Raw genomic sequence first — 57671 nt, 5'->3', positions numbered from 1 at the left:
CCGGTGATTTCAGAGCACCGCGCCTTTGTGCTTCGGACACGAGTTGGTCTTGAAGCGCCCTCCGGACTTCCGGCGCATCGCCAGCTTCGGACATCAGGCGCGCGAAGTCTGTGTCGCCTCCATTGGGGCGCACAAAACGACCCGGAACTGCTTCGTCAGGGATTTGGTATCCACGCAAATCAGTGGCGCTTGTTCCGCGCCCGGTCTCGGCCAACGTCCGACCGATCGCGTCTGGTTCCTCGAAACGGCGGCCAACGTTTGAACGTAAGCGGCGGGCCTCGTCGAGGGCTGCGAGACTATCGCCACTCAATTCGTCCCTCAGGAAACCCTCTGCTTCTGCCTCGTAGGCCGAGAGCACGCGCTTTTGCTGTTGGGTAGCGGAGGGGCTGCGTCGCGCCTCGGCCAATCCTGACCTGACACTACCAACCTGCGATGCAGGCCCCATGACAGGAGCGCCATCTACGGAATCGATTATCGCTAGCAGTTCGTCGTCTCCGTCGGCTGAGGAAGGCGCTAATTCCCGCACCGTTTGAATTTCCTCGGGAAGGAAGCGGCGAACCGAGTTCAACTCTTCGGCTTCCAGCCGATTAGTCAAATCATCAAAGCGCTGCCGAAGCTTGGAGAGATCGACCAATTTTCCAGAACTCTCAGCTTTCTGCATAAGGTCAGAGACTTCTTGCAACGCTGTGTCGCGCACGTTTTGAAGCTCAGCCCTGATAGCTGCACCACGCCCTGCAGCGGACATCTCCGGGGTGACGGACTGCAATGCCTCATCGAAACGGCGTTGAGCATTTTCCGCAGCAAGCATCGCGTCTGAAAGGGCCGCTTCGACACCTTGGTCCAACTTGGCTCTGAAACGCCCCGGGTCACCGTCGGGCGCAAGTTCACTCACGCGAGCATTCACAGCAGCGTTGTTGTCCCTCAAGCGCCGATTCTGCGCACCGGCATAGTTGGCAGAGGTATCTTCTGCAAAGGTCTGAAGCCCGATGTCGCCACTGCGTTCGCCTATACCGGCACGATAGCCCGGAACGGCCTTTTCGAGCTCGGTCTCTGTGCGGAGCGCTTCAACTATGTCGGTGGTATCGACTGATCCGTCGGACGGGCTGATCGAAGTTGAGGAATTGATAGCATCTTCAACGATCATCTGGCGAGCAGCATCGTCCGCCACCCGGGGGTTCGTCGCGCTTGCAACAATTCTTCGGAGAGGCTTGGTAATGGTGTTTGCGAGTGGGGCACCCGCTGATCCCACCAGAGATCCGGTCAGGTCAGAAGCAAATGTACCCTTGCCATCCTCGGTCGCTATCTCATTGGCAACCTGTGCGCCTGCCCCGGTCGTCGCCGCCATCGCGATCTCTTTGCCAGCGACTTTTGACGCTACCTTTGAGGCAACACCGTTTCCGCGTTTCAAGGCTCGGACACTGCCAGCAAGTGGAACAGCGGAAGCGCCAATTTCTTCACTAACTCGCCTTGTCAACCGCTCCGGAAAGCTACGCGGTTTGAGCGGGCCGTCACGTTCAATACCAAGTGTCTTTTTGAGCGCCATATCGAACGCGTTGCCAGAGACTTGACTGATGTTCTGACCACCACCACGGGGAACCAAGTTGCCTTCTTCAGTTGGAACAGCGTCCGTCAGATAGTCAATTGCATGTCCGAAACCAGGCAAAAAGGTCAGGCTGTGCTCAAAGCCCTTCTCAAAAGCACTGGCGGCAGGGTCTTCTTTGATCTGCGACAATGGCCTGACACCCTGCGTGCCACGCGGCAGATTTCCGACCATGGATGAAGCATTAAGTGCATCACCAAAAAGCCCAGCCATGTTTCCTATACCAGTGGCAATCCCCTCGGCGGCGATTGTTGGGTATCTTGTGATCGGCTCGACATAGTCGGCCATAATCGCCTCCAAGGTCGTCCTATCTATCCCTGCGGGTTGGCCGTTCAGCATTTGTTTTATGCGCGCCTGATCAATCGTAGAATAGGCAGGAGACGCGTATCCAAGCTTTCCACTTGGCGTCTCATACACTACCCCGTCTTGATCATCTTCCATAAGGATCTTGCTGCCTTCGGGAAGGCGACTGAGCGGGCGCTCAGGTTCTGGTGAGGCTGCTCGTGTTTCGCTTTGCCGTTCCATCGATCCGGCGATTTCCAGCAAACGTTTGGCGCCAGAATCATCACCGGCCTCATCTGCTTGACGGGCCGCTTCCATGACTTGCTCATAGGTCGCCATATCTCACTCCAAACCGTATTTCCGGAAAAGCTCAGCATCGCTAAGCGACGGAGGTGCAACGGCGCCATCCCGGCGCGACACCGTTTCGCCACGAAGTTGCTGACCGTATGTGATCCGGTCATGCAATTGAGGCTCCAAGGAATCCAAAACCGCGAGCACTTTGGAATTCCCAGCGATGCCGCCATCAAAATGACCTAGAAGCCGCTCCAGTTCGCGGACATTGACTTCTCCGCCCGGATCCTGCGCCTTCGCCTGCAGGTATGCCATTTCCAGCGCATAGGCGGCCGCTTGCGCAAACGCTGGATCGTAGTCGCCTGATGCTCCGACACGGGCTGCGAGCTCCCGGGCTTCTTCGACAGAGTCGATAGAACCAAAGGCCGCTCCAGCCTCGTCAGCGGCCGCAACTACGTCCTGCGCAAGACCGCGGATCATACCCGGGATACCCATGATGCCCGGGTTTTGTTCCAACAGATCGCGGAACGCGTTCACCCGTTCGAGGCCGTAGTGTGCTTCTGCGACGATTGCGTTGCCGCGCGTGACGTTCGAAGTTGTCGCCCCGAAGCCCTCAGACGTATCGTTGATTTTACCCGTGACAGTTCCTTCCGGCAGGACTTCCCTTGTCTGGGTATCGACCCAGAGACGTCGCTCCACGTCATACTCTGCCGTCCCGGTCAGACCCTCGGGGGTTCGGTAAGTCTCAAGTTCTGGAGCGGCTTGTGCGCCGCGATTGATAAAGGGCTCCCGCCCGACTGCATCGCCGCGAGAAACGAAACGCGGGCCGTCAGGCGTGGTAATCTTTTCCACCGGGATGTCAGAGCGGCGGGCTTCGACGACGTCTTGGGGCCCATACGAGCCGTCGTTTATTGCATCCAACAACAATTGTGTTTCGATCTCGTCTTCGGACGGCAAGGGGGCCGGAGCGCCAAGGTCGGCACCGGATTGTGACGGGAACGACGGGATGCCCAGTGCTTCTGCAACATCTGCTGGAATGCCAGGCAAAACTTCACCGTGCTCTAAAACCGTGCCGCCCAAACCAGCCACAGCGTCCAAGGTCGCTCGTTCGTACGCAGCGGCGTTGTCGGCTGCGTTGTTAAGACGCGATGTTTCGGCAGCGACGTCCTGCCCCCGCTGTGTCGTCGCGTTGGCTGTGTCCACGGCGTAGAATGACTGGTTCGGATTATACAGATCCGCGACGATACTTTGCTTGTCGAAATCGTCGCCTGCAGCCGCCCACAATTGGGCTTTTCGCTGCCCGTCTGCGCGCTCGTTATTCGCTCGGACATACGAATACTGCTCACTCGCCGATGGCGGTGCGAACGCCTCGACCAGCGACGACACCGCGGATGCAAGACTCGGATCGTTAAAGTAGCGACCCTTCAATGGATTGATACGAGTGGTCATTTTCGCCCCCCTTCAATCCAATCCAGAACATCAGACACGCGATAACGCGGCCTGTTTTCCAGATACGTGATACGCGGACCTTTCCCTTCGCTTGCCCATCTATTCAAAGTCGGGAGAGAAAAGCCTAAAAACGGGGCTAGCTGCGCCCTTGTGACGAACGCCGAACTTGGCAGCGACTGGAGATCAAGAATTTCAGGTGACGAATTGCAATCGAGCATGCGGTCTTTCCTCTTCGGACGCACTTCGTGCGTTCGTTTCTGGTAAGACCTTGCTGCCGCATCCCATCCGTTACACCGTTTCGCCCGTTCCATTGCGGCGGGGGCAAGGTTATCAACTATTTGATAGCTTCTGAGCGTTTCTGCGTCAATGCCGAAACCATTTTTTTATTGTTTGTTATCAATTATGTATGTCACTTGTATGGAGATTAAAGATGCTAACTGACTGAAATCACTTATCTAGCGCCACGACGCGGTTCACATGCTTTCCCCACACTTGAAACGCGTTTCGCACACCCTCCTCGCAGTCATCCCGGTTGTATCGAGATTCTAAATCAGATCGAGCGTGCCCAAGTGCCAATTCTGCGATTTCTGTATCGATGTTTAGCCGGGACAATCCTGTCCGAAAAGTGCGGCGCAAGTCGTGAAGTGTGAACTGAACTCCGCTACGAACGACGAAGCCAGGCGTGCCAGATTTCGACCCGCCGGCTGTTCGCTTGTCGCTCGGATCCATGAATTTACTCCAACCTGACATCGGCCCCCCTGTTCGCGGAGATGGAAATACAAACTCGGACGCGAGTCTGTTTGCTTTGAGAGGTACAAGTATCTTTGCCAACTCGTCGGATATGTAGACAGTGTGTCCCCTCGCTTGCTTCGTAAAAGTCGCAGGCAGCTCAAGCCGGCCGTCATCTAGATCAACCATTTTCCATGCAAGTCTAGCTCCTTCGTTTCGGCGACATCCGGTCAAAATCAAGAATCTTACTAGCCGCCCAAACGAGGTTTTCGGGTCGGCTGATCTCCAGATCGCGCTTATCTCATCGTCAGTAAGAGCCCTACCCATCTCTGATTTCTTGACACGTTCCGATCGGGTGTCGCGCTGCCTCCGATATCCCGCTAGGGGGTTTGCTTCCAGAACGCGCGCTTCGAACGAGCACCAGTTGAGGAAAGTTGAACATTTCGCCCGAAATGATCCCCCAGCCGTGCCCCCGCTTTGGCGGTCAAGTCGTTCAATGATCTCTGCGTATTCCCAAGCTTTAACTGCGTCGATCTCGCGTCCCAATTTCGACCTCAAACGGCGTCTGAGTAGGCTCATAACCTCCCTCCGTTTGACGTAATCTCTGCCTTCTAAGTTCTGTTCGTAACGGTTCAGCATTTCTCCGACTGTTGATTGTGCTCGCCGTTTCTCTTCCGCACGTTCTGCATTCGGGTCCGCTCCCGAAGCGACCCTGCCCAGAACAGCGAGGGCCATTCGTCGCGCGTCCTTAACGTTGGCTATCGAGCTCGGTGACCCAAGCTTGAAACGCTTAGCGTTGGCCGTGCGTCCTAGGCCCGCAGGGCGATAGACTACAACATACGACAAACTTTTGCCTCTGACCCTTAGGCCGAAACCGGTGATGTCTGTATCCCAGATGACGTATTCCGAGCCCGCCACCCCTGGCGCAATCGAGCGAACAAAGGCGTCCGTCAGTTTTCGCTTCTCAGTCTTCATAAGATCCCCTCGGGCAGCACCGGGGCAGCACGGGACGCGCTACACCTTGATAACCCCTGAGAACCAATGACATCATTTTTGTCAAGTATTACTGTGCACTAGAGATCGTCCTGATATTTTCTGATACGTAGCGATTAGTAAGAGCACTCCCTTGGTAAGGGAGAGGTCGAGAGTTCAATTCTCTCCAGCAGCACCATCCCGCTTTTAGTGTTGTGCATTCCTAGCGAAGCCATGATTTCGCTGGCGGCAATGGTCGCTTCGGGCAATCTTTAGGCAAACCTACAGAATATGACCCTAGAACCGGGCGGTAAACTTGTCCTCAGGGTCCAGTTTTTGCACGAATAGCGATCATGTGGCCCTATCAGAAGATCCGCCATCTGTTCAGCCGTTTGTCTCAAAACGGTATCATTTCTACCCCAATATGATAGCGTTTTTGTATTCATTTCATTGAGGACCACGCCATGCGTTTTGCGACTTTCAACATTGAGAACCTCGACGACGGCACATCAGAAAACAGCACCGCCGCCTTTAATGATCGCGTCAAAATCCTGCAGCCGATGCTGGAAAGACTGCGGGCAGATGTCATCTGTTTTCAGGAAGTTCACGGGCAGGATATGGACAGCGGCCCGCGGCAGCTTCGGGCGCTTGGCACGTTGCTGACGGGCACCAGGTACGAGCAATTTACGCTCTCTTCTACCACGCTGAAAAACAAACCCGATGTCGAAAGATACCGCAACCTGGTTGTTGCGTCCTCGCCCGACATGGCCGTTGAAGAGGTTCGGGAGGTTCAGAACACGCTGGTAAATCCGCCGTCCTATTCGCGGGTCACGGCAACCGGCAATCCGGGTCCTGTGGACGTCAAATGGGAACGTCCGTCCCTTTATGTGCGGTTGAGGAAAGGTCAGGAGGATCCGATCCACATTCTGAACGTCCACTTCAAGTCGAAGATCCCCACTCCGATTCCGGGACAGGGGCCAACAAATTACAAATGGGCCAGCGCGGCGGGTTGGGCCGAAGGGTACTTCATTTCATCCATGAAACGGGTCGGTGCAGCACTGGAGGCGCGTTTGTTTGTCGACGGTATCTTCGAGAACGAGCCGAACGCCAAAATCCTGATCTGCGGCGATTTCAATGCCGAGCCCAACGACGTGCCGATCATGGCCATTCGCGGTACGACCGAGGACACTGGAAACCCCGCGTTGAATGACCGGGTCATGCACCCTGTCGCACTATCCGTTGCGCAAAGCCGCCGCTTTACCCTGTATCACCACGGAAAGCCCAACCTGCTGGACCATATGCTTGTGTCGCGCCGAATGATGGCAAGTTTTGTGAATGCCGAGATTCATAACGAACTTATCCACGACGAAAGCATCGCCTTCGCAACCGACAGCAAATTCCCAGAATCCGACCACGCACCCATGGTCGCCGAGTTTGACGAAAGCTCTTTCGGGATGTGGGCGGGTGATTGATGAAGGGCCGTTTTTGGCGAACTTAGCCGCGATCATCAGCGCCCGATTTCGCGTTTCATATCCAGCATCTGACCTCATCAAGGTTCAAATGTTAATCATTGTGGCAGAAACTAACGCACAAGTGACATGATCTCGCAATAGTTATGCCAATATCGATATATATCGACACCTAAGCCCACCGAACGGTTGACTAGTCAGATTTTTTAACGAGGGGGTATCTCGGCGGGTTCAGGGGGTGAGCACGCGATTGTCCGATTTTCGGATGATTGCTGTGCTCCCCCCGCCTTGCCGTTCTTAGTCTATCTTGTTTCTTTGCGAATGCGGCGTCACACCAAAGCTCGACCGGTACACGCGTGAGAAATGGCCGGGATTTTCAAAGCCACAGGCAATGGCGACCTCGGTGATTGAGGCTTCGGTTTGCAACAACAGCTTCTGTGCCCGCTCCAAACGCATCTCCATCAGGTATTTCTTGGGCGAGGTGTTGAGGTATTTGCCGAACAAACGCTCTAACTGGCGCGTCGAAATACCCAAGGTCTCGGCAATGTCGGATGGCGAGACCGGCGTTTCGATACTGCCCTGCATGATCTGGATTGCCTTGGCCAGATGTGCATTGCGCATCCCGTTGCGCGACTGAAGCGAGACGCGCTGTTTTGCGGTGGCGTTTCGGACGGCGTTATAGACCATCTGATCGGCCACCTCGATGGCCAGTTCCTCTCCGTGGTCGCGTTCGATCAGGTGCAGCATCAGGTCCGCCGTCGCCGTGCCGCCCGAGGCGGTGATGTGCTTTTCGTCAGCCACAAATACGCTGCGCACCAGGTTCACTTCGGGAAACGCCTCCATGAACGCGTCGTGATATTCCCAGTGAATTGCGGCCTGCATCCCGTCCAGAAAACCGGCCTCGGCCAGCAGCCACGCCCCGGAACACAACGCCCCAATTGGCGTCCCCCGCGCCCGTTCGCGCCTAAGAGTGGACAGCAACGGTCGCGTGACGTGATTGCGCATGTGAATGCCCGACAACACGAATAATTGGTCCGTTTTGGTCAGGTCATCCAAACCGCCATGCACCAAAGTCACCAGCTCGTTCGAGCACACCGCACGTTCGCCATCTTCGGACAGCAGGGTCCACTCATATAGCTTTTCATCGCTGACCAGATTGGCAATCCGCAACGGCTCGACCGCGCAGGAAAAGGCGAGGTGCGAAAACTCCTCGACCAGGATGAAGGTGATGTGCCGCGTTTGGCGCATGGTGTTTCCAGTTCAATTGGGCAGTTCGCGCCCGAGTCTTTCAGGAAGTGTCATGCTGCACGATTTTTTTCTGTATACAAGTTGTATTTTTTTCGAATACAGTTGGTGCACAGCGGCCGGATTTGTGATTCGTCCGCGCCAAGCCAGAGGGCCCTGATGAAAGACGATGCCAAGTCCCGCAAAACCGAACTGACCGAGCATCTGAAGGTCGCGATTCTGACGCTGCGCCTGCAACCCGGCACCGATCTGGATGAGGCGCATCTGTCCGATGCATTTGGCCTGTCCCGGACGCCGCTGCGCGAAGTGTTCAGGCAGTTGGCAGGCGAGGGCTATCTGGATCTGCGCGCCAATCGCAGTGCGCGGGTGTCCGAGATGTCTTACACCACATTGCGCGACTTCTTTCTGGCAGCCCCAATGATCTACGGCGCAATCCTGCGGCTAGCGGCGCAAAACGCCACGCACGCGCAGATGGACGCTTTGAAAGACGCCCAACACGCCTTTAAGGCAGCATTGCGGTCGGGGTCTGCCGAGGATCGCGCGCTGGCCAACAACCGCTTTCATGACGTGACCGGAGAGATGTCAGGCAATGTCTACTTGCTGCCGTCGTTTAACCGGTTGCTGATCGATCACGCCCGGATCGGGATGACCTTTTACCGGCCTCAGACGGCCAAAATGTCCGAAAACCTGTCAGAAGCCAGCCGTCAGCACGACGCCATCATCGCCGCCATCGAGGCGGGCGATGAGGCGGCTGCTGCGCAGCTGGCTGAGGATCACTGGAACCTGTCACGCGATCAGATCGAGCTGTTCGTTATGCCCGACGCGCTGGATGTCCCGATGGGCGTCCCACTTTCGAAACCTGCATGAGGACGGAATGAACCCGATTTTCAGATTTGAGGGAATCTATACCCCGGTGGTCACGCCCTATCACGACGATGGACGCGTGAATTGGGACGCTCTGGCGCAGGTGATCGAATACCTGATTGAGAATGGCGTGCACGGCCTGATCTCGGGCGGGTCGACCGGTGAGAACTATGCGCAGACTGTCGAGGAACGGCTGGAACTGGCGCGGTTCACGCATGAGCAGTTGAAGGGCCGTCTGCCGTTGGTCGTAGGAACCGGGGCAATGCTGACACCGGATTCGATTGCCCTGGCCTCGGGCGCGCGTGAGATCGGTGCCGATGCCATCCTGCTGGCCAGCCCGCCCTATTCAGTGCCAACCGATCGCGAAAACGCACTGAACGCGCTGGCCATCGACAAAGCCGCTGACTTGCCTGTCATGCTGTATAACTACCCACACCGCACCGGCACGATGATGGGTGAGGAATTCCTCGACCGCGTGGGTCGCAGTCGCAACTTCTGCGGCATCAAGGAAAGCTCGGGGGATATCAACCGGGTGCATCTGCTGGCGCGCGACTATCCGCATATCCAGCTGGGCTGCGGCATGGACGATCAGGCGCTGGAGTTCTTTGCCTGGGGCGCACCGTTCTGGGTCTGCGGCGGGTCGAACTTCCTGCCTGCAGAGCATGTGGCCCTGTATCAGGCCTGCGTGATCGAGGGCAATTTCGCCAAGGGTCGCCGGATCATGTCCGCCATGATGCCGCTGATGCGGGTGCTGGAACAGGGCGGCAAATTCATCCAGACCATCAAACACGGTGTGACCATGAACGGGATCGACGCGGGCGCGATGCGGCCTCCGTTGAAAGGTCTGAACAAGGACGACAAGCGCGCGCTAGAACAGGTGACGCGCGTATTGAAAAAGACAATCGCAGATATCGTGGCGGAGGGCTAAGGCATGGGATTGCTTACTAAGGACGAATACAAATCCATCGCTGCCAATCTGGAACTGCCGACCGGAGCCTTCATTGATGGCGCATTCCGCCCGGCGATCTCGGGTGAGACATTCGGGACGGTGAACCCCGCCACCGGCGAAAAACTGGCCGAAATCGCCGCCTGCGGTGCGGCGGATGTGGATTTTGCTGTCGAAAAGGCGCGTGAGGCATTTGACGATGGCCGCTGGTCGAAACTGCATCCATCCGAGCGCAAGGACGTGCTGATCCGGCTGTGCAAGCTGATGACACGCAACGCGCGCGAACTGGCGGTGATGGAGAGCATCGACAGCGGCAAGACCATCTATGACTGCGAAACCGTGGACGTGCCCGAGACGATTCACTGCCTGAAATGGCACGCCGAGGCGATTGACAAGATTTACGATCAGGTCTCACCCGCCAGCGACGATCACATCGCCATGGTGGTGCGCGAACCCATCGGCGTTGTCGGGCTGGTGCTACCGTGGAACTTCCCCCTGCTGATGCTGGCGTGGAAGATCGGGCCTGCTCTGGCAGCAGGCTGTTCGGTCGTTGTCAAACCGGCAGCGGAAACCACGCTGACTGCTTTGCGTCTGGCCGAACTGGCGATGGAGGCCGGTCTGCCGCGCGGCGTGCTGAATATCGTGCCCGGTGGCGGGGCCGACGTCGGAGAACCGATTGGGCGGCATCCGGATATCGACATGGTGTCCTTCACCGGATCGACCGTCACCGGAAAGCGGTTCCTGACCTACTCTGCTGAAAGCAACGCCAAAGAGGTGGTGCTTGAGATGGGCGGAAAGAACCCCGCCATCGTGATGGAGGACGCCGAAAACCTGGATCGTGTGGCCGCGCATGTGGTGAACGGCGCGTTCTGGAATATGGGAGAGAACTGCTCGGCCTCGTCCCGCCTGATCGTGCATAAGGACGTGAAAGAGGAACTGCTGGAGCGCATCGCGCATCACGCCAAACAGTGGAATATCGGCGACCCGCTTGACCCGGAAACCCGTATGGGCGCGCTGGTCAGCGAAGGGCACTACAACAAAGTGTGCGGCTATCTGGATCAGGCCGAAAACGTGGTCATTGGAGGAAAAGCTGAGAGGGGCTTTGTCGAAGCCACTGTGGTCGAAGTGCCCGGCAATGACGCCACTCTGGCGCGCGAGGAAATCTTCGGCCCCGTTCTGTCGGTGATCGAAGTGTCGGGCTTTGATGAGGCCATCAAGCTTGCCAACGACACCGACTATGGCCTCTGCGCCTCGATCTTCACCGCCAACGCAAAGCGCGCCATTCGCGGCGCGCGGGCGATCCGGGCGGGTACCGTCACAGTCAACAGTTTTGGTGAGGGCGACATCACCACCCCGTTTGGCGGCTACAAGCAATCGGGTTTTGGTGGTCGCGACAACTCGCTCCATGCCCATGACCAGTACACTCAGTTGAAAACCATCTGGATCGATCTGGCCGATGACGCGGACGAGGCCGTGGATTGACACGGTTCAAGGCCAAAAGACTGCCCCGGCAGACCGGCCCGGCGGGATGGAATGCCATCCTGCCATCCCAGACGCCCCTGCCGGTGCTGGAACAGGACCAAAACGCCGACATCACCATTGTCGGTGGCGGGTTTGCCGGGCTCAGCACGGCGCGACGGCTGCACCAACTGGATCCGTCCCTGAAAATCGTTCTGCTGGAGGCGGCCCAATTCGCTGACAGCTCGGCAGGGCGGAACTCGGGGTTCATGATCGACCTGCCGCATGATCTGGCCTCGGACAATTACGCGGGCGAAGGGTTAGAGGCGGATCGCGCCGCCATCGCGCTGAACCGCAAGGCCATCGGTTTTGCGACCGAAGTGGCCGATGAGTGCGACCTGCCGCAGGAGATGTTCGACCCGTGCGGCAAGTACAACGCCGCCGCCACCAAGGCGGGTGACGCGCATAATCACGAATTTGCCGAGCATCTGACCAAACTGGGCGAGCCGCATACGCTTTATGATCAACAGCAGATGCAAGAGATTACGGGCAGCCCGCATTATACCTCGGGTCTTTATGCACCGGGAACGGTGATGATCCAGCCAGCAGCCTATATCCGGGCGCTGTCGGCCCGACTGGCGGAACAGATCGACGTGTTCGAGAACTCTCCGGTCACCGGTTTTGAAAAGCAAGGTGCAGGTTGGGTGGTCAACACCCCCAAGGCCAGGGTCAGCACCGGGCGGATCATTCTGGCCAATAACGGCCATCTTGAAAGCTTTGGGTTCTACCAGCGGCAGTTGATGCATATCTGCCTCTACGCCTCGATCACGGCCCCGCTGACCGAGGCGCAGATCAATACGCTAGGCGGGCAGTCGCGCTGGTCGGCAACGCCGGCCGATCCGATGGGCACCTCGGTCCGGCGCGTGTCGGGCAGCTATGGGGATCGCATCCTGATCCGCACCTGTTCCAGCTTTCACCCGAGCATCGAAACCAGCCCGATGCGGTTGCGCAACGCGGGCTGGGTGCATGACCGGAAGTTCACGGAACGCTTCCCGCATTTGCCTGATGTGAGGATGGAGCATCGCTGGGCCGGAATGCTCTGCCTCAGCCGCAATGGATCAGCCGCCTTTGGACAACTGGAGGACGGCATCTTTTCTGCCTGCTGCCAGAACGGCCTCGGCATCGCCCGCGGGACATTGCAAGGAATGGGCATTGCCGAGCTTGTGCTGCAGGGCGGTTCAGAAATCGCGGATCACTTTCTGGCGCAGCCGGACCTGCCGCGCCTGCCGCCCGAGCCCTTCGCCTCGCTCGGGGCAAACAGCTATCTGATCTGGAAGGAATGGCGCTCGGGCAAGGAATAGCGCCGAAGGTCTCAGGGCAGGCTGAGCTTTGCCATTCGCCCACCATCAACGGTGTATATCTGCCCGGTGATGAATGCCGCATCCTCCGAGGCCAGAAACGCGACTAGCGCCGCAACTTCCTCGGGCCGTCCGGTCCGGGCGACAGGGTGGATATTTGCAATATCTCGGCGAAACGCATCGGGATCGGGCATCGCGTTGACGAAATCCTCGTTCAGGTCGGTGTCGATCCACCCCGGCGCGACCGCGTTGCAGCGGACGCCTTCGGCCCCGTGATCCACAGCAACAGCGCGGGTCAGGCTATGCAAACCGGCCTTGGACGCGCAATAGGCCGCGTGACCGGGATTGCTGCCCAAACCTTCGATCGATCCGGTATTTACGATGCAACCCCGCGTTTTGCGCAGATGCGGCAGCGCGGCTTTTATCATCAGGAAGGGCGCTGTCAGATTGACGGTCAGAGTGCGCTGCCAGTCCTCAAGGCTCATATCCTCGACCGAGGATTCCTGCATCATACCTGCGTTGTTGACCAGAACATCCAGACGCCCGGCCTTGGCGATAACGGCATCCACCACCCGCCGGGGACTATCCGGATCGGTAAAGTCCGCCGTGATCCATTCAAGCTCCGGGTCTGCCCCACGCTGCGCCGTAAACACGCGCGCGCCTTCGTGCCGCAGCCGTTCGGCAATGGCCCGACCAATCCCGCTGCGCCCGCCGGTGACAAGCGCGGTTTTGCCTTCAAATCGAGTCATGAGACCGGCTTGCCTCCGTTCACTTCAACCAATGTGCCGCAAACATAACGCGACGCGTCCGAGACAAGGAACATAATGACATCTGCGACATCCTCAGGCTCGGCTATGCGGCCCAGCGGTACGGTCTGGCCCAGCTCGGCCACGGCGGTGTCGGGGTCAAATCCCCGCTTTTCAAAGCCCGAGCGCAACATCGGCGTGTTCACCTCATTCGGGCAAACGGCATTGATGCGGATGCCCTGATGCGCATGATCCATCCCCATGCACTGCGTTAGCGACGCGATGGCCGCCTTGGTCATGCAATAGACCGCGTGGTTCGGCCCCGGACGCAGCCCCCAGCAAGAGGCTGTGTTGACGATGGCTCCACCGCCGCAATCGGCCATGATCGGAATCGCGGCCCGACAAATGCGAAACGGGGCTTCGACATTCACGCCCAATGACAAGGACCAATCGTCATCCGAGGTCTCGGTGACAGACCCGCGCGTAATAACGCCCGCATTGTTGAGAACGATATCCAGACCACCCAAAGCCGAAGCTGCCGCCTTGGGCAAAGCGTCCGCGTAATCGGGGTTCAGAAGATCACCTGGCAAATGCGCCTCGGCCTCGATCCCGTCCACATTGCGATCTGCCACGGCGACACGCGCACCGGCATCGCGCAAACGCTGCACCAGTGCGGTACCGATCCCACCTGCCGCGCCTGTCACAAGGGCTGCTTTTCCGTTCAAATCCATTCTGTCACCCAATCTAAAATGACGCGGCAGGCGCGCCGAACAGGCTTTCGTCAGGCATAACACCCAAGCCCGGCCCGGTTGGCAGGTCGATATGCCCGCCGTTGATCTGAATGCCGTTTTTTGGATCGTAATGCCCATCAATATAAGGCGCTGCGAGCCAGACGCCCTCCAACAAGTCCGGGCGCACAGTTGCCGCGATATGCGTGCAGGCGGCAGCGATGATATCCCCGCCCCAACTGTCATCGCAGGTATGCGGCAGGTTGCGCGCCGCGCAAATGTCACGGAAGGCGCGCATGGGGTGCAAACCGCCGACCCGAGTGAGTTTCATTCCGAACCCGTCCACCAGACCGGTTCCCGCAGCAGTGATAACGGTGTTCAGGCTGGTGCTGTTTTCGTCCATGTAGATCGGATGCTGAACCTGTGGCCGGATTTTCTGTAGATCCTCAATGGTGTTGCAGGGTTGTTCCATGATGAACGGGATCTCGGGGCATTCGCGACTGACCCGCAGCGCATCGCGGGTGGTCCAGCCCCGATTGCCATCGACCGCCAGCCTCATGCCCGAGCCCCGGATCACCTCCCACACTTTGCGGATCGTCTCGATATCCAGCTCGACCGGGCGCCCACCAACCTTGATCTGCAGGCGAGGATAGCCTTCGGCCAGCTTCTCACCCGCCAGCCGCGCGATGTCGTCCGGTGCCCCGACCCCGGTCGCGTAGTAGGAGGGCAATCTGCGGCTCACTGCGCCACCCAACAAATCAGCAACCGAAACGCCCAGCGCTTTGCCCAACAGATCATGCGCCGCAATATCCACCGCCGCCTTGGCGTAGTTATGCCCGTTCAACACCACATCCATCCGGCGATGCAGCGGCACCGGCAGCACCGCGGCCCCGATCAGGCCCGGTGCCATTGTGGCCAATGCGGCGCGGGCACCGGCGGCATGGGCTTCGGCATAGGTCGGACCGACCGGGCAGGTTTCCCCCCACCCCACCAGACCATTCTCGGCCACAAGTTTCACAAGGGTCGTGTCCAGCGCCCAAACTTCGGCATTTGCCATCGTGTAGGGGCCGTTTTTGACCGGCAGTTCGTGGCTGTAGATGTGAATTTCGGCGATCTTCATTTTGGCCTTCGGATCATGAACAAAAAAGGGCCCGCCTGTGCAGGGGCGGGCCAGTACGGGGAGTGTTCTTTAGTAGGTCTGGTTCAACTCATCGGCGGCCGGGATCTCTCGTTCCCGGCGGGCGATGTAGTCCAGCAGCTCTTCGTTCTTGGCGATGTCGAGCGTGGGTTCCTGATACTCGGCCAGCAGTTTGCGGGCGTGGGTCAACGCGCGTTCGGTTATTTCGACCTCACCTTCGGCCACCCATTGTTCGATCGAGTTGTTATCGAACATCTCTGGCATGAAGAACGCGGTTTGGAAATTGTCCTGCGTGTGGGGGTGGCCCAGATAATGCCCGCCAGGCCCGACCTCGGGGACGGCAGAGAGTGCTTCGTCGAAATCGCCCCATTTGGGCCCCTCGGCCATGCGGTAGGCCATCGCGCATTGCTCGGCATCGACAATGAACTTGGCAACCGAACAGTGCATTCCGGCCTCGTTCCACCCGGCGCTGTGCCAGATGTAGTTCGCCCCAGCATGCATCACCGCACTCAGCGTCGTCGCCGATTCATACCCTGCCTGCGCGTCAAAGGTTTTGGCCCCGCCCAACGTGTTCGAGGTGCGCCAAGGCACATCGTAATACCGCGCCATTTGACCGATCATGAAATTCATCAGGCTGATCTCGGGCGTACCCGCCATCGGTGCGCCGGATTTCATCGATACTGTCGACAGGTAATGACCATAGATCGCCGGAGCCCCTTTGCGGATGACCTGCGTATAGGCCAGCGCGCTCAGCGCCTCGGCGTTTAGCTGTGCGACCGTGGCGGGAACAGAGGCAGGCGTATTGGCCCCGCCCAAAACGAACGGAGAACACAAGACGGGCTGATTGCGGCGGCAAAAGGCCCGCATCGCGCCCAGCATCGTCTCATCCCAGACCAGCGGTGAGTTTCCATTGCAATTGCCGGTGGTAACGGGGTGATCCTCAAGGAAATCCTCGCCAAACAGGATCGCGCACATCTCCATCACGTCTTCGGCGTTCTTGGGCGAGGTGGTCATGCCCATGAACGTCTTGTCCGAGTGTTTCATCGACGAATAGGTAATGCGCAGATGCCGCTGGCTGATCGGATGGTCATACGGTTCCACGATATGATGCGCCGAGGAATGCAGCGCGGGCATCATGTGGCTGAGTTTGTGAAACATCGCCAGATCGTCCAGCGTGGGGTTCCTGCGCACATCGTCCAGATCGCGCAGGAAGGGCGCGCCGGTCATCGGCACAAAGATCGAGTGTTTACCACCCAAACGTACATTCTTGTTAGGGTCGCGGGCGTGGTATGTGAAGTCAGACGGGATCGTCGCGATCAACTCGCGCACAAGGCCCCGATCCAGATAGACCAACTCACCTTCAACCTTGGCCCCTGCCCTCTTCCAGTCCTCCAGGGCAATCGGGTCACGGAACTGAACGCCGACGTTTTCAAGGATGTCCTTCGAGGCATTGTCGATGCGTTCAACTTGGTTGCCGTCCATAACCTCGCATAGCGGAATGCCCCGGGTCAGACCGGGCAACATGTCAAAGTTCGGTGCGGTGCGCAGCGCGCGGCGGGCCGAGCGCCCACCGGCGCGCGTTGTCGTACGGATGTTCACTTGGCAATCCTCCATCTTGCGTTTCACTTTGGGGGATTCGCCGGGCTGTCACCTCTCTGATTGCGATATGTGCTTGCAGGAAGCGACACGAAAAACGCCGCCCGGTTTGGGCGGCGTTTGTTGTTTTCAAGGGATCGCAACAGCAATTATTCAGCCGCCTGCGTAGACGAGGCCGCGTGTTTGTCACGCTGCCCGTCGCGGAACAGGGCCTTGCCCAGTGCGACGCACATCAAGCCCATGACCATCGTGAACGGCAACGCCCCGATGATCATCGCGTTGCGCAGCGCGTCCATTGGGTTGTTGTCCCCGGCTGCAAGGATCAGCGCACCGATCACAGCGGTCAGGATCACACCCCAGATGATACGGTGCTTGACGCCGGTTTCCTGACTGCCGCCCGACATGATGGTGTTCATCACCAGAATGCCCGAGTCCGCCGAGGTCACGAGGAAGGTCATGATCAGGATCACGCACATGACGTTCAGCATGGACAGCAGCCCGCCATCGATCATGTAAGACAGGGTCACGAACAGTTTGTTGGTGTTCGATGCCCCAATGATCGCACCTTCTGCAGCACCTGCCAGTTCCAGATCAATCGCCGTACCACCCAGAACCGTCATCCAGGCAAAGCAGACCAGTGCAGGTGCAAAGACACAGCCCAGAATGAACTCGCGCACCGAACGGCCCTTGGAGATACGTGCAAGGAACAGGCCCACGAAGGGCGAGAACGCGATCCACCAGGCCCAGTAGAACGTGGTCCAACCGGCTTGCCATCCGAACTGACGGCCCTGCTCACCAGCAGCATATGCTGCGGTCAGAGTGGCCTCGTCCAACTCGGCTGCGGCGCCTTCAAGGCCGCTTTTGAAGCCGTCAAAGCTGCCCCAGGCGTTGGTTGCGCCGCCGAATAGGTCGTTGGCGTGCGCCTGCGCCTCGGCAGGCAAGGCCGCCGCGAAGGATTCCGCAGACAACGGCCCATACGCGCTGAAGCTGAGCGACAGGAAGTTCAGGATGTAATCGACCATCGCCGAACCATAGGTCGTCATGGCAAAGACGAACGATCCGAACACGACGAACGTTCCCAGCAGGATGATCGAAAGCACCAGATTGAGGTTCGACAGGTACTTTACCCCGCGCCCGACACCCGAAACAGCCGAGATGATCGACAGGCACATGATGACCAGCAGACCTGCAATCAGACCCACTTTGCTTGGGGTTGGCACGTCACCACCCAGATCCATGACCCACTGCATGCCAGTGATGGCGTAGACCCCATCGATGAACTGGCTGACACCGTAGCCGATGGTCACCGAGACGCCGAGGATCGTTGCCACAACACCCAGCACGTCAACCACATGACCCAGGAACCCGTTCATCAGCCGACCGAACAAAGGCGTCAGCGCCGAGCGAATGGTAAGGGGCATGTTGCGCGTATAGGCGTAGTAGGCCAGCGACAGGCCGGTCACCACGTAGATCGCCCAAGCGTGGAAGCCGTAGTGCAGATAGGTGAACCGGTAGGCCGATTGCAGCGCCTCGGGGCTGTTGCCTTCGACCGAGCCGGACACGACAACAGGGTTCGACCCCCACAGGCCCAGCGGTTCGGCGGTGGCAAACACCATCAGGCCAACGCCCAGACCAGCGCCAAACATCATCGAAAACCACGAGAAATTCGAGAATTCGGGCTTTTCGCCAGGCGTGCCCATGATCCGCTTTCCGGTCGAGGGGATGATCGCGACAATCGCCAGAAAGAAAAAGAACAGGCCAACAATAATCACGTAAAAGCCGTTGAAGCTTTCAAGCAGCCGACCGTTCCAACTGCCCAATGTGCTGTTTGCGTTTGCCGGAAACACCAGCGCCCACAGCACCAAGGCCACCATGATGCCCTTGCTGATCAGCGCGATTGGCACGCTGTAATTTTCATAGAATCCGGCATCTGCCGTTTCTATCTCTAGATCCGTGAATGGTTCAGGTACCGACATAATTCTCCTCCGTGCTGTCGATCCGATTATCCGGAGAGCTTTTGCAAGCGCAGTGCCCTCTCATCTTGTTTTCTTCGTTAGTGCGCGTTTCGCGTCCGCATTCCTGTGATTGCGCGGGTGTCCTCGGTGGGCGCCGGTTTTGCGTCTTTTGCCGGGCTTTTCGCTTTTGGTCCTTTGCCTTGGTCAGCCAGCCTGACGGGCGCGGACATCTCGGGCCGGGCCCAAAACGCGTTGCTGACAACGTGTGGGACATGACATTTCTTAGGTCGGCTGTTTAAAGCGCCCTTCGCCACAGCGGCTCACTAAAACCGACCCGTTCGGGGGGGATTGACGACTCCAAATTCGCAAACATCAGAATTTGGCGCATTCTCAATGCATCAAATGCTGGCGTTCAACGATAAAAATTTTCATAGTCGCACGAGCAAGACTAACCCGAAGCCAGCCAGGTCCCTATGTCCCGTCGCCACTACAAACTGCCGCCCCTGACAACCCTGTCGGCTTTTGAGGCGGCCGCCCGCCATCTCAGCTTCAAAAACGCCGCCGAAGAGCTTTCGGTGACACCCGGCGCGGTCAGCCATCAGATCAAGGCGTTGGAGGCCTATCTGGAGGCACCGCTGTTTCAGCGCAAACACCGCAGCGTCGCCCTGACGGATGACGGCAAGGCGCTGCACGAGGCGCTGTCATCATCCTTCGGGCGCATCTCGAAATCGCTTTCGACCATCCGGGATCGGTCATATGGCGGTAAGGTCACGGTCGGATCGACCACCTCAGTCGCGGCCTTGTGGCTGTCGCCATCTGTGATCCGGTTCTGGCGTGACATGCCCGAAGTAAGCATCGACCAGATCTCGCAGGATCGCCCGTTCAAGGATCGATCCGATCTGGACTTTTTTATCCGCTACGGGCGCGATGGTGATCCCAACTTGGATCACACGCCGCTGTTTCGGGATCACCTGATGCCGGTCGGCAGCCCCGAACTTGCCGAACAGTTGGCGGGCACCGGGCTAAGAACCCTTGCGCAACAGCGGCTGATACATCTTGATTCCGAAGACAACACTTGGACAACCTGGCCCGACTGGTTTCGTCAACTCGGCCATACAGACCGGATCACAATGGAAACGCGGGTCAACAGCTATTCGGTCGCATTGCAGATGGCCCGCAAGGGGGCGGGTCTGGCCCTGGGGTGGAAACGCTTGATTCAACCGATGCTGCAATCCGGCAAACTGGTGCCGATCGGATCACATTTTCTGGAAGCGCCGAACCAGTTTTACCTTGTCGGACGCCCGGATGAGGAATTGTCCGACAACGCCCGAGCCCTGAAAAATTGGATCATCGATGAGGTGCGCGATGGTTCGGTTTAGTTCAACTCATCCATTGATGAGCTTTTCTGATATTGATGTCCCCCCAACCTGTCCGCCAATAGGAAACTGAAAGGCAATTCCCAACCGCAGGAGAGTTCGATGAACAAGCACAGCCCGCTCTCGTCGGTTCTGACCGATGTGAACACAGCCAATGGTCTGCCGAATGAACATTACGTCGATCCGGCCATGTTCGCGGAAGAACGGAAATCTGTCCTGTACGCGAATTGGTCAGGCATCGGGTTCGGCAAGGACGTGCCTGAAATCGGTGATGCCAAGCCGGTCGATTTTCTGGGAATGCCGCTGCTTATCGTCCGGGATCGCGATGGCGAGGTTGGCGTGTTTCAAAACACCTGCCGCCACCGGGGCATGATCCTTGTGGACGCGCCAAAGAAAATCGGCGGGGCCATCCGCTGCCCCTATCACAGCTGGTGCTACAGCCTGAAGGGTGAGCTGCGTGCGACCCCTCATGTCGGCGGCCCCGGCCAGAACAAGCACGAAGACGTCAAGAACGAAGACCTCGGGCTGGTCCGTATCCGCTCGCATGTCTGGCGCGATGTGATCTTTGTGAATGTCGACGGCAATGCGCCCTCTTTCGAAGACGCCCACGGCGAGCTGCTGGAACGTTGGAAAGAGTTCGAAACCCCGCTGTTTCACGGCGGCGACGAATCCTCCTTCAAGCTGGAGGTGAAAACCAACTGGAAGCTGGCGGTCGAGAATTACTGCGAAAGCTATCACCTGCCCTGGGTGCATCCCGGCCTGAACAGCTATTCCCGGCTGGAGGACCACTACAATATCGAAAAGCGCGGGCATTACTCGGGTCAGGGCACGCTGGTCTACCGGCAACTGACAGATCAAGACGGTGCGACCCTGCCGGATTTCGAAGGCCTTAGCGACAAATGGGATGAGGGCGCGGAATATGTGGCGCTGTATCCCAACGTGCTGTTGGGCGTTCAGCGCGATCACAGCTTTGCCATCGTGCTGGAACCGGTGGATCAGGAAAACACCGTCGAGCATATCGAGCTCTACTATGCCAAAAGCGAGGCTGAGACACCCCAGCATGACGGTCTGCGGGCATCAAACGCGCAGCTTTGGAAAACCGTGTTCGAAGAGGATGTCTTTGTCGTCGAAGGGATGCAAAAGGGGCGTCACGGTATGCTGTTCGACGGTGGCCGCTTTTCACCCGCGATGGACGGCCCCACGCATAATTTCCACCATTGGGTCGCGACACAGATTGAAAATGGACGGTCAGAATAGGCCGTTGGGCATGGACAGGGCCGCGCTTGACGATTTGCTTCTTGCCGCGCACGCCGGCAACGATCACGCGGGCCTTGTCCGATACTACACCATGGCCGCAGATGAACGCGAGGAGGCAGGCGACATTGACGCCGCCTGTTTCTACCTGACCCACGCCTTTGTCTTTGCGCTGGAACACGGCGCACCCGAGGCGGATGAGCTGAACCTGCGACTGGTGCAACACGGGCGGGCCGATCGGCTGAACCTGTGACACGCACACGTGCCAATTGTTCACAGCGCAAGCACCCACTGATTTACTTTTATTCCCGATAACTTGCTTCTCAAAACCACACCCCTTCCTATCTTTGGGTTATCTCCATATGGTTGTGCCGGGAGGCAAGGTTTTGACGCAAAAGACACAGATGCTGATCGTCGGCGCGGGGTTCGCCGGGTTGACCATGGCGCTGGAGGCCCGAAAACGCGGCATTCGCGACATCATCATTCTTGAAAAGGCCGATGACATCGGCGGCACCTGGCGCGAGAACACCTATCCCGGTGTTGCCTGCGATGTGCCCTCGCACCTGTATTCCATGGCAACGCATCCGAATCCGGACTGGAGCCAGTCTTATGCGGGCGGTGCGGAAATACAGGCTTACCTGCAGAACGTCGCGCGGGATGAAGGACTGTACGATCTGTGCCAGTTCAACCAACGCCTGAAATTCGCCAGATGGGACGGGGATCACTGGCATGTCGAAAGCGAAAGCGGCCAGACCTGGACGGCACGGTTTCTGGTGTCCGCAATCGGCGCGCTGCATATTCCAAGCATTCCGGCCATTCCCGGCGCCGACAGCTTCCCCGGTCCCAGCTTCCATTCGGCGGAATGGGACCACGACATTGACATGACCGGCGCGAGCGTAGCTGTTGTCGGAACCGGGGCATCGGCCATTCAGTTTGTGCCCGAAATCGCAAAGACCGCGAAACAGGTGACGGTCTTCCAACGCAGCGCGCCTTATGTCCTGCCGCGCCCGGACGGTCCAATTGCGCCCTGGGTCCGGCGGCTGTACCGGCGCGTCCCCTTGCTGGCCCGGATCAGACGCGGGTTGATTTTCGCCTTTTTCGAGTTTCGCCACCGCGTGTTCCGGGGCGAAAAGCTCATGGTGGCGTATGCGATGAACATGTGGCGCAAATCGCTGCACGGTGCCATATCCGATCCGGCCGAGCGCGAGAAACTGACCCCGGACTATCAGATCGGTTGCAAGCGCATCCTCAGTTCCAACGACTGGTACCCCACCCTGACACGTGACAATGTTCACGTTATCCCGTCGGGCGTGGCATCCATCGACGGCGACAAGATACTTGCGACCGATGGGTCCGAGACGCAGGCCGACATTCTGGTCTGGGGCACCGGCTTTCACGTCACCGACATTGCCGAACGTCTGGACATTACCGGCCTGGACGGGTTGACGCTGAGGCAGGCGTGGTCGGACGGGATGCAGGCCAATCTGGGCACCGCCGTCGCGGGTTTCCCGAATTTCTTCATTCTGCTCGGGCCACATACCGGGCTTGGCCACAACTCGGTCGTGCTGATGATCGAAGCGCAGGTCAGCCATATTGGCGAAGTGCTGAGCGCGATGGCGGATCAAGGGCTGGACGCCATCACGCCGCATGCCGAGAAACAAGAGGCGTTCACCAAAGAAATGCAGGACCGCCACGCAGACGGTGTCTGGAAATCCGGCGGTTGCACGTCCTGGTATCTGGATGCCAAGGGGCGCAACACGACGCTGTGGCCCGGAACCGTCGCAGAATTCCAAAAGCGTATGGCCCGGTCAGGAATGGAACACTACTGGCCCGCGCCTGACGCGGCAGGAGATTGATGAGATGACAATTGTGCTGATCCTAATCGCCCTTTTAGCGGCCGTCCTGCTGGTCATGCACCTCTGGACCCGGCATCTGACCAACGAGGGGTTCAAAACTGTTCCGCAGTTGGGGCAGATCGTTCCTGTCACCGGGGGCAGCATTCACTATGTTGAAAAAGGCAACCCCGAGGCGCAGACCATTGTCATGATCCATGGACTGGCGGGGCAGTTGCAGCATTTCACCTATGCTTTGGTCGACGCGCTGGCCGATGAATATCACGTCATCGCCCTGGATCGCCCCGGATGTGGCTACTCGACCCGCGAAGCGCCCGAGGTCGGGCGGCTGCCGGAACAGGCCCGGATGATCAACGAATTTCTTGAAGTCAAAGGCATATCCGACGCGGTGCTGGTGGGGCATTCCCTGGGCGGCGCGCTGTCACTGGCCATCGCGCTGGATTACCCGAACCGGGTGGCAGCCCTTGCCCTGCTGGCACCGCTGACCCACAAGATGCCCGCCCCGCCAGTGATCTTCAAATCGCTGGAAATCCGTTCGGAATGGATACGCAATCTGGTGGGCAACACGCTGGCGGTTCCGATTGCCGCCAAAACGGCCCCCCATTCCCTGCATTTCGCCTTTGACCCGGAACCGGTGCCGGACGATTTTCTAAGCCGCGCGGGCGGGGCATTGGGGTTAAGACCGTCAGCCTTCGTCACCGCCTCGCAGGATCTTGTCGGCGTGGATGACAGCATCGCAGCCCAAAGCGCCCGCTACCCCGAACTGCGAACCCCGGGCGGCGTATTCTACGGCGCGCAGGACACGATCCTGTCTCCGGCGCTGCACGGACCTCCGATGACGGAGTTTGGGTTGTTCTACGAAGAGGTTGACGGTTTGGGCCACATGACGCCAATCACGGTTCCGGACCAGTGCGCAGATTTCATCCGCAGGGTCATTCAATCCGCTGCGGACACATCGAATTCCGGCGAGGACGAAAACACGCAAACGATCTGAAAGAATCCGCTGTGATCCGGTCTTTTCCCCCTTGACCCTCCCCAGCGGCTCCCTTAAATCGCCTCTCACTCATGGCGGAGTAGCTCAGTTGGTTAGAGCAGCGGAATCATAATCCGCGTGTCGGGGGTTCAAGTCCCTCCTCCGCTACCACATCACACAAACTAAAATACTGATTTCCATATGAAATCTCTTTCAGTTTGACCTTTGTCCCGCCATCTTTCCCGCCACTTGGTTTCTCAAACACCAATTTGGAAAGGAAACGAGATGACGACCGATTCACCAAAAGAACTCTGCGACGAAATGTTAGGGTTAGCCATGGAAACCGCTGGCCTGGCAGCAGCTTTGGATAACGCGATTTACTATGACAACGGAAGCTTACTGGGCATGCACCCGCAAACACGAAAGGCCCTAGACGGCATCGTGAAGTCACTGTGCAGATCCACGGATACGCTTGTCGATCAGATCGAAGCGCTCGATCTTGCCGTCGACTGGCCGGCGTCAACAAAGCCAAAGCTGGTGCAAAGCTGATCAGCACTTTGGTCGGCCGGACATGTTGCGCCGGTCGGCCTTACTCGTCGCCCAATTCGCGACACCCCCACCCCCTTTACATACGGTCACTTGAGACCCCCGCCCCCAAAAATCGGCGCGCGTGTGTAGTCATCCATGCAACCGCTCACGACGAAGTACAAAACTGTTTTTTGATTCTTTTGGGAGGCATCCCTTAATTCGCTAATCCCATCTGCCACCACGATATCGCCAACGCCTTGAAGCGCGCGCCCTCCCGGTCTGAATGATAGGATTTCATTGGCGTCGAGATTCTAAATGGACACGGTTTGAAACATTAACCGGAGATTACAGATCGTTTCATTGCCTGCCTTCTCAGCTTAACACCTCTCCTCATTTGCCAGCCAGTTTGTAGAATTACGGTTAGTTTTCCAGCTTCGGCCGGACGATCCGTTTCATCAAAGTTACCACCCGTCGCAGCCCTATGCAGAGCTTTCCACTCATCTTTCGTGTTCTTTAGAGCCCTAGGGTAGTCAGCGAAAAGTTGGTTTTGCATACCATTTAAGTTGTGCAACTTGGCAAGAATTTGTGCCATCAGCTTTGGATGGTCGGCTCCCAGATCTTTGGCCGACTCACCCCAAAAACTCGTGCAATCTTCTAAAAGGCTGTCGATAACGCTGCAGATATACTCAGCGTCCGCATCCCTGGTCGCCTCTTTCCGGAAAGCGGTGCCAAACCAGTAATCGAGAATTCTCTTGATGATTGGGCCGACTATCGTCCCGACCAGCGCAGAGAAGAAAATTGACCAAGTCAGGCGACGTGCTCCCGATCTGCTTCGTCGGCAACATACTGCCAAGCTTCATCTTTATACACTTCGCTGTCAGCATCTTCAGCCACGATCGTGAGTAATTCTTTGACCTTCCGAAGGGTCAAACCCGCGCGTATTAGGCCACCGAACGCTTCCTCTAGAAACGATGCAGGGAAACCAGCGGCGTCGTCAAAAACAACCTCCACCTTCTCACCTTTTTCAAGGTGTGGAAGTAAGAACTTCTCGCGAAAATCTTGGCCATTGCCTTCTCCGTGCCGAGGATACCGACCACCGGGAAATTTATTGAAGTCTTTGGCGACAGCTATTCTAACCATTGCTAGCTCCATTCCCTTTTAATGCGCCCAGAGGGATGCTCCATTCTACCAACGTACCACCTATATGTAGATCGTGGTCTAATTTTTTAAGGGTTTTGTCACGGCTGAGCGACAGATCTCCCTTTCCACTGATGATGCGCAAGTAACCTTCACCGGACAGTCGGATGGCATCACGCATCTTATCGAGGCCCTTTCCCCGCTCTGCTTTGTGCGTTCGCGTTCGCCCCACTTCGAAGGCGCTTTCAATAACGTTGGCTTCGGGGCTTCCACCAGCTATCTCGGCCAGCTTCGCTCTCACTGAAGGCCAAAAATCGCTATTGGTAGGAACGCACGCTGGTATGCCGACTCCCTGATCATAAACAAAGAACCTTAAGGAATCACTACTCGGATCATAACAACTAGTTGCCCACCAGCGATGACCGGCGTACGGAAACTTCGGCCTTTGGCCTAGATCAATGTATCCATGGTCTAAGCAGTTCAGGACCGCTTCATCCAAAGCCCCGAACACAAACTTTTTGCTACTGAAGACCACGCCCAACTCTTGAAGCCAAGTTTGCAGTTTCGCTATGCTTGATCCGTCACGTCGTGTGTCTGATTGTAGTCTCAGCAGTACAAGTTCTTCGGGGTCACAATCCTGCAATCGCTTTGATCGTATTCCAAGCAGATCGAACACACCTAGGTCGTGCAGCAAAGTCTGAACTCTTGGTGACCAGTCGCGTTTACCTTTAGCTTTCAGTCCGCCTTTTCTGTTTAGAGACCAACGATGAAGCTCGGCAGCAAGAACGACGGCTGCTGGCACCGAAATTCGGTTAACCTTGGAAAGATCAATTGCAAACGGCTGAGGTTCAGTAAGCCCCTTCCGCTTGGCAATTTTGTTAGTGAAAATCGCAGATTTCAAATCAAGGAAGAACTTAATTGTCTCTCCACCATTGTGCGAGAAGCTTAGCACCGTAGGTGCAGTCAAAGTTACTGGTTTATATTTCTCTTCGCCCTTCCAAAGCCGACGCTTCAGACGTTTGTCCCATCGTTTCTTCGCTATGGCAGCGAGTCCAATTTGCTTGCTTCTTGGTATATATTTCATTTTGCCTTCGCCGCGATTTGCCAAGCAAACTCATCAACGACCATCTCCAAAAACGCAAGATGCAATAGTTCAACCAAGCGACCAATGGTTGCCCACTGTGCCTCAGTCGGTGCGGAGATAGAGTGAATATGGGAGTTGTTTTAGTGGTCGAAAGCTATGTTTTTGGCAAGCATTGTCGATATCTTAACGGTTCCGATCACATGGCATACTTAAACCACACGTCCGCGAGGCGCTGGGCATTCTGCCTACTGACTTCCAAAATCTGGCACATTTTGCAGTTCTAGCATGTGAGAGATCAGACACCATCCCGACCTAGCACCAATAGCACAGGCCACACTTTCTTCGATGTTGCGCAACATAGCCAATAGACCCCACAAGTTGTTGCCAAATAACGCGCGAACGATCTTTTCGAGGTCTTTGTTTGAAATCTGTCCATTTCTGGCACCATGCTGAGAAATAGCGATGATCCGGGCAAAGACCCCCTTAGCTTGACAAACCAAGTAACGCCAAGACTAGTCCTATTAGAACGGTAGCTAACTGACCAAGGCTGGCATCCAGAAATTTCTCCGCAATGTACCTCAATGGAGCCACAATCACCTCAAGCGCTGCTTTCACGCGCAACAAGCCACTTTTCAACAAGTAACGTCCGGCGTTCAGTTCGGCTGGCAAATACTCTCTGGCGTCACCTTCCAAACTATTACTCTCCGTGACCTGCGCGGCAATTGTATCAAGCCGATCTGCAATCTCTTGTATCTCTGGTGAGTTGTGATCAATGCGCACAAACCTATCCGACCCCGGTATAGAACCTCCCTCAAGCCTTCGCCTCAAATATCGGTCAAGTTCGCGATGATGAGGAGCGAAAAAATTGCTGACAAATTGGAAGCTTGCATCGTTGTAGTTCCCGTGACGTTCATAAAAATAGCTTCCGATAAGTCCTTCAAAGCTGATTGCATCTGCGACCAGCGCGCGTATCAGGCATAGCTGAGCAGCGATTCTCCGATCCTTGTCCAACGGCCAATCAAATGTGTTGTTCCCCATACCGCTTTGTTCAATAAGCATTGTCTGTGAAACCTCTTCGAGAGTTATCAGATCTCCCAACTCAGTGACGATGACCGAAAAACGGTCCGGTGCGTTGTCTAGCAGGTGGAGCCAACGCGCTAAGACTTTGGGGCATTCCGTAAATTTGGTATCAAAAGCAAGTTGTGCAGTTTCATCCAGTTCTTCAAGAAAGTAGTGTTCATCATCGTCAATCATTTGAAATCTCTTATATCTGCGCGGTCTCTATAGCCTTAAGGGCCAAATGAAAGCTCTAGAACAGTAGCACCACAAAAAGCGAAAGGGATGCGATTATTTACGCCAATATCACACAAATCAACCAACCTGCTTCGCTTTCACAGCGCAAGTGCGCCACTCAGATGGCCTTGACCACAACCGAAACAAAGGAAAGAAAAAGGAACGCATTCTACATCCCATCGGCCCGGTTAAGGGGGCTGGGTCACTACCTTGGCCATCGGGACGTTATTCGTCGCCTTATCAAGAAACGGCATCGACACCCGGCCTGCAGTGTTTCACGCTCCTTAGTCAGCGGCTATTCGATAAACTGAATCCAGAACACTCTGGTGAGAAGTCAGATAGTGCTCTGCTAAGAACATGATCTTCGCCCAGTCGTAGTAGTCTTTGTGTTCTTCTGGCAGTTGGTACCGGCCTAACGGCAGATCCAGGAGTTCCATGCAATGTTCGCGGTAAAATGTGGTCAATTCCCGCGCTAGACCTCTTTCGTCGCTCAAGGGGTCGTCCCGATCTTGCTGTTTTCTAATCTCGTCAACGAGAGACTTAGACAATCGTGCTCGGGGTAAGTATTTTTTTGTTAGTGAGTTTGGCAGCATCGCGTCCTGAAAGGCCAAATAAATCAAGAGTGGAGCATCTAGCGGTACATTTGGATAGCACCGCAACGCCAACTCAACTTTGAGCAACAATCGCTTTATTTGTCTCATCGTGAGTTTACTAATCGGAGCTAGTGTTTTAGCCAGTTCAGCTGCTCGCGATGGCGAGAACTCATGACCGCGTCCAAACGGCTCGCCAAAGGGCAAGCCAATTGCCAAATCATATGCGGCTTGACCCAAAAACTCCTTGGTCGTTGGCAAGTTCAGGCGAATATCGACAAACTTATCGAGGTACTTTTCATCTTCGACAACTGCGCCGAACAAGCGCCCCGCCAAACGCTCTAAGTGATCTGCATTTACCATCAGCACGAATACGTAGCCGTCTTGATTGAATACCAGTTTCATCGCTTCAAGCAGCGAGATCGCGTATTCTGGGTGGCAACGGTCGAGCTCATCAATCAAGATCACAACTCTTTCGGTAGCCTTCCCAGAAGTAAGTGCTGCTCTCAGCGCCTTCATTTGATCAGGCATTTCTTGCGTGCGGACTCTCTCTGCAGCAATTTGCGCCGTCAGCTGCGCACTTAATGACTTTGACGCTTCTTTGCCGAAATCTGAGACAATCGCATCAAGATCACTTTCGTCTCCATCGCCTTTTAACCAACTCTCAAGGCCTTCAATTGCTTCCTCCCCAGCTTTTCGGGCGGCGAAACTAGCAAGGAGTTTTGCTGTACCGAGAGCTACTACCGCTCCGTTTGCCAGCGCCTTCGTCCACAGTGTTTTCTCAGCTGGTTCCAGGCTCTCCATCAAGGCAGCAAGAAATGTAACGACGGGATCGCCTAAGTGGTCGGATTGCTGTGCATCGATTTCAATAACGACTTCGCCAACTTCCCGGAGATGTTTCGCCCACGCTTCCCGGAAGAATGTTTTGCCTCGACCAAAGCCAGCCTCAATTGAAACCACTTTTGAGTCGTCAATTGACTGAATCAGGTTTGTGTATGTTTCACCGATTGCCCTGTACCCCAGCAGGTCACCCTGCCAAGGATCGGGATTAACTTCTTCTGCCATGAAATGTGGCCTCTTTAGAAACTAGATTACCCAAAGCTGTCGAATAATTTTTATTGCAGCAAGAGTTTAACGACACAATTGCAGACCGAGCACAAGCGACTAAATTAACTTGTCTTTGAGTTTTCTTGGTCTTCGGAAAATCCACCGTTTAAGTTGAGAATGGACACAATTGGTTTTGGGCCTTTTTTGCCCGCACCCCTTTGTCCGACCGCCGGTTCGGCGGGCGCAAGCCCAAGGCTTTGCAAGATAGATCTTGCGATTATATTATTGGGCGATTGCTCGTTCTGAAGCACCACCTAAGCTCCCAGCTCTAGCGTAGCCTAGAAAGAGACTGCTTGGTCGCAAAACCTATCTGGTTTACTGGCGTCTGACTGTAGATACGATCTAGTTTCATGCTCAGTGTTTGTATCCGTTTGATCTGTAATATCTAGACAAAGCGCAATTCCAACAGTGATCTCCGCGACGTCCTCAAAGAACTCAACCAATTCATCTACCGGTGGCGGTTGATAAATTCGTGTCAGGACAATGATCCTTGGGTCCAGAGGATAGCGTGCCCTGAGCCCGCAGTACTCAAAAGTCTCTGAATCCTTTTCTGCACTACATCCCAAGGCAAACTGTTTAGTTGAGGATTTTGGGGTCAGGTACAGGAGCCTGAGGCTGTTTTCACTAAACGAGTTGACAGTGTAACCCGGTAACCTGAGTTGCTCAGGAACGGGTTCAGGAAACAGATATCGTTCGCCTGGGCCCGTCGGTGACCACAAGAAATCGGATGTTCTATTTAGTTTATCAATGTGAATTACGGTCTTGTCTAGAAGCGGATTAGCTTTCAACAGGTCATTCAGCCAGTTAATCCTATTCAGTGGAATAAAACCTGGCTCTGCTCCAATCGACGGTATTTCCTCGCCTGTATAAAACACCCTCGATCCAAGTTGGATGGCATGGTGCTCGTCATCCGCTTGCGACGCGTGTGCCGTCAACAAGCCGATAGCAAAGCAAAGCAGAATCATTGATTTAGCAGCCAAGTCATGCTTCCCATGGTTGTATTGTTTAAAAGTTCATCAATCTAGGGAGTTTTCCAAATGTATTACCTGTCCGAACAGCAAGTCAATCAACTCCGTGCTGCAGTGAGCAATGAGAGTGCCACAAACCCTTATGCGGACATGTACGATTTGATATCCGGATTTCTGCAGTCTTCCGACGATTTCGGGACCGTGGCAGATGGAAACGTTCAGGCATGGTTCGGCGCCGCAGGCCAAGCAAATCGAGGCACAGGCGGTGCCTCAGACCTCATCAGAACTTACACTCAAACTCAACTTGAGATACGTACCGGTCAAAGCATCAGCAATATTGAAGGAATTCTTCAACAGGCTTCTGACGAAATCGCACTCGCAGTTCTAGGAGATATTGAAAGTGCTTCTACGATTATCAACGGAGAAACCTATTATGCACTCCCCAGTGTCCAGCGAATTGGACAACAGGATGCTCTAGCCTCCTTGAGCGCACTCTCTTCGTATTCTGGTAACCTTGCGGTTTGGTCTGGAAATATTCTTTTTCTGGGATTGGGCGAAGGTGAGTTTTGGTATGACAATGTTCTCGAAACTGACGGGGATACATATGATCTTTTTGCGTCCGTTAAGTCATTGATAGCAGGCGGGCTCGACTCTTTGTTTAGCGGCACAGCCGGCGATCTAATCAATCTACAGTGGGAGCAAGGTGTAGATGGGATACAGGAAGCGGCGCAAGTCACAATTGCTGGAATTTCTGCAGCGAACGATTTTTGGACAGATGCTTATGGTGGATTTGCAGGATCAAGTCTTGCAACCATGGTCGGCCCTGCCACACAGATACTGGTAGGGTCCGAGCATTCTGACTTCGGCTTGACAGAAAGCTCCGCGGTCACAGCTAACACATTTATTCATGCAGGCGGGGGAAACGATTTAATTGTTGGGTCCACAGGTAACGATTTCATCGATGGTGGTACAGGCGACGATAGCGTCTCATTTGAGCAGATTACCGCAACCGATATCGAGCTTGTCGCAACGATCCAAAGCATAGACTCGGAGGCAGATTTTTCCGCAATTGTTGACACTGGCGGCGATGATCAGACGGTAATATTCAATGTAGAGAATCTGACGCTTGGACAAAACGATGACACCCTTGTCATATCTGATCTTAGTGGCACTGTTACCTCCCTCGAGTCAGTTCACGGGTCAGAAGAGGATGCGGGTGGCGATACTATTGACTTGTCGTCAGTCGTAGGAACCGGCGCAGATGTGTCCCTAGAGGATGAAACCCTTTCCTTAAAGGATGACACAAAAGTTCTCGAAATCATTGATTTCGAAAACATCATTGGCTCCAATTTTGACGATACGATAACCGGCGACGATCAAAACAATACCATCGAAGGCGGTGCGGGCATTGACCAGATTGACGGATTGGGCGGCGCAGACATCCTCCGTGGGATGGATGGTGACGATGTCATAAATGGCGGTGGACCGACTGGACAGAACGATGAAGAAGAAGTCGACCGGATAGAAGGTGGATCTGGAAACGACACGATTTCGATCCATGCTGGCCAGGCGTATGGTCAAGCGGATAACGACACAATTACCATTCTCGGCGATGGTTCCGCTGGTTCAAGCGGTGATGCCCCGATGGTGCAAGCCTATGGAGGCTCTGGAAACGACACGCTTGATGCGCGCGGATCAACAGGTGAGCACTCCCTCTCCGGCGGTAGTGGCGATGACATCATTTACGGAAATGGTAATAGCACCATTGTTGCCGGATCGGGTGCCGATGAAGTGCACATTGTGACCGGTGACACCCTCGCGGATCGACTAACTACCGAAGACAAGCTTTATATCGACGGGGTCCAGATCAGTGGAAAGTTGGAACGTACCGACACTGAAACCAGCAGACCGGCAGAGGGAGCGGATTTCTTCTGGGGCCACAAGGTTAAGCCAGAGAACGATCCGAACGGCGAATTCGCACTGCCAACAGGCGAGTTGTCAAAACCGCTCTCGTCCTACAATTTTGCTGTTTTCTTCGAGATCAACGCCAGCCAGAGCGAATTCAACGGCACATACAGTTCGGTTTCGTACACGGCTTACATTGTCACCAACCCCAGCACGCTTTCAGTGGAGTATTCCGCCGCGACCGGAGACATGTTTGTGCCCCGGGAGGAGGTGTTAGACAAAGCAGTGGTGATCTCGGATTTCCGACCGGGAGACTTTGGGTTGATGGAGCCTATCGAAGATCAGCAAGGTGAGAATTCCTACGGCTTTTTCTATGACAACCGTAGGGATGATCTGACCTATTATCGCAAAGAAGTCGAGACGGGCATAATCAATGATGAACTCGTGGGGCAAGATGATCTCGAACTCGGCGACCCCGTTCCCGATAATGAAGGCCACCTGCGCGCAGAGGCGGATTTTGAGGAATTAACCGAGGTATTTTCGGATGATTTCGTCAGCGCCTCGACGGGTGCAACCAGCAGCGTTGGAACTGATGGAAGTAACCTCTTTATCGGTTCCGCCCCTTCCAGTTCAGGCGGAGGCGGTCGAGACTATTTTGTCTTGAACAATTCAGCGAACTCCGCGAGCGGCGGTGCCGATCCCGATCTCATGGTAGGTTCTGGAGGAAATGACACACTTAACGGTGATTCAGGCGATGATCGAATCTACGGCGATACGGCGCCTGGTACAGAGTTCTTTGCAACCTTCGACGACCCGCTGACCAGCGATGATGATAACCTGTTTGGCGGAGCCGGGAACGACACTATATACGGCGGCCGCGGTAACGACTTGATTGAAGGTAACGAAGACAACGACCTGCTTTTTGGCGAAGATGGTGACGATACCCTTCTCGGAGGTGACGGAGATGATCGCCTAGAAGGGGGCAATGGTGCCGACAACCTATCCGGCGGCGATGGGGCAGACGAATTAAGAGGCGGCGCCGATGATGACACGCTTGCCGGCGGGTTGGGTTCAGATACCTTTTTGTTCAGAACCGGTGACGGGCAGGATACTATTTCGGACTTCAACCCGGAAGTCGATACAATCGAGATCAATGGCGACACCCTCGATCCAACAGTACCCATCCCCGGGATAACCCTGACCGAGCAGGGGAGCGACGTACTGATCAGCTATGGCACGAATGATACGATCCGGCTTGAAAACACGTCTTTGGCGGCATGGTCAGCAGTGCTTTCCAATGCAGGGGATGACACCCTTGTAGGAACTTCGGCAAACGAGACCTTCTATGCAGGTGCCGGAAACGACACGATTATCGCTGGAGGCGGCAATGACGCTCTGTACGGCGGCACCGGCAACGATTACCTGGAAGGAGGCAGTGGAAGTGACTGGTATCACATCCAACTTGGTGACGGCAACGATATCATTTTGGATCAAAGCGGATCGAGTGATCGGTTGGTTTTTGGGCCAGGTATTACGCAGGACATGGTCGAGCTTTCCGTGTCTGACGCAGATGGCAACGGTGTAGATAACCTCGTTTTCACCATTGCGGGGACATCCCAAACTATTACCTTGAGAGATACGTTCGATGACATCGGCTTCCTTGTGGAGACGATTGACTACGTTCAGTTTGGTAGTCACCACATTCCCAGCCTCACATCGTTTTTTTCCGACAAATACTTCGTCGGTACAGATGGCGATGACAGGTACATTGGGACGACGGGTTCTGAAACCATGCATGGGCAAGCTGGCAACGACTTTATCTTTGGCAGCAACGGACATGACATCATCTATGGTGGAGATGGAAATGACGAGCTTCGCGGTGGCAACGGATTCGATGCCCACTATGGTGGCGACGGCGACGATCTGATTACTGGATGGTATGGCGATGACTATCTCGATGGTGGCGCTGGCAACGACAGGATGTTCGGTGAATACGGCAGTGATCATTACTTCATCGACTTGGGAGATGGGCAAGATACGATATACGACAAAAGCGGGTCGAGCGACCGGCTGATATTCGGCACAGGCATCACAGCTGACATGTTGGAGTTCTCAATTTCCAATATCGATGGTGACAGTTATGACAACATTGTCATAACCATCTCAGGTACAACGCAAACGATAACCTTGGAAGATGCTTTTGATGACATAGGGCTGCTGGATCAAACCGTCGATTACGTCGAATTTTCGGACGGTTCTAGCACCACTTTGGCAGAGTTGTACTCCGCCGAATACTTCGTCGGCACAACCGGGAATGATCGTTATTTGGGAACGGTCTTTGATGACACTATGCACGGCCAAGATGGAGATGACTTCCTCTTTGGTAGCAACGGCAATGACATTATTCACGGCGGAGATGGCAATGATGACGTGTTCGGTGGAAACGGCAACGACGTCCACTACGGCGAAGCTGGCGACGATGTTCTCTTTGCCTGGGAAGGCAATGACGAGTTGTATGGCGGTACTGGAAACGACGATTTACAAGGTGGCAACGGAAACGACCGACTGATGGGCGGAGAAGGAAATGACACTCTGAACGGTGGTTCAGGCGCAGATGTCTTTATCTTCAGTGCTCTGGAATCTTCAGGTGCCGATACTTTGACCGACTTCGCACTGAACACCGACAAAATTGAAATGGCCGACATCACTTACGCGGATCTGAATTTCGTGGATACCGGTTCCGGAACGCGCGTCGAATGGAACAACGGATCAGTAGAGATTGAGAACATTTTGATAGCATCGCTGACCGAAGATCAGTTCTCGTTCGTGTGATATCAAGATGCTGCCGTTCTTTCACACAAGAGGAGCGGCAGTTTCATCCCATTCACCAGCCTTTTGCCACACGGTGCAGGGCGTCTGGAACGCGCGACACAGGACCTCTTACGTGAGCGCAAGACTGTATTGCGAACGAAATCAGCTCTCAACTCATCGCTCCAGACATCGATGCCAACCGCCCATCATTGGACTGGGTAACTGGGCGGCGCATAAACTTACTCTGCCTTTAGAGTGCAACACAATTTAAGATTCTGGTGGTGCGCCGCGGTATTTGTCTTTGTTGCTGATTACTTCATCCTGGGCCTGGCGAAGCGTCATCCCTTGGGCGTCCTGCAAGTGCTGAATCCAGACGCGCATGTTGACCACGCCTGTTTCGCGCTGCCTTTTTGCATCCATATCAGCCAAAGTGGCCTCAACTCGCGCGGCCTGTTCTTCATCGGAGGGTGGTGCAAAGTAGAAGCGACCCGGTAGCGCGTGGATGACATCGTCCTGGTCAAAGTACATCACTGTGTAAGAGGGTAGCACGCTATTGTCGAAGCCAGTCGCGGCGACCTCCTGGCGGGTCTGATAGTCGGAGACCAGCACAATCCGATCGCTGTCGATCCATTTGCGGCTCTTGGCCGCGCGAGGAACGCCAGAAACTCGGCCGGATTGGAAAAGTTCGAAGGAGCTATTGGCGTCCTCACCAAATGCCATCTCGCTCACCGCTTGCTCCAACTGACGCTGCATGAACCCGGTATCTCGCGACCACGCGTGCGAGGCATAAGTCTGTTGCGGAGGATGCCTCATAAGCCCGCGGTTGCCGGAGATCGTATTTGGCCCAACAATCCGAGAGAGTTCGCTCATAGCGCGGTTCTTAGCCAGGGTCTCATCGCCAGTGCGTATATACTGCTCCCGGAAAAGTCGCTGGAAATCAACCATGATCGAGGCTTCTTGGTTTTCCCACAGCGGCACCTCTGGACTCAGGCCGCGGTTTGACAAGAATTTAAGGAAGTCTCCAATCTCAAGGTTCTTAGAGGCGGCCTTAGCTGCGTCGGTTTGGTTTCTTAGCTTCGCGCGGAACTCGGGCGAGTTGTTCTCGATGATGCGCTGAGCAGCCGCGTCTCCCGCCATATACTGAGAAAGTGTCGCGTAGTCGCTTAGCATGTCGCGGAGTTGAGATTTGCCGTCGTACATCTCGATTGCGCCTGGGAAGCGCTCATCGATCTGGTTTAGCTGTTCAAGCGCCATCGTCACACGATTGGGATCGCCCGAGTTTGTCGCACCGCGGATCGCATTGAACCAGCTTTTGGGTGCAATTCCAGTGTTCATCGCGAATTCACCGGCGGCAGCAAAGCCGGAGTCTGAGAGTGGATCTTCGCCATCAAGTAGGAAGTTGTAGGCGTCATTGATCCGTCCCCTTTGCTTACTGTCGAAGGGATCGAAGATGTGAGCCGGATCGAGCGCCTGGTTGATCGTTTGCTGGACGTCAAGCTGATCCTTTCGTTGCTTCCTCAGTTCTGAAACCAACGCATCCTGGGCAGCATCTGAGATGTTGTGATCCTGCTTGATTTCTTGCTCCGTCAGCGTGTCATCATCTGCGGATAGGCGTTCCCGGTATTCGACAGCCGCTGCATCCTCCAAGCGTTTCTTCACCGAGATCAGCCTGCCCAGCTCTCTGGAGGCCATCGCCCGAACCTCTGAATCCTCGATCTGATCGATCTTGGTTTGTTGTGCTGCTAAATCAGACGCTTTCACGGTCATCTTGCGGGCCGCCCAGTCCTTGGCCCAAGCCGCGGACTTACCCTCCAGGAACTCGTTGGCCTCGATAACACCGGCAGGAAGTATATCGCTGACTAGAGTGTTTGGATCTGCGCTCAGCACCTTTACCGCTCCCCCTGCCCCAAAGAAGTGTGCCATGTACTCGGTGGTATCATTCACTGGCAGACCATTTGATTGCAGAACCGCCGCGTTGTTGGAGCGGAAGTGCTGGAATACCTCAGATGAAGCCGCCGGATCTTTGCGCATTTCCAACAACTCGGCACGGCCGAGGCCTTCCGCCCATTTGGCCCCACCCGAGGCCTTCAACGACTTCACTGTCTCCAGCCAAGTGCTTTCTATGAATTGGTGGTGACCGGTTGCTGAGGAGTTTGGATTCTGGGCCGAGGCTTTCCCACCGCTTTCGGCGATGACAACCTTGGCGTCGTAGCTGTCAGAAGTCAGGGAATCCACAATCGCGTTCGCATCGATACCCTTCAAGCGGCCCTGGGCGGCCGTATACAGCCTGGATCGATCCGCAGGAGAAAGATCGGGATCATCAAGCGCGGACATCAACTCCTGACGTTGTTCATCGCTCAACTCCGTTGCACCGCTGAGATCAGTTAGGGATCTCTGGATTGTTGCGGCCTTTGCTGCCCCCCTTGCCCCACGTAGATATGCCTCTGCCTCAGCCGGTGTTTCCGATATGTAGGGCGCGTTTGCCCTGAACGACGAAATCTGTGTGATCTCCTCCCATTTTGCATCGGCTGCTTCTTCATTACCTGCGGCAGTCAAGTTTATGAAATCATCAACAGCCATATCCCGATGCGCGGCAGTGTTCCGGTCGCTTTCCCGTTCCGTTCGTTTTGTCGCCTGATTAAACAGGCCATTGAACCGGCGGCTTGTCTCGGTCCGGGCGTTGGCGAGCAGGTCTTCTTTCAGCGCCCGGGGAATGGTCTCGTCTTCTTCCAGCAGTTTGACATAGCTCTCGGCCGCATCTTTGAAGCCTGCGGGATCGAACTCATACTTGCGGGCCAGTTCAGTGAAACTCTCCGACATATCGATGCTGCGCTGGGACAGGTAGCTGGAGAACGCCGCCGCATTGTGAATATCCGCGTATTTGCCACCAAAGGGTGATCGCTCATCCACCTGCAACTGGCCGTTTTCATCACGATAGACCGCGTCAAACCCGGCTTCCTGCGCCTCCTTCTCGGCGGCGGGCTCGATGAACTCGGCCCCCAACCGCGCCAATTCGGACAGCGCTGCGAAACCCTGCCCGGCCTGCGGTGGTTCTGCGGCTACATTCGAAACCGCGCGCTTGCGGATAACCTCGGGTACTCGTGCCATTTGGATCTACCTCTGTTGTGTAATCCCACGATTGCCACCGACACGCGGTTGGCGCCATGCACCGGCGTGGACACGGCAAGCACCAGTGCATTTCGCGGGCCAGGCACCTCGGCCAAAACAGGGCCATGGACAAACCGAGCTTGAACAATCAATTGCGTAAAAGAGGATGGCGGATCGCCTGCACCAAAGGGAGCGAACTACATCTCGAATGCGTGTGTGCTGGCTGCACTGAGACCGCGACTATGTCGCTCGCTGATCCGCTGGAGCTACCCGATCCATGCGGCGCCAAGCACACCAATGGTTATCACGACGACACGTTCGAGCTTTACCGAAAGATGGTGAGAACACTCAGAGATAAGCGCAGCGTGCTGGGTCTAAGCCAAGAGGATCTGACTGCCGCTATGGGTGTCGCCGATGGATACGTCAACAAGCTGGAAAGCCTGGCACGTGTTGCGACATTCCCGACGTTGCTGCTCTGGGCGCAAACCCTTGGTTTGTCGATCACCACCACCCCGGCACCGCTGCCAAATGCCACGACACGTGCAATCGAGAGCCGTAGAGATCGCCCGTATCAGGCCAACCAAGCGAGATATAAGCATGCTTGATGACAGCCACACAGAGCCTAGCAGGGCGCGTTTTTACCACTACCCCGCCAAATCAGCGTTTGGCCCGCTGGACGAAGCCTCCGCGCCTCTCCGGGCATACCTTGATTTGCTCGGCACTACACCGAACCAGATCGAAACTTAGAAAGATGATTTGATGACGTCGATAAGCTCATATGTCAGCACCCCACCGAACTTCGACAACCTGCGCCTTGGCAAGAACACGGTGGAAGCGCTTGAGGCTATGGCCTGGCAGGGTATCCCCCTTCCCGAAGCCGCCAAGTTGGTGGGGATGCGACGAGGAAACCTCGAACGCGCATTCAATCTCCCGCAGGTCCGCCTGAGATATAACGAACTCACTCAGTATATACGCCAGAACGAGGGGCAGGCCGCGGTAGCCCGTATCCGGGAACTGGCCCGCACCGCAAGCAGCGAACGTGTAAGACTGGAAGCCAACAAGTGGTTAGCAGGAGTGGAGGGCGTAGCCCCCGTTAGCAGGGTGCAGGGTATATACCGGCATAACCACACGTTTGGGGGTTTCGAGTACGAGTTTCGTGATCCGCCGGACGACACCGATACAATAGAAGCAACGGTGGAAGAAGCCAGCAGTATACCCGCCGAAGATATGATCTATGACGATAAAGACTAAGCAAAGCCCTCCAATAGGTAGTGGAAAGTCCCTCACGGGCGGCAGCGCCGCTCTCTGTACCAAGCCAGATAAAAACAATAATTAATTGCCAATGACTGGCACAAAGTTTCGGTCGCAAAAAATATATTGAACTCAAATTATTACGCCGAAATCAGATAAGCTGTGGCAAGCGCCAATCGGCAAGGTTTCTAGGGTTAGGGAGATAAGGGATTTGCAGGAGTTGGCACTCGCACGACGCAAAAATAACCGTCACTTTGCCAACTCAAGCAGTTTGACGACACCCAGCGCCTGCGAACTCAAGTCGAGGCTGGCATCACCGGGGGAACGCTGCCTAATCTGGGGAGTAACACCCCGCCTAAGTTCTTGTGCTAGCTTCAATCGCCCCAATCAGATTGTATTGCGGACGAGCGAGATCGAACGGTTGTCGTATTACATCAGTCGTTCGCCTCTGTCAGAAATCTGGCAACTTCACATTGAGGCAATTCGTATTAAACGGCACGCCCAACGCAGCGCGGCAGCGGAGATCAGTATCCAGATCTGCGTGTATCGAGACCACGCGTGGCCAGCGCATACGAAGTTACCGTAGAAAGCGATGTCCGTCCTGTGTCGATATCAGGCAGCCTGAGGTTTTGAGTGTGTATGGTTCCCCCACCCGCTACCGCCGACAAGGTTAAATTGTCGTTCTCTTGACCCATCATCCCGGTACCTCAAAACCAAACCGCTTGAGGTGGTATCGGGCTTCCGCCATCCCTTTAGGGCTTTTTGCCAGTGATGGCGGGCACCGGCCATCCAGCAATGCGTTCTGGGCGTTGACATTCAGCCGGTCGAATTCATAGGTTTCATGCGAAGTGGAACTGAAATCTCGCCAAGCGCCTGAGCTAAGCCAGTTCTTCGCAAGCTGGATATATCTAGTCTCCGTCCGTTCGCGTTCGACACGCTGTCGATATAATTTTGCGGCCCTTAACAGTGTTTCGCTGTCAATCTCTTTGCGAGTCCTTTTGTAGTTTTTCAAGGCTTCGTCAGGTTGATCCTTTCTAGGATATACATCCCAAAACTCATCGAACTCTTCATTGAGACACTTAGTTTTTCTTCCTTTGGGTTCTTCTTGTAGTAGTTCTTGATCACCTTCTATGAAAGGATCCTCTGCCCCCTTTGGGGGTTTGGGGGTATCTGGTTTTAAATCTGGTTTACTATCTGGTAATGGTCTGACTTTTTTGTCAGATGCTCTGACATTCTGGTCAGATGCATTGACGCCTATGTCAGATGCAATGAATGCCGAGCAGTTGACAGAATACCATTTGGTCCGATCTCTTCGCTCCTCGTTGTATTCTCCGACGATGATGAGATCCGCATCCTGAAGCTTCTCCAAAGCCGTTCTTATCTGGCGTTCTGTGAAGTACGGGAATTGCCGAGAAAATGCCGGTAGGCTGTTGTAGGTCCATACGCGGCCTTCACGAATGTTTGCCCCATTGGCATGGTTCTTCTCACACCACCACAATAGGTTTTGGTAAATTACGGCGGCGTTTACACCGACCAATGATGCAATTTTTGGATCAAACGAGTGTCTGCTCATTTCCTACTTGCCTGCTTCTTGATTTGAAGCGGCGCGGGACGTATCTTGCTTTTGGTCGAAAACAAAATACCGAGCCCCCGCCGAGCTTTGCTGGTGGGGGTTTTGTTTAGGCGGCCAACTTTTCCGCCAGCCAACGATCAATGTCAGCTTGTTTCCAGCGTGCTGCCCCACCGATCTTAATCGGCTTTGGCATTTTGCCGTTTTTGACGTGCCGCCAGATCGTGCTGACCCCGAGGTTCAGCATGGCGGCGACGTCCTTGACGCTTAAAAGAGTGGTTTCCTGCATCATCCGGTGCCTCCAATGGTCTCAGATGATGCGAACTTATCTTCCGGATTACTCTTTGAGATGGGGGCTGAAAGTTAACCCCCACTTCGAAATTCAAGTGGTCGATACTTGCTGTAAAACGCGTTTCTTAGAGTTGAACCTGGAAATTTGAGCTCTGGAGTTGATGGTAAATCTATGGTTTTCGGAACCTTCCATGGTTCACGATCTATTTTGAGATTAGAGGCAACCACTCTATTGTCCAACATTTGGGACAGCGCCAGAAACCTAAAAAACTCACGTTCGGATGTTACCAATCTCCATAAGGTATCAACCCAAGTTTCTTGACTTGTTTCAAGCATCAGAATGTTGAGAGCTGCCCAAAGATGTGCCACATCTCGAAACTCGGAGAACACTCTCTTCACTGATCTTTCGTCAGACGAAAAAGCGCCGCGTTTACGGTTTCCGTTTCGATTTAGCCGTGAGACTGATTTTAAGAGTTCGGAAGTGAAGGCTATTGCCTTTCGCAAGCTTGGTTTTTCATGGTTGTTGACCATCCAATAAAGCTCCGAAAACACTACACCAGCGGTTCTAGCGCGCTCCGATAAACGAAACACCTCATCAAGCTGCACATTTACAGTTCGAGGCAGTTCGTCTCCTAGGAGCAGAGCTTCTGGGCGCTCGTTCTCTGCCGCATGCAAGGATTCAACAACCATCTGGTATGTAAACTTAGCGCTCAGAGGATCATTGGGATACACCATGGTGCAGAATGATCGCCATCCGACAAGTGTTCGAAACTCTCCACTCTTATCCAAGATCGGCAGTTCTCTCGAACTCATGCGCGCACCATCTGAACGACATCACCGGCCTTACCGGAGGCGTAAGCGCCCCAGGCTTCCATGAGGGCACGCCGACGCTCAAAGAGATCTGAACGTGCATAGGCCCGCTCCACTTGATCTCCGTAGGTGTGATGCAACGCAGCTTCCGCAACGGCGCGATCCACTTTGGAGCTTTCGCTGCACCAGTCCCGGAAGGTCGAGCGGAAACCATGGGTTGTAAGGCCCTCGCGTTTCATTCGGTTCATCAGGGCTTTGAATACGGTATCTGACATTGGCTTGGCCCGGCCGTCCTTGCCACGCTGGACGCTAGGAAAGACAAGCTCCCTATCAAGCCCTTTCACCCTCTCCAATACTTCCAGCGCCTCCGAACAAAGCGGGACACGGTGCGGCAGGCGTCGTTTCGTTCTATCGGCTGGGACTGTCCAAACACCGTCCACGATTTCTTCCCAGCGCGCGCCGCGGGCTTCGCCGGATCTGACAGCGGTCAGGATAATGAATTCCAAGCATCTCGCCGAGATACCGTCACGGTCACCAAGATCAGCAACGAACCCAGGCAGATCCTGCCAACGTAGGGACGCCATATGTTCGGGCCGGTGTTTGATAGCTGGTAGTGCTTTGACTACGCCGTTGACTGGGTTTTCGTGAGGGTAATGACCAGCACCCTTCGCCCAATCGAAGACCGATGCGATCCGCTGTTTAACTCGCTTTGCGGTATCGTGTTTCGCCGCCCAAATCGGTGAAAGCGCAGCAAGCACATCTGCGGGCGTCACAGTTTCAATCGGCCTTTCGCCGAAATGCGGGAACACGTCATTTTCTAATGAGGCTATCCACTTCTTGGCGTGTTTCTCATTGCTCCACGTTGGGAGAAGACCCTTGTGCACTTTTCGAGCCGCTTGCTCGAATGTTAGTTCCCCTCGCTTACGCACCGCGTCAGGATCGCCGCCCTCGCGGGCGATTTTTCTTAATTCGCGGGCTTGTTCACGCGCCTCCAAAAGCGACACAAGATTTGCGGATCCCAACCCTAGTTCGCGGCGCCGACCGTGAACAATAGTTCGAAGTATCCATGATTTCGCGCCATTTGGACCCACTCGCAGGTATAGACCCTCGCCGTCGCCATACATTCCGGGCTCTTGCAGACTGCTGATTTTCTTTACGGTTAGCTTGGGCATCAGGTTCCTTCGATCCGTCCAACCAGTTTTTGTCCCACCAGTTCTTGTCCCGCCATTTGTCCCACCTGCGGTGGTGGGACAGCGTGAAACAGACTGATAACGCTTGATAGCGAGTGAGATTGAACATATCAATATTGCAAGAGAAATCGAGACAGAATGGGAAAAGGTGAGAGACCAATTTGGTAGCCTCCTCCGCTACCAAAATTCCCGACAACAGATGGTTTGAATGTCCCCTTGGCGGGCTCATTGGGCGTTGAGCGCTGGGATTGTTGCTAAAGCCCCGACAGATCCACCAGTGGCGTGGCGCGGGTGACGTCGAATGTGTGCAGCCCATCAGACCGCTCGACACTGACCTGAAACTTCTGAGTTGCTTCGAACCGATCAAAATAGGCGAATTCGATTGTGTTCAGCGCCTCGATGCTCTGACATTGGATCACGTAATCGGCCTGAAACTCGGACAGTTCGGGGGTCTCGGATGGGCTTGTTTCGGCTCCGATCGCCTGGGTTGGCGCACCCTGCGCATCAGATGTCAGGGCCACATTCGCCGAGGCAGTAAAGCATCCGGCTTCTTCCGGAAGTACGAACAACTCCAATGGCTTAGACAGGTCCGAAATTGCCACCGCAACCATGGCGCGGTCCTCATCCGAGGCGGCAGGCCGCTCGAACCCGACAATATCCGCGCTGGGAACTGCCAGAGACAGTGCAAACTCGGCACCCGAAAATTGAATGGCTAACCGTCCGGTCCCACGTTCAGGCTGGCTTTCCAGCTGCGTTGCCTGGGCCGTGACAGCCGCCGGCAAAAGGGACAATGCCAAAACCGCGCATTTCATTAACCAAGTACCACCAAAATAGAATCACACCGATCAGTTTAGCCCGAATCCCCTGTTGCGCAACGCAAGCCCCGCGTTCAGGCCTCGCCAGATATGGGGAATAAGCGGGTGATTGCTACCTTGCCCGGCTTAATTTCCGACAATAAAACTCAGGTTGACAAATCTGACTTAATCACTCAGTTATTGATACATAACTCTATGTGGCCACTCGCCCACTTAGCCGTTTCTGACAGGAAAGACTGAACCCTCATGACCAGATTATTGACCGCTGCCAGCGCTTTAACACTTTGTGCCGCAACCAGCGCCTTGGCCGGTGATGCACCCGCAAAAGCCGATGTTCTGAACACCTATGCCGACATCGCCGAAGCCAAATATGACGACAGCCTGATCGCGGCAAAATCGCTGCAAGCGGCCGTTAACGCCCTGATCGCCGATCCGTCGGATGCCACGCTGAACGCCGCCCGCGCGGCCTGGCTGGCGGCGCGTGTTCCCTACCAGCAGACCGAGGTCTATCGCTTTGGCAATGCCATCGTTGATGACTGGGAAGGCAAGGTGAACGCATGGCCGCTGGACGAAGGGATGATCGACTATGTTGACGCCTCTTACGGTGGGCCCAGCGACGAAAACGAGTTCGCCGTTCTGAACGTCATTGCCAACCCAAGCTTTGATCTGTCGGGCAACACGGTTGACGCGTCCCAGATCACGCCGGAGCTGCTGGCCGACACGCTGCACGAGGCAGATGGGGTCGAGGCAAACGTCGCCACCGGCTACCACGCGATCGAGTTCCTTTTGTGGGGTCAGGATCTGAACGGCCACGGTGCTGGCGCGGGCAACCGTCCGGCCACCGACTATGCGCAGGGCGATGACTGCACCAACGGCAATTGCGACCGCCGCGCGCAATATCTGAGCGCTGCCACCGATCTGCTGGTCAGCGATCTGGAATGGATGGCGGCACAGTGGGCCGAAGGTGGAGAAGCCCGCGCCGCTCTGACCCAAAACGAAGACGCTGGCATCAGTGCAATCCTGACCGGCATGGGTTCGCTGTCATATGGGGAAACCGCAGGTGAACGCATGCGGTTGGGCGTGATGCTGAACGATCCAGAAGAAGAGCATTCGTGCTTTGCCGACAACACCCATAACGACCACTACTATAACGGGGTTGGCATCCAGAACGTCTATCTGGGCAGCTATACCCGTATCGACGGTACGCCGGTCAGCGGCGCATCGCTGTCGGAGCTGGTGATCGCAAGCGATCCTGCGCTGGACGCGGAAATGAAGACCAAGCTGGCAAACACGATGCTGGCGCTTGGCGTGATGAAATCGACCGCCGAGGCCGGATTTGCCTATGACCAGATGCTGGAACGCGGCAATGCCGGTGGCGAGGCGCTGATCATGGGCGGCGTCAACGGCCTGATCGACCAGACCAAGACCATCGAACGCATCGTCACAGCACTTGAGCTTGACAACATCGAGTTCGAAGGCTCGGACAGCCTGGACAACCCCGACGCGGTTTTCCACTAAACGGCCCCGTCGGTCGGAAACGGGGCGACACCTCGGTTCCGACCGGTCTGGTCACGAAGACGTATGAAAGCGCGCTGGACCTGAAACAAATAACCTACTATTTAAGTAAGAAATCTAACGAGCCTCGATTCGCCATGATCGTATGCCACTGCACCAACATCTCTGACCACGACATCCGCGCCGCGATTGACTGGATGCGCGCGGCGGATTCGCAGGCCATCATCACGCCGGGCAAAATCTACCACGCCCTCGGAAAGTCGGCGGATTGCGGCGGGTGCATGCCGCTTTTCCTAGACACGATGCGTTCAAGCGATAATCTGGAAGTCCCCATGCAACTCCGCGCGTTGCGCAGCGGAGTATCACAGGAGAAAGCTGATGAAGGGCGATCCCAAGGTCATAGAATATCTCAACAAATCCCTGCGGCATGAACTGACCGCGGTCAGCCAGTATTGGCTACACTACAGGCTTCAGGAAGATTGGGGCCTTGGCCATATGGCCAAGAAAAGCCGCGAAGAAAGCATTGAGGAGATGGGGCACGCGGACAAGCTGATTGAGCGCATCATCTTTCTGGAAGGTCACCCGAACCTGCAAAAGCTGGACCCGCTGCGTATCGGTCAGAACCCAAAGGAAACGTTGGAGTGTGATCTGGCCGCCGAACTGGACGCTCGTGCCCTTTATGCCGAAGCGCGCGACTATTGTAGGGAAGCCGGGGACTACGTCTCTATGATGCTGTTCGAAGGATTGATCGCAGATGAGGAAGGCCATATCGACTTCCTGGAAACGCAGCTCGACCTGTACGAAAGGATCGGCGAAGCCAATTATGCGCAACTCAACGCATCGAAAATGGACGAAGGCGAATAGTCTTTTTGCCCTGTCAGTGGCCGCCCTGGCGGCCACCCCGGCCCTGCCTGCTGAAACCCAAAACCTTCCCCTGCAGGACCTTCACCTGAACATCACCCCCCGCACCGATGACGAACGCGCCCGCGTTGAGGCGGTCACTGCACCGCCGCAGGACTTCAGCGTGCCGCAGCGGTTCGAAGACCTGCCCGCCGGGGCCGCAACGGTTCGCGTGCGCAACGATGCGGATGCGTTTTCCCAACCCTCGGGCAACCTAAGCTTTGAGCAAGAGCTTGATTTCAAGGTCGGCAACGGGCTGTTCAAGAAAATCTGGGTGTCGTCGCCGTCATCGACGCTGGCATCTGACGGGTTGGGTCCGCTTTACAACGCGCGGTCCTGCCAGCGGTGTCACATCAAGGACGGGCGCGGGCACACGCCGAACGGGCCGGATGACAATGCGGTGTCTATGTTCCTGCGAGTCTCCATACCGGGCGGCCCAAACGACGGCTTTCCCGAGATCAAGGATTATATCGCGACCCTGCCAGAGCCGACATATGGTGGCCAGATGCAAGACTTCGCGCTGGCCGGACACCCGGCGGAATACCAGTTGGACATCACTTACGAAGAGGTCCCGGTCGCGCTGTCGGACGGCGAAATCGTGTCGTTGCGCCGCCCGACCTATCGGGCCGCCGATCTGGGCTATGGTCCGTTGCACCCGGATGCGATGCTCAGCCCCCGCGTCGCGCCGCAGATGATCGGCCTTGGTTTGCTGGAGGCGATCCCGGTCGCTGATCTTCTGGCCAAAGCCGACCCCGAAGATTCGGATGGCGATGGGATCTCGGGCCGGGCGAACATCGTCTGGTCGGCAGAATACGATGTCCCCATGATGGGCCGGTTTGGGCACAAGGCGGGCATGCCAACGATCATGGAGCAGTCAGCGGCGGCCTTTGCCGGGGATATCGGCATCTCAAGCCCACTGTTCCCGGCCCCGCACGGGGATTGTACCGACGCGCAGATCACCTGCACGGACGCGCCGCATGGCGATGATGACACGCGCGGGTTTGAGATCGATCAGATCGGCATGGATCTTGTGGCCTTCTACAGCCGCAATCTGGGCGTGCCCGGCCGCCGCGACGTAGATAACCCTGAGGTTCTGCGCGGCAAAGAGGTGTTCTACACCACGGGCTGCACCGCATGCCACACGCCGTCCCATGTGACACACCGCATGGACGACCGGCCCGAACAGAGTTTTCAGTTGATCTGGCCCTATACCGACCTGCTGCTGCACGACATGGGCGAAGGTCTGGCCGACAACCGCCCCGAAGCCCGCGCAACCGGTCGCGAATGGCGCACGCCTCCGCTGTGGGGCGTTGGCCTGACCGAACGAGTCTCGGGCCACACGCAATTCCTGCATGACGGGCGCGCCCGCAATCTGCTGGAGGCGATCCTGTGGCACGGGGGCGAGGCGCAGGCGGCGCGCCATGCCGTCGTCTCAATGCCCAAGGCCGACCGGGACGCCCTGATCCGTTTCCTTGAGAGCCTTTGACATGCGCATACTGCCCCTCATCGCCGCATCACTGATGCTACCGGTTAGCGCTTTGGCACAGGATCGTTCCGCAATCCTGCTGGATGCGACCCAGTCGCATATCCTGCCCCGGTTCGCCGAACTGGCGGATACCGCCGACGCGCTGGCCGAGACTGCACAGCAGGACTGCGAACCAACCTCACCCGCCCTGCGCGCGGCCTATGGCGCGTCTTTCGACAGCTGGATTTCCCTCAGCCATTTACGCTTTGGACCGACCGAGGTGGATGACCGTGCTTTTGCCATGGCCTTCTGGCCCGACACCAAAGGGTTTACCTCCAAGGCCCTGTCGCAGCATATCACCGCCGAAGACGCGGCCGTTGAAAGCGTTGAGGTCTACGCCGAAACCTCGGTGGCTGGGCGTGGGTTCTTTGCTTTGGAGCGGATGCTGTTTGACCCTGCGTTTGCCGATCAGGGCAGTGCTGCTTACCGCTGCGCCCTGATTCAGGTGATCACAGCGGATATTGACGCCAATGCCCGCGCGATGGCCGATGACTGGCAGACCTACGCCCCCAGCCTGACCCAACCCGGCGTCAACAGTCGCTATAGGACGCAGGATGAGGCACTGCAGGAGTTGTTCAAGGCGCTCTCGACCGGTCTTGAGTTCACCGCATCAACAAGGCTGGGGCGACCGCTCGGAACATTCGACCGCCCGCGTCCCAAGCGGGCCGAGGCGCGACGCTCTGAACGATCCTTGCGGCATGTGGAACTGTCGCTGATCGCGCTGCGCGATCTGGCGGCGCGGTTATCCTCTGATCACCCCGAGGTCGCCTCCGATCTGGACGCCGCCTTCGCTCGCGCGATAGGCACTGCACGGTCGATTGATGATCCGGCATTGGCCGGCGTGGCGGACCCTGCGGCGCGGTTTCGGATCGAAGCCCTGCAACAATCCATCACCGACATCCGCACCATCGCCTCAACCGAACTTGGCCCGACCCTTGGGATCAGCGCAGGCTTCAACTCATTGGACGGGGACTGAGCCTTGACCAGTCGCAGGCGTTTTCTTGCCGGGTTGGCGGCGGCGAGCATCACCCCGATCCGGGGATGGGCTTCCGTTGGCGCGCCAGACTATCTGGCTGCAGGGCTGTTCCCCGACGGTTCATTCCGTCTGGCGGGGTTGACCGCCGATGGAGATATCCTGTTCGCCCTGCCCCTGCCCGCGCGCGGCCACGCCGCCGCCGCACATCCGAACAAAGCGCAGGCTGTCGCCTTCGCGCGCCGCCCCGGAACCTTCGCCGTTGTGATCGATTGCGCCAACGGCACGGAACTGGCCCGGCTTGAAGCCCCGGAGGGGCGACATTTCTACGGGCATGGCACGTTTTCGGCCGATGGCATGCACTTCTTTGCCACCGAAAACGACTATGAAGCCGGTACCGGAAAAGTTAGCATCTGGGACGCGGACAGTTTTGAACGTCTGGGTGAGTTCTCGTCTGGCGGCGTTGGCCCCCATGACATGCGACTGATGCCAGACGGGCAGTCGCTGGTGATCGCCAATGGCGGGATTGAAACCCATCCGGACACCGGACGCACCAAACTGAACCTGCCGGTGATGCGCCCGAATCTGAGTTACCTCGATCTGTCCGGAACACTGCTGGAACAGGTGGAACTGCCGCGCGCCATGCACAAGAACTCGATCCGGCATCTGGCCGTACGCGATGACGGGCTTGTCGGTTTTGCGATGCAATGGCAGGGCAGTGCGTCCGAGCATCCTCCGCTGGTGGGTCTGCACCGCCGGGGTGAAGCTGCGACGCTGCTATCGGCCCCCGAAGCGGATCAAAGCCGGTTACAGGGATATGCAGGCAGTATAGCGTTTTCAGCCGATGGGACGGCCATCGCCATCACCTGCCCGCGCGGCAACGCCCTGCACCGGTTCGATGTGCAAACTGCGGCCTTCCTGGACGCCTTCGCCTTGAACGATGTCTGCGGTCTTGGGACCGGTCCGGGCGGGTTGGTCTTCACTACAGGAACCGGCCTTGTCGGCACGCTGGACGGGTCGCAGACACAGATCCTGACGCGGTCTGATTGCCAATGGGACAACCATCTGATCCCGATCCGCAGTTTCGCATAAAATTCGGCAATCCCCGTCACATAGTTTACACTTGGAAGAATCAAACTGCTGCCGTATTGGCGGGCGCGAAACCGGCACCCTACGTTAAGGACTGACTTGATTGAAACACACGCCCGATGCACCGCATTCCATCTACGGGGTTGAGAAATGGGGCAAGGGCCTCATCGAGGTGACGGAGGCGGGCGAGATCGGTCTGCGCAATCCAATGGCCCCCGAGGCCGAGGCGATCAGCTTGCCCGCTATTCTGACCGATCTGGACGACCGCGGCATCAAGGCCCCGATGCTGCTGCGCGTGACGTCCTATCTCGAACATGAAATCGCGCATCTGAACGAAAGCTTCCGCGATGCGATTGCCCGCACCGGCTACCAAGGGGCGTATCGCGGCGTATTTCCGATCAAGGTGAACCAGCAGGCGCAGGTGGTCGACCGGATCGTCGAATTCGGCAAGACATACGACTACGGGCTCGAGGCCGGGTCGAAACCCGAACTGGTCATCGCCCTTGCCCACCGGCTGTCGCGCGACGCGCTGATCGTCTGCAACGGCGTCAAGGATGCCGAGTTCATCCAGCTTGCCATCCTCAGCCGCAAGATCGGCTTCAATACGGTGATCGTGCTGGAAAGCCCGAAAGAGGCCGACACGGTGATCGAGGTCTATAACGAGTTGGGCATCGAACCGCTGCTGGGCGCGCGGGTGAAACTGACCAACCAGATCAGCGGCAAATGGGAGGAAAGCTCGGGCGACCGATCCGCCTTTGGCATGAACACCGACCAGTTGGTGGCCACCGTGGACAAGCTGAAGGAGGCCGGGCTGCTGCATTGCCTGAAACTGCAGCACTCGCATTTGGGCAGCCAGGTGCAGGACGTCAACGACGTGCGCCGCGCCGTGGGTGAGGCGTGCCGTTATTACACCGAACTGACCCGAGAGGGCGTTCCGCTGACCCATCTGGACCTCGGCGGCGGCATGGGCGTGGACTATACAGGCGAGAAAAAGGCCGCCGAAAACTCGATCAACTACACGGTCGAGGAATACTGCGCCAATGTGGTCGAAACCGTCGCCTATGCGCTGGACGAGGCCGAAGTGCCCCACCCCACGCTGGTCACCGAAAGCGGTCGCGCGGTGGTGGCGACATCGTCCATGCTGGTGTTCAACGTGCTGGAAAGCACGCTGTATGACGCCCCCAACGGCCCCGAAGTGGAACCCGACGACCATCACATGGTCTCGGACCTTGCCGCCGTGCATGGCTATCTGTCCAGCGACCGGCTGCAGGAATGCTGGAATGACGCCAATTTCTATCGCAATGAACTGCGCGCGCTGTTCAGACGCGGCTATGTCGACCTGCGCCAGATGGCCCGCGCCGAACGCATCTATCTGTCGCTGATGGCCCGCCTCAAGGCGCTGGCGGCAAGCGACGAGCTGGACACGGATGTAGACGACCAGCTTGAGAAAGTGGCCGATATCTACCACTGCAACTTCTCGCTGTTTCAATCCCTGCCTGACGTCTGGGCCATCGATCAGCTGCACCCGATCGTGCCACTGCAAGGGCTGAACGACACCCCCGACCGCCGCGCGGTCCTGTCCGACATCACCTGCGACAGCGACGGCAAGATCGACCGTTTCATTCTGGCCGACGGTGTCTCGCCCAGCCTGCCGGTGCATTCCCTGCCCGAGGATGGCGAATATTGTATGGGCGTCTTCTTTGTCGGCGCCTATCAGGAAACACTGGGCGATCTGCACAACCTGTTCGGCGACACCAATGTCGTCACCATCGACCTGCGCGCCGATGGCGGTTTCGACCTGCTGCACGAACAAGAGGGCGACACCATCAGTCAAGTCCTGTCCTATGTCGAGTTCGACCCGCAGGACTGCGTCGCCGCCTTCCGCAAAATGGTGGACGAGGCGATCTCGACCGGTACTCTGCTGGCCAAAGACCGCAAAACCCTGATGGCCGCCTACCGCGACAGCATCAACGGCTACACCTATTACGAATAACCCGAGAGGAGAGGACACCATGGGCAAAACACTGGTTGTCGGCGCAGGCGGCGTATCCCACGCTGCTGTGCACAAGATGGCGATGAATTCGGACATCTTCACCGAAATCACTCTGGCCAGCCGCACGAAATCGAAATGCGACGCCATCGCCGCAGCCGTCAAGGACCGCGTCGGCGTGGACATCAAAACCGCCGAACTGGACGCCTATAAGGTCGAGGACACGGTCAGGCTGATCAAGGAAACCGGGGCGGAAATCCTCGTGAACCTTGCCCTGCCCTATCAGGATCTGGTGCTGATGGACGCGTGTCTTGAGGCAGGTATCCACTATCTCGACACCGCGAATTATGAGCCCGAGGATGAGGCCAAGTTCGAATACCACTGGCAATGGGCCTATCAGGAACGGTTCAAAGAGGCCGGCCTGACCGCCATCCTCGGCTCGGGCTTCGATCCGGGCGTGACCAGCGTGTTCGCCACGTGGCTGAAGAAACACAAGCTCGACACCATCCGCCAGATCGACGTTCTGGACGCCAATGGCGGCAGCAACGATCAGGAATTCGCCACCAACTTCAACCCCGAGATCAACCTGCGCGAAGTGCTGGCCGAAGTGCGCCACTGGGAAAATGGCGAGTGGAAACACTCTCCCGCGATGACCCACAAGGTCGAGTTTGACTTTCCCGCCATCGGCCCCAAGAACATGTACCTGATGTATCACGAGGAACTGGAGTCGCTCTCGACCCACTTCCCCGAGATCGAGCGCGCGCGCTTCTGGATGACTTTCGGCGACGCCTACATCACTCACGCCAAGGTGCTGGAAAACGTTGGCATGACCCGCATCGACCCGGTGATGCATGACGGCAAGGAAATCATCCCGATCCAGTTCCTGAAAACCCTGCTGCCCGATCCCGGCGATCTGGGCGCGGAAACCAAGGGCAAGGCCTGCATCGGCGACATCGCCACAGGTCAGGCCAAGGACGGCTCGGGCGAGAAGACCTACTACATCTACAACATCTGCGACCACGAAGAATGCTATGCCGAGGTCGGCAGTCAGGCCGTCAGCTACACCACCGGCGTCCCCGCCATGATCGGTGCCGCTCAGGTGCTGAAAGGCAACTGGCGCGAACCCGGCGTGTGGAACATGGAACAGCTGGACCCGGACAACTTCATGGACATGCTGAACGAACACGGTCTGCCCTGGCAGGTCCACGAGCTTGACGGCCCGGTCGATTTTTAACTTCATCTTTTCCTAAATACTCCGGGGGGTCCGGGGGGCTGGCCCCCCGGCCTCTCCAATTCAGGAGACGCCGGTTATGTCCGACATGATGACCACACAAGCCGGAGACGCCGGCGCCTTCCGCAATTTCGACCTCGCCCGCGTCCCTACGCCCTGCTTCGTGGTCGATGAAAGGGCGGTCGAACGCAACCTGACCATCCTCGCCGATATCGGCGCACGGTCCGGCGCGCATGTCCTCAGCGCGCTCAAGGCGTTTTCGATGTTCTCGCTGGCCCCGCTGGTGCGTCAGCATCTCGGCGGCACCTGCGCCAGCGGCATATTCGAGGCACGTCTGGGCCGCGAAGAATATGGCGGTGAGGTCGCCACCTTCTGCGCCGGGTACAAAGACGCCGACATGGATGAAATCCTGTCGCTGTCCGACCACATCATCTTCAACAGCCCGGCCCAGAAGGACCGCTTTCTCGCCAAAGCCCAAGCCGCCAATGTGCAGGTGGGCCTGCGCATCAACCCGGAACATTCCGAAGGCGAGATCCCCAAATACGACCCCTGCGCCCCCTGCTCGCGCCTTGGGACGCCGGTCAGCCAAATGACCTCTGAGACGCTGCAAGGAGTCGACGGCCTGCATATGCACACCCTCTGCGAACAGGGCTTCGAGCCGTTACAGCGCACATGGGCCGCCGTCGAACCCAAGCTCGCCCCGTTCATGGACCAGCTCAAATGGCTGAACTTCGGTGGCGGCCATCATATTACCCGCGATGACTATGACCGCGACGGGCTGGTCGCTTTCATCAAGGCGATCCGGGCAAAACACAACATCGACGTCTATCTCGAACCCGGTGAGGCCGTCGCGCTGGACGCGGGCATACTGGTAGGTGAAATCCTCGACCTGCCCACCAATGGCATGAACCTTGCAATCACCGATATTTCGGCCACATGCCATATGCCCGACGTGATCGAAGCCCCCTATCGCCCCGCCCTGATGGACGAGGCCGAGGCTGGCCATACCTACCGCCTCGGGGGTCCGTCCTGTCTGGCGGGCGACGTGATCGGCGATTACACATGGGACAAACCGCTGGAGATCGGCCAGCGTTTCGCCTTCCTCGATCAGGCGCATTACTCGATGGTCAAAACAAACACCTTCAACGGTGTTCCCCTGCCGACCATCGCCCTATGGAACAGCGAAACGGATGCGCTGAAGATCATCAAACAGTTCGGCTATGACGACTTTAAGGACCGCCTCTCATGAGCATTTTCCTCGACAGTGAACTGACCGCATCCGAGCGCAGCGAAGACGCCCGTTTCCGCGTGATCCCGGTGCCGCTGGAACGCACCGTTTCATACGGCTCGGGCACCGCCAAAGGCCCCGAAGCGATCATCGAGGCCAGCAGCGAGCTGGAACGCATCACCGGCCACGCCGAACCCTGCGTCGAGGGCATCTTTACCGAAGAGCCCGTCGATTGCGACGCCGCCCTGTCCGAAATCATGGAACGCATCGCCCAGCGCACCGAATCCGCCATACGCGCAGGCAAAGTCCCGGTCACGCTGGGCGGCGAGCATTCGCTCAGCTACGGCGCAGTGATGGGGGTGGTGCGGGCGCTGAACCAGCCCATCGGCATCGTCCAGATCGACGCCCATGCCGACCTGCGCAACGCCTATCAGGGGGAAAAGCACTCTCACGCCTCGGTCATGCACCTGCTTGCCGAAGAAGGCATCCGGCTGGCCCAGTTCGGCGTGCGTGCCTTTTCCACCGAAGAGGCGCAAAGCCGCCTGAAGAACCGCGTCTTTCACGTAGACGCCGAGGAATTGGTCACTGGCAACATCCACGCGATCAACCTGCCCGAAGATTTCCCCGAACTGGTCTATGTCAGCTTTGATGTGGATGGGCTGGACCCGTCACAGATGCCCGCGACGGGTACGCCTGTTCCCGGTGGCCTGGGCTATTATCAGGCGCTGCGGCTGGTCGAACACGCCCTCAAAGGCCGCAAATGCGTGGGCTTCGACGTGGTCGAACTGGCCCCGGACGGCAATGCCGCCTGGGACTTTACCGCCGCACAGATCGTCTATCGCCTGATGGCGGCCTGTTAACCCTCGGCCGTTTCGTTCAGTTCCATGTGCCCTTCGCCCTTGTTCAGGACACGGCGCAGCATGGGTTCAAAGAATTCCAGCGGTTTGGTCGGATAGTCCGGGTCGAACGCTTTCTGATCGTATTCATGGCAGAAATGGCGGCAGTCCTCCCAATAGGGGCTGTCGCGATACCTGTCGCGCGCGTTGCGGTCGCCGCCAAGGTGATGGTTGTAATAGTACCCTTGGAACACGCAATGATGTTTGAGAATCCAATAGGTTTTCTCGCTGACATAGGGTTTCATCATCGCCGCTGACAGTTCACCGTGATTGTACGGCGACAGAATATCGCCCGTGTCATGGATCAGCGCGGCGACCACCAGTTCCTCATCCGCCCCATCCTCATAAGCGCGCGTGGCGGCCTGCAGGCTGTGCTGATAACGGTTCACCGGATAGGGCGTCCAGTCCTCGTCCAGCGACCGGATTGCATCCAGGATCCGATCCGGCAGGGCCGCGTTATACGCCTCTTCATACTCCATAACGGCGTCCCAGTCGGCTTTGGTCGCCTCTTCGAAACTGGTCCAGGTGGGTTTGTGGCTTTTGTCCAGCATGACATGTCCTTTGGCTTGCGTGTTGGCATCAGAATACTGCACGCTGGCCATCCAAAAAAATGAATTGATTTTATCGGATCGATCAAAAAATACTTTCGATATGCAAACCAAAGCTCTGGAAACTTTTCTATGTGTGGCAGAGACCGGCGGATTTCACGCCGCCGCCCGAAAGCTGAACGTCACACAAACCGCCGTCAGCGCCCGGATACGCGCGCTTGAGGAGGCGACGGGCAAGCCCCTGTTCTCGCGCGGGGCCGGAGGGACGGCTTTGACCGAGTATGGCCGTCAGTTCAAACCGTATGCCGAGCAGATGCTGTCCCTGTGGTCCTTTGCAGCCAATGATCTGCCCGATCAGGTTCACAACCGGCTGGCGCTGCGCCTGGGTGCCCAACTTAGCGTCTGGGACCCGTTGCTTGTTGATTTGGCCGTGCGCTTCGAACAGCGGTTCGGGCAATTGCTGCTGACCCTGAATTATGATCACGACCTGAATATGGTCGATGCGGTTGCAACCCATGTTCTGGATGCGGCTCTGACCCACGAAAGACCCGTGGACCGGCGCGTGATCTGTCACGAACTTCCGCCAGAACGCCTGTGTCTGGTTGAAAGCAAGGCGAACACGAAATCCGATCAGGTTTTCGTCAACATAGAACTGGGCGAGGCCTATCAGGATCACGTCAGATCCACCGCGCGCCGCGCATCCGGGCAGACGATTTTTCTGGGCAATTGCCTGATGGCCCTGCGCTATCTTCTACAGCGCGGCGGCTATGGATATTTCCCCGACTATGTCATCACGCAGCATTTGAACTCGGGCGAGTTATTGCGCGTGACGGGCGCGCGCGATTTGATGCTGCCGGTGTATCTGGTGGTGCGCATGGACAATGAAGAGGTCGAGAACATCCTGCAATGCCTGTCAGACCTCCGCCAGTGATCTCAGGCTGGCGAGGGCAATGGCGTCCCGTCTCGGGTCCGTTTGCGCAACAAAGGCCTGCCTGCGATCAGCAGGAACAGCGCCGACACGATCACTCCGATAACA

Annotated in this window: 49 protein-coding genes and 1 tRNA gene (2 of these 50 running past the window's edge); 26 read left to right on the top strand and 24 right to left on the bottom strand. The window is 56.6% G+C overall.

Annotation, left to right across the window (positions count from 1 at the left end; all coding sequences use genetic code 11):
* The 4 genes from ACR0C9_RS01575 to ACR0C9_RS01560 all read right to left on the bottom strand — a co-directional run.
* Positions 1-2221, bottom strand: partial view of a hypothetical protein gene (locus ACR0C9_RS01575; protein ID WP_480780230.1) — the 5' portion only. It extends 965 nt beyond the left edge of the window; only the first 2221 of its 3186 coding nucleotides appear in the window; its start codon is at positions 2219-2221; its stop codon lies off the left edge, out of view.
* A 3-nt stretch (positions 2222-2224) separates the two neighbouring features.
* A complete protein-coding gene (locus ACR0C9_RS01570) occupies positions 2225-3622 on the bottom strand; it encodes a hypothetical protein (RefSeq protein ID WP_480780229.1) in 1398 nt (465 codons plus the stop codon).
* Positions 3619-3840, bottom strand: a complete 222-nt coding sequence (locus ACR0C9_RS01565) for a helix-turn-helix transcriptional regulator (protein ID WP_480780228.1) — start codon at positions 3838-3840, stop codon at positions 3619-3621. The genes ACR0C9_RS01570 and ACR0C9_RS01565 overlap by 4 nt, the downstream gene beginning before the upstream one ends.
* 229 nt (positions 3841-4069) lie before the next feature.
* Complete coding sequence (locus ACR0C9_RS01560; protein ID WP_480780227.1) at positions 4070-5326, bottom strand: tyrosine-type recombinase/integrase; 1257 nt, start codon at positions 5324-5326, stop codon at positions 4070-4072.
* A 461-nt stretch (positions 5327-5787) separates the two neighbouring features.
* Between ACR0C9_RS01560 and ACR0C9_RS01555 the strand changes: the two genes are divergently transcribed.
* Positions 5788-6795, top strand: a complete 1008-nt coding sequence (locus ACR0C9_RS01555; RefSeq protein WP_480780226.1) for an endonuclease/exonuclease/phosphatase family protein — start codon at positions 5788-5790, stop codon at positions 6793-6795.
* A 294-nt stretch (positions 6796-7089) separates the two neighbouring features.
* Here ACR0C9_RS01555 and ACR0C9_RS01550 read toward each other — a convergent pair whose 3' ends face one another.
* A complete protein-coding gene (locus tag ACR0C9_RS01550; protein ID WP_170452443.1) occupies positions 7090-8040 on the bottom strand; it encodes a GlxA family transcriptional regulator in 951 nt (316 codons plus the stop codon).
* 156 nt (positions 8041-8196) lie between these two features.
* Here ACR0C9_RS01550 and ACR0C9_RS01545 point away from each other — a divergent pair, with 156 nt between their 5' ends.
* From ACR0C9_RS01545 to ACR0C9_RS01530, 4 genes are read left to right on the top strand one after another with little or no spacing between them, the layout of a single operon-like run.
* Entirely contained in the window at positions 8197-8904 is a 708-nt protein-coding gene (locus tag ACR0C9_RS01545; protein ID WP_480626305.1) for a GntR family transcriptional regulator, read from the top strand.
* Between the two features lie 7 nt (positions 8905-8911).
* Positions 8912-9829 (top strand): dihydrodipicolinate synthase family protein, encoded by a 918-nt coding sequence (locus tag ACR0C9_RS01540; RefSeq protein WP_170622983.1) that lies wholly within the window; start codon positions 8912-8914, stop codon positions 9827-9829.
* Positions 9830-9832: 3 nt separating this feature from the next.
* Positions 9833-11329 (top strand): aldehyde dehydrogenase, encoded by a 1497-nt coding sequence (locus ACR0C9_RS01535; RefSeq protein WP_480780225.1) that lies wholly within the window; start codon positions 9833-9835, stop codon positions 11327-11329.
* Complete coding sequence (locus ACR0C9_RS01530) at positions 11326-12666, top strand: NAD(P)/FAD-dependent oxidoreductase (protein WP_170452450.1); 1341 nt, start codon at positions 11326-11328, stop codon at positions 12664-12666. The genes ACR0C9_RS01535 and ACR0C9_RS01530 overlap by 4 nt, the downstream gene beginning before the upstream one ends.
* A gap of 11 nt (positions 12667-12677) precedes the next feature.
* Here the strand turns inward: ACR0C9_RS01530 and ACR0C9_RS01525 are convergent, their stop codons facing one another.
* From ACR0C9_RS01525 to ACR0C9_RS01505, 5 genes are all read right to left on the bottom strand, one after another.
* The gene (locus ACR0C9_RS01525) at positions 12678-13412 is read right to left on the bottom strand and encodes an SDR family NAD(P)-dependent oxidoreductase (RefSeq protein ID WP_480626307.1); all 735 of its coding nucleotides are present in this window, start codon (positions 13410-13412) and stop codon (positions 12678-12680) included.
* A complete protein-coding gene (locus ACR0C9_RS01520) occupies positions 13409-14140 on the bottom strand; it encodes an SDR family oxidoreductase (RefSeq protein WP_170452454.1) in 732 nt (243 codons plus the stop codon). The genes ACR0C9_RS01525 and ACR0C9_RS01520 overlap by 4 nt, the downstream gene beginning before the upstream one ends.
* Before the next feature lie 13 nt (positions 14141-14153).
* Positions 14154-15257, bottom strand: coding sequence for a mandelate racemase/muconate lactonizing enzyme family protein (locus ACR0C9_RS01515; RefSeq protein ID WP_480780224.1), 1104 nt, complete (start codon positions 15255-15257; stop codon positions 14154-14156).
* A 69-nt stretch (positions 15258-15326) separates the two neighbouring features.
* The gene (locus ACR0C9_RS01510) at positions 15327-16874 is read right to left on the bottom strand and encodes a trimethylamine methyltransferase family protein (RefSeq protein ID WP_480626308.1); all 1548 of its coding nucleotides are present in this window, start codon (positions 16872-16874) and stop codon (positions 15327-15329) included.
* A gap of 146 nt (positions 16875-17020) precedes the next feature.
* Positions 17021-18847, bottom strand: a complete 1827-nt coding sequence (locus ACR0C9_RS01505) for a BCCT family transporter (protein WP_480780223.1) — start codon at positions 18845-18847, stop codon at positions 17021-17023.
* A 452-nt stretch (positions 18848-19299) separates the two neighbouring features.
* On the opposite strand from ACR0C9_RS01505, the gene ACR0C9_RS01500 reads away from it, so the two are divergent.
* The 7 genes from ACR0C9_RS01500 to ACR0C9_RS01470 all read left to right on the top strand — a co-directional run bounded on the left by ACR0C9_RS01500 (position 19300) and on the right by ACR0C9_RS01470 (position 24831).
* Positions 19300-20205 (top strand): LysR substrate-binding domain-containing protein, encoded by a 906-nt coding sequence (locus tag ACR0C9_RS01500; protein ID WP_170452460.1) that lies wholly within the window; start codon positions 19300-19302, stop codon positions 20203-20205.
* Positions 20206-20304: 99 nt separating this feature from the next.
* A complete protein-coding gene (locus ACR0C9_RS01495; RefSeq protein ID WP_170452462.1) occupies positions 20305-21459 on the top strand; it encodes an aromatic ring-hydroxylating oxygenase subunit alpha in 1155 nt (384 codons plus the stop codon).
* A 10-nt stretch (positions 21460-21469) separates the two neighbouring features.
* Complete coding sequence (locus tag ACR0C9_RS01490; protein WP_170632158.1) at positions 21470-21709, top strand: hypothetical protein; 240 nt, start codon at positions 21470-21472, stop codon at positions 21707-21709.
* Between the two features lie 133 nt (positions 21710-21842).
* Positions 21843-23312, top strand: coding sequence for a flavin-containing monooxygenase (locus ACR0C9_RS01485; protein ID WP_480780222.1), 1470 nt, complete (start codon positions 21843-21845; stop codon positions 23310-23312).
* 4 nt (positions 23313-23316) lie between these two features.
* Entirely contained in the window at positions 23317-24303 is a 987-nt protein-coding gene (locus ACR0C9_RS01480; RefSeq protein ID WP_170622966.1) for an alpha/beta fold hydrolase, read from the top strand.
* Between the two features lie 73 nt (positions 24304-24376).
* Positions 24377-24453, top strand: a tRNA-Met gene (locus tag ACR0C9_RS01475).
* 114 nt (positions 24454-24567) lie between these two features.
* Entirely contained in the window at positions 24568-24831 is a 264-nt protein-coding gene (locus ACR0C9_RS01470; protein ID WP_480780221.1) for a hypothetical protein, read from the top strand.
* 313 nt (positions 24832-25144) lie between these two features.
* On the opposite strand, the gene ACR0C9_RS01465 is transcribed toward ACR0C9_RS01470, so the two are convergent.
* From ACR0C9_RS01465 to ACR0C9_RS01440, 6 genes are all read right to left on the bottom strand, one after another.
* Positions 25145-25402, bottom strand: a complete 258-nt coding sequence (locus ACR0C9_RS01465; RefSeq protein ID WP_480780220.1) for a hypothetical protein — start codon at positions 25400-25402, stop codon at positions 25145-25147.
* A 215-nt stretch (positions 25403-25617) separates the two neighbouring features.
* Positions 25618-25950, bottom strand: coding sequence for an STAS-like domain-containing protein (locus ACR0C9_RS01460; RefSeq protein WP_480780219.1), 333 nt, complete (start codon positions 25948-25950; stop codon positions 25618-25620).
* Complete coding sequence (locus ACR0C9_RS01455; RefSeq protein WP_480780218.1) at positions 25943-27055, bottom strand: hypothetical protein; 1113 nt, start codon at positions 27053-27055, stop codon at positions 25943-25945. Before ACR0C9_RS01455 ends, ACR0C9_RS01460 begins: the two co-directional genes overlap by 8 nt.
* 459 nt (positions 27056-27514) lie before the next feature.
* Positions 27515-28285 carry a hypothetical protein gene (locus tag ACR0C9_RS01450; RefSeq protein WP_480780217.1) on the bottom strand — a complete coding sequence of 257 codons (771 nt, stop codon included), beginning with the start codon at positions 28283-28285 and terminating at the stop codon, positions 27515-27517.
* A 323-nt stretch (positions 28286-28608) separates the two neighbouring features.
* Entirely contained in the window at positions 28609-29979 is a 1371-nt protein-coding gene (locus tag ACR0C9_RS01445) for a KAP family P-loop NTPase fold protein (protein ID WP_480780216.1), read from the bottom strand.
* A gap of 320 nt (positions 29980-30299) precedes the next feature.
* Entirely contained in the window at positions 30300-31001 is a 702-nt protein-coding gene (locus tag ACR0C9_RS01440) for a hypothetical protein (protein WP_480780215.1), read from the bottom strand.
* 57 nt (positions 31002-31058) lie between these two features.
* Here ACR0C9_RS01440 and ACR0C9_RS01435 point away from each other — a divergent pair, with 57 nt between their 5' ends.
* Entirely contained in the window at positions 31059-35726 is a 4668-nt protein-coding gene (locus ACR0C9_RS01435; RefSeq protein WP_480780214.1) for a hypothetical protein, read from the top strand.
* 246 nt (positions 35727-35972) lie between these two features.
* Here the strand turns inward: ACR0C9_RS01435 and ACR0C9_RS01430 are convergent, their stop codons facing one another.
* Entirely contained in the window at positions 35973-38813 is a 2841-nt protein-coding gene (locus tag ACR0C9_RS01430) for a hypothetical protein (protein WP_480780213.1), read from the bottom strand.
* 125 nt (positions 38814-38938) lie between these two features.
* On the opposite strand from ACR0C9_RS01430, the gene ACR0C9_RS01425 reads away from it, so the two are divergent.
* Positions 38939-39418 carry a helix-turn-helix domain-containing protein gene (locus ACR0C9_RS01425; protein ID WP_480780212.1) on the top strand — a complete coding sequence of 160 codons (480 nt, stop codon included), beginning with the start codon at positions 38939-38941 and terminating at the stop codon, positions 39416-39418.
* 154 nt (positions 39419-39572) lie between these two features.
* The gene (locus tag ACR0C9_RS01420) at positions 39573-40064 is read left to right on the top strand and encodes a hypothetical protein (RefSeq protein ID WP_480780211.1); all 492 of its coding nucleotides are present in this window, start codon (positions 39573-39575) and stop codon (positions 40062-40064) included.
* Positions 40065-40758: 694 nt separating this feature from the next.
* Here the strand turns inward: ACR0C9_RS01420 and ACR0C9_RS01415 are convergent.
* From ACR0C9_RS01415 to ACR0C9_RS01395, 5 genes are all read right to left on the bottom strand, one after another.
* Positions 40759-41637: a hypothetical protein gene (locus ACR0C9_RS01415; protein WP_480780210.1), complete on the bottom strand. Its 879-nt coding sequence runs from the start codon at positions 41635-41637 to the stop codon at positions 40759-40761.
* Positions 41638-41743: 106 nt separating this feature from the next.
* A complete protein-coding gene (locus tag ACR0C9_RS01410) occupies positions 41744-41926 on the bottom strand; it encodes a helix-turn-helix transcriptional regulator (protein WP_480780209.1) in 183 nt (60 codons plus the stop codon).
* Between the two features lie 71 nt (positions 41927-41997).
* Positions 41998-42660, bottom strand: coding sequence for a hypothetical protein (locus ACR0C9_RS01405; RefSeq protein ID WP_480780208.1), 663 nt, complete (start codon positions 42658-42660; stop codon positions 41998-42000).
* Positions 42661-42734: 74 nt separating this feature from the next.
* Positions 42735-43907 carry a tyrosine-type recombinase/integrase gene (locus ACR0C9_RS01400; RefSeq protein WP_480780207.1) on the bottom strand — a complete coding sequence of 391 codons (1173 nt, stop codon included), beginning with the start codon at positions 43905-43907 and terminating at the stop codon, positions 42735-42737.
* A 272-nt stretch (positions 43908-44179) separates the two neighbouring features.
* Positions 44180-44716, bottom strand: a complete 537-nt coding sequence (locus ACR0C9_RS01395) for a ZrgA family zinc uptake protein (protein ID WP_170622964.1) — start codon at positions 44714-44716, stop codon at positions 44180-44182.
* Positions 44717-44986: 270 nt separating this feature from the next.
* Here ACR0C9_RS01395 and ACR0C9_RS01390 point away from each other — a divergent pair, with 270 nt between their 5' ends.
* The 10 genes from ACR0C9_RS01390 to speB all read left to right on the top strand — a co-directional run bounded on the left by ACR0C9_RS01390 (position 44987) and on the right by speB (position 56051).
* A complete protein-coding gene (locus ACR0C9_RS01390; protein ID WP_170622962.1) occupies positions 44987-46258 on the top strand; it encodes an imelysin family protein in 1272 nt (423 codons plus the stop codon).
* A 134-nt stretch (positions 46259-46392) separates the two neighbouring features.
* A complete protein-coding gene (locus ACR0C9_RS01385) occupies positions 46393-46686 on the top strand; it encodes a (2Fe-2S)-binding protein (protein ID WP_170452471.1) in 294 nt (97 codons plus the stop codon).
* Complete coding sequence (gene bfr, locus ACR0C9_RS01380; protein WP_480780206.1) at positions 46634-47119, top strand: bacterioferritin; 486 nt, start codon at positions 46634-46636, stop codon at positions 47117-47119. The genes ACR0C9_RS01385 and bfr overlap by 53 nt, the downstream gene beginning before the upstream one ends.
* Positions 47120-47135: 16 nt before the next feature.
* On the top strand, positions 47136-48641 hold the full coding sequence (locus tag ACR0C9_RS01375; protein ID WP_480780205.1) for a di-heme oxidoreductase family protein: 1506 nt from the start codon (positions 47136-47138) through the stop codon (positions 48639-48641).
* 1 nt (position 48642) lies between these two features.
* Positions 48643-49656, top strand: a complete 1014-nt coding sequence (locus ACR0C9_RS01370; protein WP_480780204.1) for an imelysin family protein — start codon at positions 48643-48645, stop codon at positions 49654-49656.
* A gap of 3 nt (positions 49657-49659) precedes the next feature.
* Complete coding sequence (locus ACR0C9_RS01365) at positions 49660-50745, top strand: DUF1513 domain-containing protein (protein WP_480780203.1); 1086 nt, start codon at positions 49660-49662, stop codon at positions 50743-50745.
* A gap of 100 nt (positions 50746-50845) precedes the next feature.
* The gene (gene speA, locus ACR0C9_RS01360; RefSeq protein WP_480780202.1) at positions 50846-52735 is read left to right on the top strand and encodes a biosynthetic arginine decarboxylase; all 1890 of its coding nucleotides are present in this window, start codon (positions 50846-50848) and stop codon (positions 52733-52735) included.
* 19 nt (positions 52736-52754) lie between these two features.
* Entirely contained in the window at positions 52755-53966 is a 1212-nt protein-coding gene (locus ACR0C9_RS01355; protein ID WP_480780201.1) for a saccharopine dehydrogenase family protein, read from the top strand.
* 76 nt (positions 53967-54042) lie between these two features.
* On the top strand, positions 54043-55212 hold the full coding sequence (nspC, locus tag ACR0C9_RS01350) for a carboxynorspermidine decarboxylase (RefSeq protein WP_480780200.1): 1170 nt from the start codon (positions 54043-54045) through the stop codon (positions 55210-55212).
* Positions 55209-56051: an agmatinase gene (gene speB / locus ACR0C9_RS01345; protein ID WP_480780199.1), complete on the top strand. Its 843-nt coding sequence runs from the start codon at positions 55209-55211 to the stop codon at positions 56049-56051. Before nspC ends, speB begins: the two co-directional genes overlap by 4 nt.
* Here speB and ACR0C9_RS01340 read toward each other — a convergent pair.
* Entirely contained in the window at positions 56048-56638 is a 591-nt protein-coding gene (locus ACR0C9_RS01340; RefSeq protein WP_170453136.1) for an HD domain-containing protein, read from the bottom strand. The two genes, speB and ACR0C9_RS01340, sit on opposite strands and share 4 nt — an antisense overlap.
* A gap of 100 nt (positions 56639-56738) precedes the next feature.
* Here ACR0C9_RS01340 and ACR0C9_RS01335 point away from each other — a divergent pair, with 100 nt between their 5' ends.
* Positions 56739-57566 carry a LysR family transcriptional regulator gene (locus tag ACR0C9_RS01335; protein WP_480780198.1) on the top strand — a complete coding sequence of 276 codons (828 nt, stop codon included), beginning with the start codon at positions 56739-56741 and terminating at the stop codon, positions 57564-57566.
* Between the two features lie 2 nt (positions 57567-57568).
* Here ACR0C9_RS01335 and lptF read toward each other — a convergent pair whose 3' ends face one another.
* Positions 57569-57671 carry the end of an LPS export ABC transporter permease LptF gene (gene lptF / locus ACR0C9_RS01330; RefSeq protein ID WP_480780197.1) on the bottom strand. It continues 1037 nt past the right edge of the window, so the window shows 103 of its 1140 coding nt (coding positions 1038-1140); its start codon lies beyond the right edge, outside the window — the gene reads right to left on this strand; it ends in the stop codon at positions 57569-57571.

The organism is Ruegeria sp. C12 (assembly GCF_056537745.1).
Note: the sequence above shows the minus strand (reverse complement) of the source record. Positions and strands in the feature narration are given on the sequence as shown.

What these genes read in the sequence shown, in the direction of transcription:
- ACR0C9_RS01570 (WP_480780229.1), bottom strand. Translation starts at nt 3,622, where the DNA reads ATGACCACTCGTATCAATCCATTGAAGGGTCGCTACTTTAACGATCCG.
- ACR0C9_RS01565 (WP_480780228.1), bottom strand. Translation starts at nt 3,840, where the DNA reads ATGCTCGATTGCAATTCGTCACCTGAAATTCTTGATCTCCAGTCGCTG.
- ACR0C9_RS01560 (WP_480780227.1), bottom strand. Translation starts at nt 5,326, where the DNA reads ATGAAGACTGAGAAGCGAAAACTGACGGACGCCTTTGTTCGCTCGATT.
- ACR0C9_RS01555 (WP_480780226.1), top strand. Translation starts at nt 5,788, where the DNA reads ATGCGTTTTGCGACTTTCAACATTGAGAACCTCGACGACGGCACATCA.
- ACR0C9_RS01550 (WP_170452443.1), bottom strand. Translation starts at nt 8,040, where the DNA reads ATGCGCCAAACGCGGCACATCACCTTCATCCTGGTCGAGGAGTTTTCG.
- ACR0C9_RS01545 (WP_480626305.1), top strand. Translation starts at nt 8,197, where the DNA reads ATGAAAGACGATGCCAAGTCCCGCAAAACCGAACTGACCGAGCATCTG.
- ACR0C9_RS01540 (WP_170622983.1), top strand. Translation starts at nt 8,912, where the DNA reads ATGAACCCGATTTTCAGATTTGAGGGAATCTATACCCCGGTGGTCACG.
- ACR0C9_RS01535 (WP_480780225.1), top strand. Translation starts at nt 9,833, where the DNA reads ATGGGATTGCTTACTAAGGACGAATACAAATCCATCGCTGCCAATCTG.
- ACR0C9_RS01525 (WP_480626307.1), bottom strand. Translation starts at nt 13,412, where the DNA reads ATGACTCGATTTGAAGGCAAAACCGCGCTTGTCACCGGCGGGCGCAGC.
- ACR0C9_RS01520 (WP_170452454.1), bottom strand. Translation starts at nt 14,140, where the DNA reads ATGGATTTGAACGGAAAAGCAGCCCTTGTGACAGGCGCGGCAGGTGGG.
- ACR0C9_RS01515 (WP_480780224.1), bottom strand. Translation starts at nt 15,257, where the DNA reads ATGAAGATCGCCGAAATTCACATCTACAGCCACGAACTGCCGGTCAAA.
- ACR0C9_RS01505 (WP_480780223.1), bottom strand. Translation starts at nt 18,847, where the DNA reads ATGTCGGTACCTGAACCATTCACGGATCTAGAGATAGAAACGGCAGAT.
- ACR0C9_RS01500 (WP_170452460.1), top strand. Translation starts at nt 19,300, where the DNA reads ATGTCCCGTCGCCACTACAAACTGCCGCCCCTGACAACCCTGTCGGCT.
- ACR0C9_RS01495 (WP_170452462.1), top strand. Translation starts at nt 20,305, where the DNA reads ATGAACAAGCACAGCCCGCTCTCGTCGGTTCTGACCGATGTGAACACA.
- ACR0C9_RS01490 (WP_170632158.1), top strand. Translation starts at nt 21,470, where the DNA reads ATGGACAGGGCCGCGCTTGACGATTTGCTTCTTGCCGCGCACGCCGGC.
- ACR0C9_RS01480 (WP_170622966.1), top strand. Translation starts at nt 23,317, where the DNA reads ATGACAATTGTGCTGATCCTAATCGCCCTTTTAGCGGCCGTCCTGCTG.
- ACR0C9_RS01470 (WP_480780221.1), top strand. Translation starts at nt 24,568, where the DNA reads ATGACGACCGATTCACCAAAAGAACTCTGCGACGAAATGTTAGGGTTA.
- ACR0C9_RS01465 (WP_480780220.1), bottom strand. Translation starts at nt 25,402, where the DNA reads ATGGCACAAATTCTTGCCAAGTTGCACAACTTAAATGGTATGCAAAAC.
- ACR0C9_RS01460 (WP_480780219.1), bottom strand. Translation starts at nt 25,950, where the DNA reads ATGGTTAGAATAGCTGTCGCCAAAGACTTCAATAAATTTCCCGGTGGT.
- ACR0C9_RS01450 (WP_480780217.1), bottom strand. Translation starts at nt 28,285, where the DNA reads ATGATTGACGATGATGAACACTACTTTCTTGAAGAACTGGATGAAACT.
- ACR0C9_RS01445 (WP_480780216.1), bottom strand. Translation starts at nt 29,979, where the DNA reads ATGGCAGAAGAAGTTAATCCCGATCCTTGGCAGGGTGACCTGCTGGGG.
- ACR0C9_RS01435 (WP_480780214.1), top strand. Translation starts at nt 31,059, where the DNA reads ATGTATTACCTGTCCGAACAGCAAGTCAATCAACTCCGTGCTGCAGTG.
- ACR0C9_RS01430 (WP_480780213.1), bottom strand. Translation starts at nt 38,813, where the DNA reads ATGGCACGAGTACCCGAGGTTATCCGCAAGCGCGCGGTTTCGAATGTA.
- ACR0C9_RS01425 (WP_480780212.1), top strand. Translation starts at nt 38,939, where the DNA reads ATGGACAAACCGAGCTTGAACAATCAATTGCGTAAAAGAGGATGGCGG.
- ACR0C9_RS01420 (WP_480780211.1), top strand. Translation starts at nt 39,573, where the DNA reads ATGACGTCGATAAGCTCATATGTCAGCACCCCACCGAACTTCGACAAC.
- ACR0C9_RS01415 (WP_480780210.1), bottom strand. Translation starts at nt 41,637, where the DNA reads ATGAGCAGACACTCGTTTGATCCAAAAATTGCATCATTGGTCGGTGTA.
- ACR0C9_RS01410 (WP_480780209.1), bottom strand. Translation starts at nt 41,926, where the DNA reads ATGATGCAGGAAACCACTCTTTTAAGCGTCAAGGACGTCGCCGCCATG.
- ACR0C9_RS01405 (WP_480780208.1), bottom strand. Translation starts at nt 42,660, where the DNA reads ATGGTGTATCCCAATGATCCTCTGAGCGCTAAGTTTACATACCAGATG.
- ACR0C9_RS01400 (WP_480780207.1), bottom strand. Translation starts at nt 43,907, where the DNA reads ATGCCCAAGCTAACCGTAAAGAAAATCAGCAGTCTGCAAGAGCCCGGA.
- ACR0C9_RS01390 (WP_170622962.1), top strand. Translation starts at nt 44,987, where the DNA reads ATGACCAGATTATTGACCGCTGCCAGCGCTTTAACACTTTGTGCCGCA.
- ACR0C9_RS01385 (WP_170452471.1), top strand. Translation starts at nt 46,393, where the DNA reads ATGATCGTATGCCACTGCACCAACATCTCTGACCACGACATCCGCGCC.
- bfr (WP_480780206.1), top strand. Translation starts at nt 46,634, where the DNA reads ATGAAGGGCGATCCCAAGGTCATAGAATATCTCAACAAATCCCTGCGG.
- ACR0C9_RS01370 (WP_480780204.1), top strand. Translation starts at nt 48,643, where the DNA reads ATGCGCATACTGCCCCTCATCGCCGCATCACTGATGCTACCGGTTAGC.
- ACR0C9_RS01355 (WP_480780201.1), top strand. Translation starts at nt 52,755, where the DNA reads ATGGGCAAAACACTGGTTGTCGGCGCAGGCGGCGTATCCCACGCTGCT.
- nspC (WP_480780200.1), top strand. Translation starts at nt 54,043, where the DNA reads ATGTCCGACATGATGACCACACAAGCCGGAGACGCCGGCGCCTTCCGC.
- speB (WP_480780199.1), top strand. Translation starts at nt 55,209, where the DNA reads ATGAGCATTTTCCTCGACAGTGAACTGACCGCATCCGAGCGCAGCGAA.
- ACR0C9_RS01340 (WP_170453136.1), bottom strand. Translation starts at nt 56,638, where the DNA reads ATGCTGGACAAAAGCCACAAACCCACCTGGACCAGTTTCGAAGAGGCG.
- ACR0C9_RS01335 (WP_480780198.1), top strand. Translation starts at nt 56,739, where the DNA reads ATGCAAACCAAAGCTCTGGAAACTTTTCTATGTGTGGCAGAGACCGGC.